General features: G+C 38.5%; 43 protein-coding genes and 1 riboswitch (1 of these 44 running past the window's edge). Of the genes, 14 read left to right on the forward strand and 29 right to left on the reverse strand.

Annotated features, from left to right (window positions below; all coding sequences use genetic code 11):
* Positions 1-221: 221 nt before the first annotated feature.
* Complete coding sequence (locus ACYSN2_RS08000; RefSeq protein ID WP_461749728.1) at positions 222-1,532, reverse strand: ferredoxin reductase family protein; 1,311 nt, start codon at positions 1,530-1,532, stop codon at positions 222-224.
* A 578-nt stretch (positions 1,533-2,110) separates the two neighbouring features.
* Between ACYSN2_RS08000 and ACYSN2_RS08005 the strand changes: the two genes are divergently transcribed.
* Positions 2,111-2,803, forward strand: coding sequence for a class I SAM-dependent methyltransferase (locus tag ACYSN2_RS08005; RefSeq protein WP_461749729.1), 693 nt, complete (start codon positions 2,111-2,113; stop codon positions 2,801-2,803).
* A gap of 437 nt (positions 2,804-3,240) precedes the next feature.
* Here the strand turns inward: ACYSN2_RS08005 and ACYSN2_RS08010 are convergent, their stop codons facing one another.
* The 4 genes from ACYSN2_RS08010 to ACYSN2_RS08025 all read right to left on the reverse strand — a co-directional run bounded on the left by ACYSN2_RS08010 (position 3,241) and on the right by ACYSN2_RS08025 (position 6,665).
* The gene (locus ACYSN2_RS08010; RefSeq protein WP_461749730.1) at positions 3,241-4,290 is read right to left on the reverse strand and encodes a ThiF family adenylyltransferase; all 1,050 of its coding nucleotides are present in this window, start codon (positions 4,288-4,290) and stop codon (positions 3,241-3,243) included.
* 505 nt (positions 4,291-4,795) lie between these two features.
* On the reverse strand, positions 4,796-5,566 hold the full coding sequence (locus ACYSN2_RS08015) for a thiazole synthase (RefSeq protein WP_461749731.1): 771 nt from the start codon (positions 5,564-5,566) through the stop codon (positions 4,796-4,798).
* 1 nt (position 5,567) lies between these two features.
* Entirely contained in the window at positions 5,568-5,777 is a 210-nt protein-coding gene (thiS, locus tag ACYSN2_RS08020) for a sulfur carrier protein ThiS (RefSeq protein ID WP_461749732.1), read from the reverse strand.
* A gap of 240 nt (positions 5,778-6,017) precedes the next feature.
* Positions 6,018-6,665 (reverse strand): thiamine phosphate synthase, encoded by a 648-nt coding sequence (locus ACYSN2_RS08025; RefSeq protein ID WP_461749733.1) that lies wholly within the window; start codon positions 6,663-6,665, stop codon positions 6,018-6,020.
* 54 nt (positions 6,666-6,719) lie between these two features.
* A riboswitch (TPP riboswitch) is annotated at positions 6,720-6,828 on the reverse strand.
* Positions 6,829-7,384: 556 nt separating this feature from the next.
* Here ACYSN2_RS08025 and ACYSN2_RS08030 point away from each other — a divergent pair.
* Together ACYSN2_RS08030 and ACYSN2_RS08035 are read left to right on the forward strand one after the other, a co-directional pair.
* Entirely contained in the window at positions 7,385-8,494 is a 1,110-nt protein-coding gene (locus tag ACYSN2_RS08030; RefSeq protein ID WP_461749734.1) for an extracellular solute-binding protein, read from the forward strand.
* A 246-nt stretch (positions 8,495-8,740) separates the two neighbouring features.
* Positions 8,741-9,661, forward strand: a complete 921-nt coding sequence (locus tag ACYSN2_RS08035; RefSeq protein ID WP_461749735.1) for an AEC family transporter — start codon at positions 8,741-8,743, stop codon at positions 9,659-9,661.
* A 210-nt stretch (positions 9,662-9,871) separates the two neighbouring features.
* On the opposite strand, the gene ACYSN2_RS08040 is transcribed toward ACYSN2_RS08035, so the two are convergent.
* The 6 genes from ACYSN2_RS08040 to ACYSN2_RS08065 all read right to left on the reverse strand — a co-directional run bounded on the left by ACYSN2_RS08040 (position 9,872) and on the right by ACYSN2_RS08065 (position 16,738).
* Positions 9,872-10,993: a sodium-potassium/proton antiporter ChaA gene (locus tag ACYSN2_RS08040; protein WP_461749736.1), complete on the reverse strand. Its 1,122-nt coding sequence runs from the start codon at positions 10,991-10,993 to the stop codon at positions 9,872-9,874.
* Between the two features lie 113 nt (positions 10,994-11,106).
* Positions 11,107-12,159, reverse strand: a complete 1,053-nt coding sequence (locus ACYSN2_RS08045) for a serine endopeptidase (RefSeq protein ID WP_461749737.1) — start codon at positions 12,157-12,159, stop codon at positions 11,107-11,109.
* A gap of 473 nt (positions 12,160-12,632) precedes the next feature.
* The gene (gene ispB, locus ACYSN2_RS08050) at positions 12,633-13,607 is read right to left on the reverse strand and encodes an octaprenyl diphosphate synthase (RefSeq protein WP_461749738.1); all 975 of its coding nucleotides are present in this window, start codon (positions 13,605-13,607) and stop codon (positions 12,633-12,635) included.
* Positions 13,608-13,853: 246 nt separating this feature from the next.
* Complete coding sequence (locus ACYSN2_RS08055; RefSeq protein ID WP_461749739.1) at positions 13,854-14,783, reverse strand: hypothetical protein; 930 nt, start codon at positions 14,781-14,783, stop codon at positions 13,854-13,856.
* A 252-nt stretch (positions 14,784-15,035) separates the two neighbouring features.
* Positions 15,036-15,917 (reverse strand): KPN_02809 family neutral zinc metallopeptidase, encoded by an 882-nt coding sequence (ypfJ, locus tag ACYSN2_RS08060; protein ID WP_461749740.1) that lies wholly within the window; start codon positions 15,915-15,917, stop codon positions 15,036-15,038.
* Between the two features lie 137 nt (positions 15,918-16,054).
* Entirely contained in the window at positions 16,055-16,738 is a 684-nt protein-coding gene (locus ACYSN2_RS08065; protein ID WP_461749741.1) for an ankyrin repeat domain-containing protein, read from the reverse strand.
* 440 nt (positions 16,739-17,178) lie between these two features.
* Between ACYSN2_RS08065 and ACYSN2_RS08070 the strand changes: the two genes are divergently transcribed.
* Positions 17,179-18,570 carry an NAD-dependent succinate-semialdehyde dehydrogenase gene (locus ACYSN2_RS08070; protein WP_461749742.1) on the forward strand — a complete coding sequence of 464 codons (1,392 nt, stop codon included), beginning with the start codon at positions 17,179-17,181 and terminating at the stop codon, positions 18,568-18,570.
* Positions 18,571-19,152: 582 nt separating this feature from the next.
* On the opposite strand, the gene ACYSN2_RS08075 is transcribed toward ACYSN2_RS08070, so the two are convergent.
* From ACYSN2_RS08075 to nhaC, 3 genes are all read right to left on the reverse strand, one after another.
* Positions 19,153-20,634 carry an aldehyde dehydrogenase family protein gene (locus ACYSN2_RS08075; protein WP_461749743.1) on the reverse strand — a complete coding sequence of 494 codons (1,482 nt, stop codon included), beginning with the start codon at positions 20,632-20,634 and terminating at the stop codon, positions 19,153-19,155.
* A gap of 163 nt (positions 20,635-20,797) precedes the next feature.
* Complete coding sequence (locus tag ACYSN2_RS08080; RefSeq protein ID WP_461749744.1) at positions 20,798-22,153, reverse strand: putrescine aminotransferase; 1,356 nt, start codon at positions 22,151-22,153, stop codon at positions 20,798-20,800.
* Positions 22,154-22,465: 312 nt separating this feature from the next.
* A complete protein-coding gene (nhaC, locus tag ACYSN2_RS08085; protein ID WP_461749745.1) occupies positions 22,466-23,998 on the reverse strand; it encodes a Na+/H+ antiporter NhaC in 1,533 nt (510 codons plus the stop codon).
* Between the two features lie 798 nt (positions 23,999-24,796).
* Between nhaC and recG the strand changes: the two genes are divergently transcribed.
* On the forward strand, positions 24,797-26,848 hold the full coding sequence (recG, locus tag ACYSN2_RS08090; protein WP_461749746.1) for an ATP-dependent DNA helicase RecG: 2,052 nt from the start codon (positions 24,797-24,799) through the stop codon (positions 26,846-26,848).
* Between the two features lie 306 nt (positions 26,849-27,154).
* Complete coding sequence (yiaY, locus tag ACYSN2_RS08095; RefSeq protein WP_461749822.1) at positions 27,155-28,306, forward strand: L-threonine dehydrogenase; 1,152 nt, start codon at positions 27,155-27,157, stop codon at positions 28,304-28,306.
* Positions 28,307-28,508: 202 nt separating this feature from the next.
* Here yiaY and ACYSN2_RS08100 read toward each other — a convergent pair whose 3' ends face one another.
* Positions 28,509-29,429: a Dyp-type peroxidase gene (locus ACYSN2_RS08100; RefSeq protein ID WP_461749747.1), complete on the reverse strand. Its 921-nt coding sequence runs from the start codon at positions 29,427-29,429 to the stop codon at positions 28,509-28,511.
* Between the two features lie 204 nt (positions 29,430-29,633).
* Between ACYSN2_RS08100 and ACYSN2_RS08105 the strand changes: the two genes are divergently transcribed.
* The 3 genes from ACYSN2_RS08105 to ACYSN2_RS08115 all read left to right on the forward strand — a co-directional run bounded on the left by ACYSN2_RS08105 (position 29,634) and on the right by ACYSN2_RS08115 (position 32,241).
* Entirely contained in the window at positions 29,634-30,098 is a 465-nt protein-coding gene (locus ACYSN2_RS08105; RefSeq protein ID WP_461749748.1) for an NUDIX hydrolase, read from the forward strand.
* Between the two features lie 82 nt (positions 30,099-30,180).
* A complete protein-coding gene (locus ACYSN2_RS08110; protein WP_461749749.1) occupies positions 30,181-30,855 on the forward strand; it encodes an alpha/beta hydrolase in 675 nt (224 codons plus the stop codon).
* Positions 30,856-30,891: 36 nt separating this feature from the next.
* On the forward strand, positions 30,892-32,241 hold the full coding sequence (locus ACYSN2_RS08115) for a CoA-disulfide reductase (RefSeq protein ID WP_461749750.1): 1,350 nt from the start codon (positions 30,892-30,894) through the stop codon (positions 32,239-32,241).
* Positions 32,242-32,403: 162 nt separating this feature from the next.
* Here the strand turns inward: ACYSN2_RS08115 and ACYSN2_RS08120 are convergent, their stop codons facing one another.
* The 4 genes from ACYSN2_RS08120 to ACYSN2_RS08135 form a co-directional block, all read right to left on the reverse strand.
* Positions 32,404-33,483, reverse strand: coding sequence for a hypothetical protein (locus ACYSN2_RS08120; RefSeq protein WP_461749751.1), 1,080 nt, complete (start codon positions 33,481-33,483; stop codon positions 32,404-32,406).
* A gap of 75 nt (positions 33,484-33,558) precedes the next feature.
* A complete protein-coding gene (locus tag ACYSN2_RS08125) occupies positions 33,559-34,269 on the reverse strand; it encodes a fimbrial biogenesis chaperone (RefSeq protein WP_461749752.1) in 711 nt (236 codons plus the stop codon).
* Positions 34,270-34,278: 9 nt separating this feature from the next.
* Complete coding sequence (locus tag ACYSN2_RS08130; RefSeq protein ID WP_461749753.1) at positions 34,279-36,798, reverse strand: fimbria/pilus outer membrane usher protein; 2,520 nt, start codon at positions 36,796-36,798, stop codon at positions 34,279-34,281.
* A 152-nt stretch (positions 36,799-36,950) separates the two neighbouring features.
* Positions 36,951-37,505, reverse strand: a complete 555-nt coding sequence (locus ACYSN2_RS08135; RefSeq protein ID WP_461749754.1) for a fimbrial protein — start codon at positions 37,503-37,505, stop codon at positions 36,951-36,953.
* Positions 37,506-38,074: 569 nt separating this feature from the next.
* Between ACYSN2_RS08135 and ACYSN2_RS08140 the strand changes: the two genes are divergently transcribed.
* A complete protein-coding gene (locus ACYSN2_RS08140; protein ID WP_461749755.1) occupies positions 38,075-38,830 on the forward strand; it encodes a MipA/OmpV family protein in 756 nt (251 codons plus the stop codon).
* A 366-nt stretch (positions 38,831-39,196) separates the two neighbouring features.
* Positions 39,197-39,904, forward strand: a complete 708-nt coding sequence (locus ACYSN2_RS08145; RefSeq protein ID WP_461749756.1) for a FadR/GntR family transcriptional regulator — start codon at positions 39,197-39,199, stop codon at positions 39,902-39,904.
* Positions 39,905-40,195: 291 nt separating this feature from the next.
* Here ACYSN2_RS08145 and ACYSN2_RS08150 read toward each other — a convergent pair whose 3' ends face one another.
* The 6 genes from ACYSN2_RS08150 to ACYSN2_RS08175 all read right to left on the reverse strand — a co-directional run bounded on the left by ACYSN2_RS08150 (position 40,196) and on the right by ACYSN2_RS08175 (position 47,232).
* Entirely contained in the window at positions 40,196-40,906 is a 711-nt protein-coding gene (locus tag ACYSN2_RS08150) for a LysE family transporter (RefSeq protein WP_461749757.1), read from the reverse strand.
* A gap of 204 nt (positions 40,907-41,110) precedes the next feature.
* Positions 41,111-42,016, reverse strand: a complete 906-nt coding sequence (locus ACYSN2_RS08155; RefSeq protein ID WP_461749758.1) for a Kdo hydroxylase family protein — start codon at positions 42,014-42,016, stop codon at positions 41,111-41,113.
* A 224-nt stretch (positions 42,017-42,240) separates the two neighbouring features.
* Entirely contained in the window at positions 42,241-43,458 is a 1,218-nt protein-coding gene (gene anmK / locus ACYSN2_RS08160; protein ID WP_461749759.1) for an anhydro-N-acetylmuramic acid kinase AnmK, read from the reverse strand.
* Positions 43,459-43,487: 29 nt separating this feature from the next.
* Positions 43,488-44,453, reverse strand: coding sequence for an N-acetylmuramic acid 6-phosphate etherase (gene murQ / locus ACYSN2_RS08165; RefSeq protein WP_461749760.1), 966 nt, complete (start codon positions 44,451-44,453; stop codon positions 43,488-43,490).
* A 207-nt stretch (positions 44,454-44,660) separates the two neighbouring features.
* Positions 44,661-45,389: an outer membrane protein gene (locus ACYSN2_RS08170; RefSeq protein WP_461749761.1), complete on the reverse strand. Its 729-nt coding sequence runs from the start codon at positions 45,387-45,389 to the stop codon at positions 44,661-44,663.
* A 253-nt stretch (positions 45,390-45,642) separates the two neighbouring features.
* Positions 45,643-47,232: a peptide chain release factor 3 gene (locus ACYSN2_RS08175; RefSeq protein ID WP_461749762.1), complete on the reverse strand. Its 1,590-nt coding sequence runs from the start codon at positions 47,230-47,232 to the stop codon at positions 45,643-45,645.
* Positions 47,233-47,423: 191 nt separating this feature from the next.
* Here ACYSN2_RS08175 and ACYSN2_RS08180 point away from each other — a divergent pair, with 191 nt between their 5' ends.
* Positions 47,424-47,867 carry a universal stress protein gene (locus tag ACYSN2_RS08180; RefSeq protein WP_461749763.1) on the forward strand — a complete coding sequence of 148 codons (444 nt, stop codon included), beginning with the start codon at positions 47,424-47,426 and terminating at the stop codon, positions 47,865-47,867.
* A gap of 242 nt (positions 47,868-48,109) precedes the next feature.
* Here ACYSN2_RS08180 and ACYSN2_RS08185 read toward each other — a convergent pair whose 3' ends face one another.
* Complete coding sequence (locus ACYSN2_RS08185; protein ID WP_461749764.1) at positions 48,110-48,700, reverse strand: TetR/AcrR family transcriptional regulator; 591 nt, start codon at positions 48,698-48,700, stop codon at positions 48,110-48,112.
* A gap of 424 nt (positions 48,701-49,124) precedes the next feature.
* Here ACYSN2_RS08185 and aas point away from each other — a divergent pair, with 424 nt between their 5' ends.
* A complete protein-coding gene (gene aas, locus ACYSN2_RS08190; protein ID WP_461749765.1) occupies positions 49,125-51,269 on the forward strand; it encodes a bifunctional acyl-ACP--phospholipid O-acyltransferase/long-chain-fatty-acid--ACP ligase in 2,145 nt (714 codons plus the stop codon).
* Positions 51,270-51,372: 103 nt separating this feature from the next.
* Positions 51,373-52,596: a lysophospholipid transporter LplT gene (gene lplT / locus ACYSN2_RS08195; protein WP_461749766.1), complete on the forward strand. Its 1,224-nt coding sequence runs from the start codon at positions 51,373-51,375 to the stop codon at positions 52,594-52,596.
* A gap of 127 nt (positions 52,597-52,723) precedes the next feature.
* On the opposite strand, the gene pepT is transcribed toward lplT, so the two are convergent.
* The 3 genes from pepT to metG form a co-directional block, all read right to left on the reverse strand.
* Positions 52,724-53,959, reverse strand: coding sequence for a peptidase T (pepT, locus tag ACYSN2_RS08200; RefSeq protein ID WP_461749767.1), 1,236 nt, complete (start codon positions 53,957-53,959; stop codon positions 52,724-52,726).
* Positions 53,960-54,049: 90 nt separating this feature from the next.
* Positions 54,050-55,627 carry an AbgT family transporter gene (locus tag ACYSN2_RS08205; RefSeq protein WP_461749768.1) on the reverse strand — a complete coding sequence of 526 codons (1,578 nt, stop codon included), beginning with the start codon at positions 55,625-55,627 and terminating at the stop codon, positions 54,050-54,052.
* A 347-nt stretch (positions 55,628-55,974) separates the two neighbouring features.
* Positions 55,975-57,671 carry the 3' portion of a methionine--tRNA ligase gene (gene metG, locus ACYSN2_RS08210; protein WP_461749769.1) on the reverse strand. It continues 418 nt past the right edge of the window, so 1,697 of the gene's 2,115 nt are visible here — the last part of the coding sequence; the start codon falls outside the window, past its right edge; it ends in the stop codon at positions 55,975-55,977.

The following is a 57,671-nucleotide window of genomic DNA, read 5'->3' on the forward strand; positions in this document are numbered from 1 at the left end:
AAAATCAACGTTTAGATAACCTTGATCCGCAAGCAGTTCAATATGTGGAAGATCTACTAAATAATAGACCTCGAAAGGTGTTAGGATATTTAACACCTTATGAGTATTTGGTCAAAAACGTACTTGTTGCGCTTCGTATTTGAATCTGCCATCCTATTGTTTTACGGCTTTCTTCTAATGGCTATTTTCGAGGAAATTTTTAACGCATTTCTAACACATTTCTAACGCATATTAAAATACTCTCGATGAAACTGCTTCGGCACCGATAAACCTTTCCGGCGCATGGTTTTCTCGATCTTTTGGGCAAATGCCGAAGGTCCGCAGAACCAAATGGAAGTATCTTTATCAAGCGTTAAGCTTTCAGGATTTAAAAACCCTTTCTGATCGCTACAATGAATTTTTAGCGTAATGCCACTCGATTTTGCGAGCTTTTCGAGATATTCCGGCACTAAACATTCTTCTAAATAATTTACACAATAGTAGAGCGTAATATTCTGGGATAATTGCTGTCCTTCTAAAGATTCTAGCCAAGCTACAAATGGTGTAATTCCCACGCCTCCGGCAATCCAAATCTGTTTGTGAGTGGAAGCAAGTGGCGAGTTTTCAAATAGGAATTCTCCGTAAGGTCCTTCAATAGTGATGTGATCGCCGGCTTTCCATTCTTTCGGGATTTTCCTCGTGTAATGCCCTAACGCTTTAATGGCAAATCGAATCTCTTGGTTTTGATTCACAACTGATGCAATAGTAAAAGGATGCTTCTCTTTCGAACCTTCATGCTGCACAAAAGCATATTGCCCTGCTTGATGCTTCCAATCCTGATTCAGTTGACAAGTGACGACAGAAATATCTTCCTCTTGTTTCATTTTTGTAATCGTTGCCGTGAATTGTCTCTTTTTCCCAATCAATCCAAACAGAGAAACAATCGAAGCATAACAACCGAACGCAATCAAGATCATAAAGACGATTCCGACAGGTTCTTGCCAATATCTCGCCGGCGCTAACACAATGCCGTGAAAGATTGCGCCTAGAAATAGAATCGGCATTACTTTATGAATCACGCGCCAAATTCGATAAGGAATGCGGTGAATCAATGTAATTACAAGCATTGCGACAAAGAGATAAAAGTAAATTTCCCCCAAATCCTTCGCAAAATCTCGATAATCTTCCAGCATCATCAGTTTACTACTCGGAACTTTTGGCCCTTTTTCGAAGAAGGTTTGTAACATTCCCTTACTCAGCTTAATTCCATAATGCAGCACAACCGCAAGTATGGCGATAATCCCCAACCATTTATGTACATAATAAGTTTTATCGAGCCCATGGAAAATCTTTTCCAAAAATTTCGAGCGAATGGCTAAGAGCATAATCAAGCTCATCGATATTAAGATGATTACGCCGGTAAGATTAATCAATTCTTTCCGCCATAACCAAATACTCCAATCGCTCGCTGAATATGCAAATACCGAATCCATTGCCCATAACAAAATGGAAAACAGTAGAACGCCCCAGATAATTTTTTTCTCTCTACTCATAATTTTGACTCTTTTTATTGTTTGTTATGAAAAGCTTTATGATTCATCAATACATACAATCATGATAAAACCTTGCTCTATTGCAGGTTTATGCCATTCCAATCAGTAACCTATCAATACATACAACTCTTATTAATATTTGAAATAATAACAATTATAATATTATTGATGTTAATAGTAGATTTACAATCTTAAGAGATCCTTAAACTTATCCTTATCAAGATGAATTTTTGTCATAAAAACTTATTAAATTTGGTTAATTTAAAAATAATTCATCATAATTTCTATCTTAAAATTTCTAAATTAATTGCGCGAAAATATCACACCTGCTTCTTCCCTAATTCCCAAAACAACCACAGATCAGCAATTACCCCTTTTTAATCAATGAGATAAAATAAACCCTCAAAACCAATAAACATATGTAAAAACAACTAACATACTAAATATTTATGACAAATCATTAATAATAAAAATATTTAACCGTAAATTAAAAATTAAAAGTAGATTTCTAGACAATACTTTGAGATATTAAATAAACCATTGGCAACTTAGGAGTTTTTGTTCACACTAATTACTACATGAATAATTCCCTATATGAAACCAAGCGGCAATCTGTAGAAATTCATGCTGGTCTTGTTTTCACGATTAAATCTCTTTTAAACCAACAGCAGTTTTACGATCCAACCCAAAAAGCAGAACGACTCGGCATTTGTAGCGCTGCATGGCCGATATTCGGAATGCTTTGGCCTTCTAGCATTCAACTAGCGCTTAAATTATTGAAGTATCCGATTCCTAAAGAACATAAAATTCTTGAAATTGGCTGTGGACTTGGAATTGCAAGCCTAACAGCAAAATCCATGGGGTATGACATTACCGCTAGCGATCGACATCCGCTTGCCGGAAAATTTCTAGCGAAGAATACTCTGATTAATAATTTACCAACAATACGGTTTAAACATTCGCAATGGGGCGATGTTCCCATCCCTTCACTTGATGATACAAACGCGCCACTTTTAACTGGCACCTTTCAACACATTATTGCAAGCGATGTACTCTACGAACCTAACGCCGCACTTGAAGTTGCGGAACTCATTGATAAATTTTCAGATCAAGATTGTACAGTTTGGATTATTGATCCTCGCCGAGGTTATCACAACCATTTTACAAGAGCGATGGAGCAATATGGCTTCACCCTCGAAAAGCATGTTCAATTAACAGAACCTGTGAATCACGAAGCTTATCGAGGTCGATTGTTAGTTTATACAAAGTAATTTTCTACTTCATAACAAGGAGGATCTTTTATTTTTATTAGAAACCGTCTTATGAAGTGTTGTAATCGTTAAATGGCATGAGTTTTAGATGTTAGTTGTAAGTTTCATTTTTTCTAGTGAAACTCTCCATTGTCGTTTTATTGATGTTGTAACAAAAGGTAGTACCCATTTTACGATGCACCTTTATAAATTTTTGTTACTAGGTTTAATTACAATATGTTTAATTTTAATAAGTGCTTTACACTTTGTTAGTTTTACAGTTATTTTCAAAAAAGTTTTCATCAAAATGATGAAACTCCTAGCACTTTTCTTAAAGTGTAGATTGATTAAAATCTAAAAAAGATCCCCAAAAGCAGTTCTTTTGGGGATTTTCTTATTCAAAATTTTTCTATCCTAAAACTCTCATCATTTTTCGATTAATGTTTATGAATCATCCATCACACCAATGATTCATAAATCTTTACCGCAGATTCAATATCTGCCACATCATAGACAATCCCTCTGCCATCATGAAACAGAATCACACGATTGTTCTCCAAATGGATATTAAGAAAGTAATCATTATATTGATAACGAATACCGGCATTTTCGAGCTTTTCCTTAATTTGCAGAAGATCTAATGGCTCCACTTCTCGAATCATCACAGAACCATTCCCGCAAAGCCGTTGTGCTTCTCGAGTTTTCACATGAAGATCAGGGAATGTCGGGTGCTTTCCGCATGTTGGGCAATCAGGGTCTTTGAGTTTTTCTAGCTGAACATTTTGCAGATGAAAATCCCACAGATCGAGCGTGACTAATGATTCTCTCATTGCCGGTATTTTCGTTAAAGAAGATTCGGCGAAAAACTTCATCGCTTCACTCGTTTGAATGCCGGAGATGATTTGCAAAATAGGCTGAATCACGCCCACAGAACTGCAACTATCTTGTCTTTCTAACGGCAATGATCCTAAAACACAGCGCAGACAAGGCTTCGCGGGTTTGCCTTCTTTATTTGGGAAATTAAAGTTATAACTCATGCCGTAACTTTCAAGCGCCGTTCCGAAAATCCACGGCATTTTTAGCTTATAACACGCATCATTGATCAACATTCGAAGCGTTAAATTATCCGTGCCATCAAGTAATAGATCATGCCCCTGAATCAAGCTCTCAATATTATCCGATGAAACATCGGCAATATGTGTATGAATCTCAATGCCGGAATTAATGGCTTCTAAATGATTTTTCAGCGCAATCACTTTTGGCAGAGAACATTTTGCATCTTGTTCAGTAAAGAGCGTTTGCCGTTGTAAGTTTGAAGCTTCCACAAAATCCCGATCAATCAATGTCAGCGTTCCAAATCCGGCTCTTGCTAATGTTTCCGCATGTTGCGAACCCAAAGCACCACAACCTAAAATTACGACTTTCGCATTCTGAAATGCTTGAACGCCGGCATTACCGATCTTATGAAATCTCGCTAACCGGCTATAACGATCGTTAAATATATCCATGATAAGTTTCCATGAAAAATCCTTATTTAAAGAGTTTTTATTTAATATGGTGGAATAAGGAATACAATTTTAAAGCTAACAATGATGAAGCGATGTTCTGCGGGCACGCTCTTGTGAAAAACATGCAAACTTTCCCTCCCGCCACACATCAGCTCTAATATCATAAAATCAATTTAAGAAAACTCATTGATAAACAGAAGTTGAATTATCGCTGGCTCGAATGCTTGCAAGATTTTATCAATCAAGCGCCCGCATGAAGAGAATCTCGCTTCTCAACATGAAACTATTTCGCAAAAATGTGCTTCTGAATAGATACCATCATTTCGGTTTAAAAATCTCAAAAGGACGATTCTCGCTGGCGCGGGATATTCAGAAGAATGCAAGCTTTCGATCCAGCCACGCATCAGCTCTTATTACGTCATCTCTGACATCATTCCTCAAAACTCAGCATTAATAGATAACGCCGAGTTTTTTGAAGGTCAATATCGTTCTATTCATCCAATAATCAGCTTGTGATTAATCCTGTTAATGGACTACTTGCTGTTGCCGTAGTTTTAATCGGCATGCGTTTAGCTTCATACGATAAGCGCCCTGCCTTTGTGGCAAGATTCATCGCTAAACTCATTTTGATCGGATCTTCACTATACGCAACCGCACTATTCATCAATACGCCATCGGCGCCAAGTTCCATTGCAAATGCCGCATCCTTCGGACTTCCAAGTCCGGCATCAACGATCACCGGCACGGTTGCTTGCTCAATAATATGGCGAAGATTGATGGGATTAATAATCCCAAGCCCGCTTCCAATCGGCGAAGCGCCCGGCATAATTGCGTGGCAACCAAGCTCCTGCAATCGGCGAGCAAGCACCACATCATCGGAAGTATAAACTAACACCGTCATGCCTTCCGCTAAGAGCATTTCTGTGGCACGAAGCGTTTCCACAGGATCTGGTAACAATGTTTTCGGGCAACCAATAATTTCTACTTTGATCATGTCGCAAAGCCCTGAAGCATGTGCAAGCTTCGCCGTTCTTACCGCTTCTTCTGCGGTATTTGCACCAGCAGTATTCGGCAATAATTTATATTTTGAAAGGTCTAACGCTTCCAATAAATCCGGCTGATTTTCATCAAAGATATTCATACGGCGCACCGCAAATGTGAGCACTTCCGTTTCACTCGCTTCTACGGCACCTTTCTGCTCTTCAAAATTACGATACTTCCCTGTTCCCAAAAACAGACGTGAATTAAATTCAAAATTTCCTATTTTTAACGTCATATTAACCACCACCTACAAAATGTACGATTTCAAACTGATCACCCGAACCAATAATGGTTGTCGCATAATCTTCCTTTTTTACGACTTCACGATTTTTCTCTACGATAAAAAATCGGCGTTTGGTAAGCTCCAAATGCGCTATCAATTTTCCTACGGTATCAATTGATATTGCTAGCTCTAACGGCTCGCCATTCACAATAATATTCATCATTATTCAACTCCTTTAAATAATGGAATGTCTGTTTTTTTCGATCTGAATTTTTGAACTATTTTTCAATCTTTAAATGCTTCGATTCTTCAAGATTTTCCAAAAAATACGCTAAAAATCTACGATTAAAAAACTGATCTTTCATTGCGGGCGCTTGATTACTAAAAGCATGCAAGCATTCTCTCCCGCCATTAATCAGCCTTTTTAGTATTCCAATCTCAATCCCAATCTATTTCCATTTTTCTACCGAGAATTCTTCCCACAATACTCATCCATTTTTTCTCGCAATAACTTCGCACGAGAACGACCAAGTTCAATATCGAACTGATGATTTGTGACAGGAAACAGTGCCGACATTATCGCTGTGCCGGCAACAAAAGGGAGAACTTCCGCAATGCTTTCGCTATTGATTCCGCCGATAGCAATGAGCTTTCCACCATTTTGGGTGGCAATTTCGCCGGCTTCTTTTAAAACATCTATGCCGAGCGCAGGATAGCTCTTCTCACTGGTTCGGAAAATATGCCCTAAATAGCCATAATCATATTTTGGTAATTCTCTTTCAATGGCTCGCAAAGAATGAAACGATCGACCGAACTTCATTGCCGGAAACGCATCTTGCAACCTAGAAAGGTTTAAGCTTTTTTCAGTTAAATGAGTTCTTGGAATGCCGTAAGCATGGGCGATATCAGCTCGATCATTGATAATAAACTTCTCAAGCGAAAGCCCTTTTTCGGCAATGCGCTCAATCAATAATCCCAGCGCTCGGCTCGAACGAGATTTTTCCCGAAGCTGAACAAAATCCACATACGGCAATATCGCTTCGATCATCAGAACGAAGTTATCATCAGGGATATCGGGAAGATCACGAGTCACTGCGTGTAAAATAGTCATATATTCTCCATTGCAGAGAAAGTGAGACGCACAGCACAAGTGTCAAATTTGTATCGTAACGATTCGCCACTTTCCTCCGCTAGTATTAACTAGATCAGGTCATAAGAGTCCCGAAGTTACACTTCAATCTCAGCTGTTTTCAACAGCACCTCTAGGGGAATAACAATAAGCTCAGAGTATAAGAGATATAATTTTTCTCGGCAAGTTCCTTTTGAGGGCGATCAATATCCTTACGATTTCATAATGATTCCAGCGCTCGAAATATCCTAAAATGCCGTAAAATTTCCTTATCTCTCTTTTTTATGTTAAAAACACGAATAGATTTTTAAAATATTTATGAAAAATTATTTAAAAGATTTAAAAAAAACAGAGATCACCGTTTAAGATTTCCCAACTCATATTTTCTTACTTATATTATTTATATAAGTAAATTACAAACTTATAAGTTTACAAATTCATCAGGCTTCAATGAATGTCACTAAACTCCATTGAACTCCTTTCCTTTCAATAAGTTAAAATACTGTATTACAATCCTTTAATGCTCCTTTTCTTATCCATTAAAGTGACAATGAATTTCAAATCTTAAACAAGTATTTAGAAATGTGATCATTTTTCCTATTCTATTTTTATAAATTTCTTTATCTGATGTGATTTAAGATACGATTTATAAAAATAAGGATTTTATTCCCTCTTTCACATACTTTAGGAGGTTTTTCATAATGGGTTTCATTCGTCTTTTTAGTGCATTTATTGCGTTTTCCGCCATTTTCCAACTCTCTACATCCATTTCTATAGCGCAAGAAAAACAGCGAGAACTTAAAATTTATAATTGGGTTTCTTATATTGATAAAGAGCTCATTGCTGAATTTACCGAACAAACCGGCATTCGTGTAATCAGTGATGCATTTGATAGCAATCAGACATTATTAGCGAAAACGCTTACCGGCAATTCTGGTTATGACATCGTGGTACCTTCTGATTTTGCCGTAACCTATTTGATGGAAGCGGATCAACTTCTAAAGCTTGATCTGAATAAAATCCCCAACTACAAAAATCTTTGGCCGAAAGCTTTAGAGATGCTCAATACCTTTGAAGGAATTAATGATTATGCGATTCCTTATTTCTGGGGAACGACCGGTATTGGCTTTGATGCAAAGAAAATTGCTGAAATCGCACCCGATGCGCCAATGGATTCATTAGCCATAATGCTTGATCCTCAATATGCAAAACAGATTGCTGAATGTGGGATTTATATGCTCGATAGCCCCGCAGAAACAGTACCGATCCTCAACATGTATTTAGGACAAGATCCAGAATCTACCTCAAAAGAGGATTTGGCGAATGTTGAAAAAATGATGGCAGAAATTCGCCCGTATATTAAGAAATTCCATTCTTCAGAATATATCAGCGCTGTTGCAAATGGCGATATTTGCCTTGCATTAGGTTGGTCTGGAGATTTCTTTATTGCGAAAAATAGCGCTATTGAAGCCGGTCGTGATAATGATATTCAATATGCCATTCCAAAAGAAGGTTCTATCGTTTGGTTTGATGAAATGGTCATTTTAAAAAATGCGCAAAACGTAGATGAAGCCTATGAATTTATCAATTTCATGCTGGATGCTCAAAATAGTGCAAGAGCTTCGAATAAGATCATGTTCCCTACAGCCAATGAAGCTTCTTTTGAATTCCTAAACTCAGAATTAAGAGATAATCCGATTCTCTTTCCATCTGAAGAATCTTTAGAGAATACTCACATTAAACGCCCTTATTCAATGCCGGCACAAAAAGCGATTACACGTATGTGGCTCAAAATAAAAAGTGGCAGATAACGCTGTAGAGAATCTCAGCTAAAGCTTTAATCCCTATTTTCATCAAAACCTCATTCCGATCAAAAATGAGGTTTTTTATAAATAAATCAAAATTTTATACTTTAAGGAAACTTTAAGGAGATGCTTCTTTCAATCACAATTCAGCTTTCCTTATAGCAATTAGAGTAATAACCCATTTTATACGCTATATTCACTCATACGTTGATAGATTCTCTTTGTAGATATTTTCTTTGCAGGTATTTTGCTATGTTTGAAACACTTCTTTCTGTAATTCCCATCTTTGGGCTTGTGATGACGGGCTTTATTGCGAAACGTCTACTTCCAAGCCATGAGCTTTGGAAAGGGATTGAAGGATTAGTCTATTATCTCTTTTTTCCGATATTACTGATTTTAGAGATTTCAAAAGCAAATTTTGATCAGCCGGGATTATTCGGTGCGCTGATGGCGACCTTTCTCGCGACATTAGCTGTGAGTGGACTCGCTTTTGTGATTAAGCGATTTTTTACTATCGAAAACACGCTGTTCACTTCCATCTTTCAAGGTGGAACTCGCTATAACTCTTATGTATTTTTAGCACTTTCCCAATCGTTATTTGGTAGTGCCGGCATTGTGATTGCCGGTGTTTTCATGGCATATATGATTATCATCATCAATATTCTCTGCATTATGGTTTTGAATATTTACGGCAATAACCCGAGTGGCAAAAAGAGCTTCATCGGCATTATTATTGCGTTATTTAAAAACCCGTTGATTGTCGGCGCGCTATTAGGATTAATCGCTAACTTTTTTCAGATCTCATTTTCAGGTCCTATAAAACAGTGGATGTTTTATCTCGGAAGCTCCGCAACACCGTTGAGTTTAATGGCAGTTGGTGCGGGATTAATCATTATGATGGATATGAAGAAACTCAGCGGTGTCTGCTTAGCCATCGTTCTGAAGCTTCTCATTTTGCCATTCTTAACCATTCTATTTCTCTACTGCTTTAATATCTCCGGCATTCCCGCCGGCGTTGCCCTTCTCTTTGCAACCATGCCATCTGCCGGCAATGCCTATATTCTCTCAAGACAAATGGGCGGAGATTCCGATGCAATGGCTTCGATGATTACTTGGAGCACGCTGTTATCCATTATTACCATTCCACTCATTATGGGTGGATTTGGGTTTTAGAGAACTTTTAAAGAACATTATCAACAGACATAAAAAAGGACTTCAATGACATTACTGAAGTCCCTTTTTTATAGTGGAATCGATTTAAAAATCTTTCATTATGGCAATATCAGCTGATGCATAGTTGGTTCGAATGCTTGCATGCTTTTCAAAATCTCGTGCCAGCGGTATTGATCCTTTTAAGATGATTAAACAGAAATGACTATCACCTTAACTTCCCAGCAACAACATCAAATACGCGCCGAAAATCACTAAATGTGCAACGCCATCGACTTTGTTGGTTCTTCCGCTATCAAAGGTTGCTTGGCAGAGAACGAATAGTCCAGCGAGAAGTACCACATCTGTGATCGGTAAACCTAGAATGATTTCGTGTCCTGTCATCAGCGAGATCATTACAACTGCCGGAACCGTGAGAGAAATCGTCGCTAATACCGAGCCGAAAAACATATTCACTGCTCGTTGCAAATCATTACGTAAAACTGCGCGCATTGCGCCCAATCCTTCTGGTGCAAAGATGAGGATTGCGACGATTAATCCCGTTAATGCTTTTGGCGCATTGAGGTTGGTTAAGAGCGATTCTAACGGCATTGAATCCACTTTTGTAATCGCCACAACCGACACTAAATGAATCACAAGCCAAATTCCATGCCATAAATTAGAATGCTTAGAAGGCACGCCTTGATCGTGCTGATCTCGGTCTTCATGCTCATAAATGAACAGGCTTTGATGCGTTCTTGTCTGAATCACAAGGAAAACGGCATAAAGAGATGCCGATAACATCGCCACAAAAATCAGCTGTCCGCTACTATACGTTCCGCCGGTCATAAAGCTCGGCACGATCAAAACCACCAAAACGAGTGGAATAATCGCCGTCGTATATTGCGTAACGCCGGCAAGATTCACGTGTTGCGTTTTAAATTTACGTCCGCCAAGCAGAAGCGCAACGCCGACAAATCCACTGATCACAAGCATAATTAATGAATAGAGCGTATCTCGCATTAACGTTGCGTAAGGATCCACTTCTCCCGGCGCAAGATCGGTGCTTGAGGACATTACCGCCGTAATTAAGCTTACTTCTAAAATGACTACCGACAAACTCAAAATCAGCGAGCCGTAAGGCTCTCCCAATCTATGAGCGAAAATATCCGCATGTCTTACCACACTAAATGCGCTATAGAGAATTGCCACAAGCGAAATGAGGTTAATCACAATCAAAAACGGCGTCGATTTTGTACCACCAAAAAACAGGTCAAAACTAATGACCGCAATCGCCAGCAGAACTGCATATTCCTTATGCCTTGTGCCTTTTAGCTTAAAGCCAACATCACTCATTTAATAACTCCCTTTAATTTATATCGTTCTATTTTTACTATTTAATTTATCTAATGACTTCTTATCTGTTTTTGATTTGGCTTGTTTTGATTTGTTTGATATTTCATTCATACCTATTCATCAACAACGCTATTGGCATCTTTCTTGCCACATGAAGCACAAAAATTGAGAAACGCATTTTTACGAACATGACAATGCGAACAGCGTTGGAAAAGATTAATACCGCAATGTGGGCAGTAATCAATTGCCGGATTTCGATAGTTAATGCCTCTTTCGCAAGATGGACAGAGCGATTTATCAATGCGCTGTAAAACAAAACTGTAATTGAGCATCTTTCGGCGTTCATTATCGCTGACGGATTCTTCCGCTTTTTGTCTTTCCCGATAGCGATTAAATCCTCGAATCGCATAATATCCGCCGGCGCCGGTCACGATAATTCCCACACCAAACCGAACATAACCGCCGTAACTGGGAAGATACGGCACTAATTCAAAGAAGAAAGCGAACATCGCAAAGAAGATAAAACCCCAACTGAAAGGCCAATATTTCCCTTTCCGGCGTTTCACAAATAACCACGTTGCAAACAGCAATAACGGCAAAGTAATGGCTAGTCGAATGAGAAATTCATAGAGCTGAGATTTCTCATAAGCCTTGTAATAATCATTTGATGCTTCTGTTTCTAAATTGTAGATTTGCGAACGAACTTCTGAAATTTGATGATTATATTGTTGTAAGGAAATCTGCAATTCTGAATATTTCGCTTCCACCACAGAAACGCTATTTTTCAGAAGTTCTAATTGTTCGGTACGAGTAATAAGCTCAGAATCTCTTTCAGGATCTAAGGTTGCGGTACGAGTTTTAAGCCAGTTCTCAAAGACATCTTTGCGATTTTGATAATTCAATCTCTCAAGCGCAACTTGTTCACTCAAAATCGAGGCTTCTTGACGCAAGATTTCTTGCTCTTGAATGAGCTTATTAAGCGTCTTATCGGTATTCTCATATGCCGGTTCAGGATAGAAATCCCGCATCACTAACGGCTCGCTCATCAACGGCAAATCCTGAATAATTTTGCCACCTAAGCCAATTAAAAAGGAAGCAAATAAGATCGCAATTAACCACAGAAGACGATTAAACCACTTTTCCGTTCTACGCCGAGATTTTCCCATGAGATTCCTCTTTTCAAAGCATCATTATTCGATCTATTAATTATCGTTTGTATCTGTGGTTTTTGATACTACTTTTGTCAATAAAGTTTTAAATAGCATTTTGAAAGGGATTTTAGATTAATGGCTGTTAATCGTTTTGTCATTTTGTCGTTTTATACCATTTGCAGCAGAACCACGGCGGGAGGGAATGCGTGCATACTTCTATCAATCACTCGCCCGCAGTTGGTCATTTCGTTTTACTTAAAACTCTAAAAAGCACGAATCCTGCTGGCACAAGATTGACAAAAAACTGCAAATATTCGCCCCAGCGATAAATCAGCCTCCTTTTGAGAAAGAAATCCCTCTTACAGAAAACTTGCCGGCAAGTTTATTCCCAGCAATGAAAAAGGATAGTGAATTCACTATCCTTTTCAATCTGCCACTAACCTGAGATTCCGGTAAATACCGAGAAATGCCGGCAATCTAATAATTCATTAGTGTTTACGAATTACCGCATAATTTGCTAATGTTTTTAGCGCTTCTTTATATGGCGATTCAGGAAGCGGGTTTAAGGCTTCGATGGCTAATTCTGCTTGTTTTACCGCAACGTTATGCGTGTAATCTAATGATTTTGTGCGTTCAACGACTTCTAAGATTGATGCGAGTTTTGAGATGTCGGCATTCACTAATGCATCTTTAATCAATTCCGCTTCTTCCGCTGTTCCTGCACGCATTGCGTAGATTAGTGGTAATGTTGGCTTACCTTCGGCTAAGTCATCGCCGGTGTTTTTGCCCATCTCTTCGCTACTTGCAGAATAATCTAAAATATCATCGACAAGTTGGAATGCCGTTCCTAAATACATGCCGTAAGTCGCAAGCGCTTCAGCGAAATCTTCTCCGCCCGCTTCTCTTGTTAAAATGCCGGCAGTTGCACCTGATGCTTCAAAGAGTTTCGCCGTTTTGGAATAGATCACGTTCATGTAATTCTCTTCCGTTGTATCTGGATCGCCGATATTCATCAATTGCATCACTTCGCCTTCGGCAATGATGTTCGTTGCATCTGAAAGAACATTCATGATATCCATTGAATTCAGGCTCACCATCATTTGGAAGGAACGAGTATAGATAAAGTCGCCGACTAATACCGCCGCTTCATTGCCCCAAAGTTCATTCGCTGTTTCACGGCCACGGCGCATATCAGAATGATCAACAACATCATCATGAAGTAACGTTGCCGTATGAATAAATTCAATGAGCGCTGCTGCCGTAATATGCCCTTCGCCTTGATAACCCGCAGCACGCGCCGCAAGAAGCGTAATCAATGGTCTAATGCGCTTTCCACCGGATGAAACAATATATTGTCCCACTTGATTGATCAACACGACATCGGAATGAAGAGCAGATAAAATCTTCTGATTTACTGCAGCGAAATCATCTTTTGCTAGCGTTTGAACGGCTTCTATAGACATTGAATGAATACCTTAAAATGTAAAATAAAACGGGTTACGAAAGGATGAAAACGCTTTCAAATGGCTTTCATCACGCTCAATATGGTCACTATTATAATGCTTATTTATGACAAAGGTAGCCTTCTTTCCATCTTCCCAAACAAAAACCTCAGCTTTCAAGGGCTGAGGTTTTATTGAATGAACATCTTTTACAAAAAAAGCGATTAATACACAATTTTTATTCTATGAATAAGATCACTGCTCTTATTATTGTTGCAGATATTTCGCATCCGCATCAGGACGATTTTGATAGCTGATTTCCGGCAATAGTTTATCGTTCACTTTCGTCAGCTGATTACAGATTCTGCCGTAAAAACGATAGCTCGTGTCATAGCACTGCGTTACTGCCCAAAGCTTTGGCATGGATTGATGTAGTTCTTTAATTTCTGCTTCTACATGCGCTTTTTCCGCAAAGATCGTTTGATAAGAAGCATTCGCTTCAAGGGCTGCCGGCAATGATGCTTGTAAACGAGCGTCTAATTCCTTGCCACTTAACTTTTCAGCACTAAGTTCTTTCTTCGTATCTTTCTCGATATCGCTTGCTAACCCTGCTAAGTCTTTCGTTAAGATTTCAAAATTTGCATCTAATTCCACATTTTTTTGCAGATCACGCTCATATTGCTTAATAAGATTTTTCACATGTTTATCGAGCGCTTTATCATTCAGCGCCATCAACGTACCATCGGCTTGTTGATAGAATCCCGGCATCGCTTCTTTGCTATTGGCAAATAGCGCCGTATGCGTTAAAACAGATTGCGAATTATCCCAAATGCCGACAAATTTCGGGAGATTTTCCTCCACAATGTTCCAATTGCCCTTCTCTTCAGAAGCAATCACGGTGGAGTTAAACGGTTCTGAATCTTCCCCATTTAACGGCGTGTAAATTTGAATATCGCCAAAATTTGTCAAATATTGATAACGTCCATCACGATATTTAAACATTCCTTCAATATCGTAAATCGATAATGTGTCATTAATCGGAGAAACAGATTTAATACGGCTATTGGTAATTTCAATGCCGGAATCCGCCGTTCTTAATTTCTTAAGCGCTTCCACATCTGGTCCATTTGGCTGACATGCGGCTAAAAACAGTGCCGATCCCGCCACCAATAACGTTTTTTTCAAAGGATTGTTCATATCTATTTGCTCCGACTTAGATAAAAATTCATGCTGTATCAAAATGAATTTCTACAATTTTATAGAGTGAGTTTTATATCGTTTCATACTTAATTTAGAAATCAATATAACAGAATTTTTACGAAATATTACGTCTGAGATGACGTCTGTGAAAATTTCTATTGTTGCTTTAACAATTCATTCTGTCTATTCATCTATCTAATATTATTCATTTTTCAAAGAACATTGAATCATACGTGTGTACAAACGCTTTTAACGCGCTGAAAACGTATCGCAAGCGGCTATTGAACCGCTATTAAATCCTCGCATGAACCATTCTTGTCGCTCTTTAGAAGTGCCGTGTGTAAAGCTATCCGGCACCACAACACCGCGAGATTGCTTCTGTAAACGATCATCGCCAATTGCTGCTGCCGTATTCATGGCTTCGGCAATATCATTTTTCTCTAATAAATTTTGATCTTCAATAGATTTTCCCCAAATGCCGGCAAAGCAATCGGCTTGTAGCTCAAGTTTTACCGATAACTTATTCGCTTGAACCTTGCTCATTCTTGCTTGTTCTTGACGGACTTTGGTGCTAATTCCTAATAAGTTTTGAACGTGATGCCCGACTTCATGAGCGATCACATATCCTTGTGCGAAATCGCCTCCGCCACCTAAGTTTTGCTTCATATCTTGGTAGAAGCTGAGATCAAGATAGACTTTCTCATCAGCAGGACAATAGAAAGGTCCCATTGCCGATTCGCCGTAACCGCAAGCGGTATTCGTTACGCTGTTATAAATCACTAAAGTCGGCTCACGATAACGCATCTGATTCTCTCTAAAACGAGGAATCCACAGATCTTCTGTTTTCGCCAAAGCCACAGAAGTAAATGCCGCCATTTCGGCTTCTTCACGAGTTTCCTTGTAGGGCACTGTTTGCGTTTGCCCTAAAGGAAGCTCGCCATTTAAGATTGGTGTTAAATCAAAACCAAAATATCCTGCGGCAATAATAATGACTAAAATCGCAAGTCCACTTTTACCTTTCAGTTGCATGGGAATTCCGGCACTTCTTCCGCCACTTCTACGATTTGGTTGATTTCGTTGTCCTCGGCGATCTTCTACATTTTGACTTCGGCGTTCATTTTCCCAGCGCATGGTAATTATCTCTCTTAATCATCAATAAAAGAGCAATTATGCCGTCTTTCACCGCAATAAAAAAGGGATCTTATAAGATCCCTTCTTAAAATCGCTTTCTAATAGATTTCTAATGTCTTTCTGTTCTCTACCACTGATTATTTCGCACCATACTTTTGTAATAGCTTGATCATTTCCCTATCATTTCTTGCCTGCGCATGAGTCAATGCTGTAACGCCTTTTTTATCAGCAATATTGGGATCTGCACCGCCTTGAATTAAAGTTTCCACAATATCCACATAGAGTTTTGAACCATTGCCTAAAATCACGGCTTCCATCAGTGCTGTCCAACCGAGATTATTAATATGATTAGGATCTAATCCCGCATCTAACAGAATCTTCACTGTTTCTAAATGCCCTTTTTCCGCTGCCGGAATAATCGTTGTACCGCCGTAACGATTGATATCTTGAATATTTGCACCATTTTCTAACGTCATTTTTAAAATATCGTTATAACCTTGTGCGCCGGCTAAAAGATAAGGCGTATCTTGAATATGATCCTTTGCATTCACATCTGCGCCGGCATCGATTAACAATTTTGCGGTTTTTACATCATTTTGCTGTGTTGCGAGCATTAAAGGCGTTCTTGCTTGGCGATCTCTCGATTCAAGATTTCCCGGCTCTTTCAGGATCAGCGCCACCTTTTGATGATCTTTTTGGGAAACGGCTTGATGTAATTCTCGATGATATTCTGCAAAACTCATAGTACTTCCTAAAATAGTGAACAATCCTATCCCCAAAATGAGGCTTAACAGTTGCTGATATGTGCTTTTAGTACGCATTTTTATTACCTTTATAAAACAAATGGTTACTTATTTACTCTATTTAAGCTAACACAGATTATTCCTCGAAAAAGGTAAACATTATTAAAAGTTATTCAGTAAGACACAATCTATTTCGCCCTCAAAAAATATAATGCATACAAACTGATAGATTCTATTTCAGTTTTAATATTTGAAGGAAATGTCAAAAAATGTTATTAATTGCATGCAACATACAACATTAAATGCTCCATAAAAAGCGCTCGGAAACAATCTCTCCTTTCAGAAAAATTACTTAGAGATTCTCTTCGAATTACTACCTTTTTAAGGTGCTTTATTTTATGATAGGAACGATCTTAGAGGACTTCCTCAAACTTATTCACATACAAGCATAAATCAATGGTTATTACCATGAACTAGGGAATGCTTCAAAACACAATATTCATTAAAAGGAGAAATTAATGAGCGAACTTATTATTGTTACGAATCCTGCAACAGGTGATGTTCTTGCAGAAATTCCTGCGGATAACGCAGATGTTGTAAATGCAAAACTCAAAGCAGGACACGAAGCATTCAAAACTTTCACAAAAACAACTGCCTATGAGCGTGCTGCGCTTTTAGACAAATGGGCTGAGTTAATTCTTGCAAATAAACAAGAACTTGCTGAAATCATGACGAAAGAAAATGGTAAACCACTTCCTGAGTCAATTGGTGAAGTAGGTTACACTGCTAGCTACTTAACTTGGTACGCTGAAGAAGCAAAACGCCTTTACGGTCGTTCAATTCCTGCGGCAACAACTTCTAAACGCCTTTTTGTAACACAACAAGGTATCGGTTTAGTTGCAGCAATCACGCCATGGAACTTCCCAGCGGCAATGATGACACGTAAAGCAGGTCCAGCACTTGCAGCGGGTTGTACTTTCATCGTAAAACCAGCTGAAGATACACCATTAACAATGATCCGTTTAGTAGAACTTGCTCATGAAGCAGGGATTCCTAAAGACGTTGTACAAATCGTTAACGGAAAAGGCGCGGATATTGGTCCACTTTTCACAGGTAGCGATTATGTTCGTAAAATCACTTTCACAGGTTCAACGCCAGTTGGTAAGCTTCTTATCAAACAAAGCTCTGAGACTGTTAAAGGTGTTTCAATGGAACTTGGTGGTCATGCGCCATTCATCATCTGTGAAGATGCAGACATTGATTACGCAGTAACACAAGCGCTTGCTTCTAAATTCCGTAACGCAGGTCAAACGTGCGTATGTGCAAACCGTTTCTTAGTACACGAAAGTGTTGCTGCTGAATTCAGCGAGAAATTTGCTGCTGCTGCGCGTGCACTTAAAGTGGGTAACGGTATGGATGCAGGCGTTGATGTTGGTCCTGTGATCAACAAAAAAGGTTTCGATAAAGTTGTTGAGCAAATCGAAGACGCAAAAGCAAAAGGTGCAACTGTTTTAGCTGGTGGTACAACAAACCACAGTAATGAAAAAGGTTACTTCTTCATTAACCCAACAGTTTTAGGTAACGTAACGCACGATATGATCATCATGCAAGAAGAAACTTTTGGACCAGTAGCGCCAATCGTCACTTTCAAAACGTACGAAGAAGCTGTTGAAATCGCAAATAACACACCATTTGGTTTAGCTGCGTACTTCTTCACAGATAACTACAAACGCGGTATCTTCTTCCAAGAAAACCTTGATTTCGGTATCCTTGGTTGGAACGACGGTTTACCAAGTACTGCACAAGCACCATTTGGCGGCATGAAAGAGAGCGGAATCGGTTCAGAAGGTGGTATCGAAGGAATTCAACCATACCTCGAAACAAAATACCTCTCAATCGGTAATATCTAATCTGAAAGATCAGATCAATATCTGATATCAAGATAAGATAAAGTATCAAAGAAAAGCGAGATTTTAATAATCTCGCTTTTTTTGTTTCCGTTCTTGTTTCTCTTTCTTGTTTCGTTCTTATAATCGCTTTTTGGGGAAATATCGATATCAATATCTCAATTTAAATAACCACAAAACTAAAGAGCACCGATACTGCTGGCGCACGATATGAATAAAGAATACAAACATTCGTCCCATCGATGAATCAGCTTCTGTTCTACCATTAAACTTCCTTACGCCGATTTCACTATACGATTCTTTGCATTTTTCTTTCTAATGACCTGTTTTTGGGGAAATATCGATATTTCGCTTTAAACAGCTAAAAGCACCAATACTGCTGGCGCGCGATATTAATAAGAATGTAAGATTTCTACCCAGCGATGAATCATCTTCTGTTCTACCATTAAACTTCCTTAAACCGATGATTCCCTTCCCTACTCTTTTCCTTCTCTCAAATACAACAAAACCCCAAAAGCCTTGCGACCTTTGAGGTTTTCACTTCATTGACAACTTCTAACTATCAATAATATATAAATTTGGAACTTATTGTGGGAACCAACCTGGTGATTCTGGTTTTAAGCGAATGTTGATTTGCTTCACAGCTTGGAAATCTTCTAAACCGTACGTTCCAAGGCTGAAACCGATACCGCTCTGTTTATATCCGCCCCACGGAGCTTCAATAAATGTTGGGTGATAATCATTAATCCAGGTGATTCCTGAACGAATTTTCTTGATCACACGAAGCGCTCTTGAACCATCTTTCGAGAATACTGCACCCGCTAAACCGTAATCTGTAGAGTTTGCAAGTGCAATTGCTTCCTCTTCTGTTTTGAATTTTTGTACTGTCACAACAGGTCCGAAGATCTCTTCTTGTACGATACGCATATCGTTTTCAACATCTACAAAAATCGTTGGTGATACGAAGAATCCGTTTGCAAGTGCGCCTTCTGTTAAGCGAACGCCACCAAATGCCACTTTTGCACCTTCTTTTTTACCGATTTCGATATAATCAAGCACGCGATTCATCTGAACTTCACTCACAAGCGGCCCCATGTTTGATGTTGGATCTGATCCTGGTCCTACTTTGATTTTCGCAGCTTTCTCAGCAAGGAGTTTCACATAATCATCATAGATCGATTCTTCTACTAAAATACGGCTTCCTGCGGAGCATACTTGTCCTGAACCGTAGAAGATTCCAAATAGACCATAATCTACTGCTAAATCTAAATCTGTATCGGCAAAAACGATATTAGGAGATTTTCCACCAAGCTCTAAAGACACGCGTTTTAAGTTACTATCTGCAGATGCTTTCATGATTTTCTTTCCAACCGCTGTACTGCCGGTGAAAGATACTAAATCGACATCATTACTTTCTGAAATTGTTTGACCCACAACATTTCCTTCTCCCATCACCATATTAATAGTGCCTTTTGGAAGCCCTTCAATGCTGTCGAAAATTTCAAATAATACAACACATGAAAGTGGTGTTAATTCTGCGGGTTTGAAGACAATGGAGTTACCAGCTGCAAGCGCCGGTGCAATTTTCCAAACGCTCATGAGTAATGGGTAGTTCCAAGGAACAATTAATCCTGTCACGCCGGCAGGTTCACGCACGATCATGGATTGATAATCTTCAGAAGCGTTAATCACTTCTCCTTGATTACCACGAATTAACCCTGCGTAGTAACGGAATGTAGAAGCAGCATCTGCCACATCGCCTTCGGCTTCTGGGAGAATTTTTCCATTATCTTGCATATCAAGGCTTGCAAGTTCTGCCGCTCTTGCATCAATTTTATCGGCAATTTCAAGTAATACGTCAGCTCTGTCTCTTGGAGATTTATCTGCCCAAACACCACTTTCGAAGTTTTCTTTTGCAACTGTAATTGCCGCAATTGTTTGTTCTTTTGATGAATGAAATCCTTTTCCAATCACTTCTTGGTTTGCCGGATTAATTACAATGTTTTCTTTTCCTGAATCAGGCTGAATCCATTCACCATTAATGTAGTTTAAAATTTCTTTAACCATTTCTATCTCCATGACAGCTATTTATTATGAACTATTATTATTTAAAATGATCTTAAAACAACGATCGGCTCTTAGAAGGATAATATGATCAATACTGTGAACAACATACATCCTCATAAAAAATCCTCCTAAGATCGATCTTATCAGAATATTTAATTCAACGTTATTTGATTCCCGCTAACACTTCTTTGAAGGAGTTAATCACATAATCGACTTCTTCATAATCAATTGTTAATGGTGGCTCAATACGAATTGTCTTCGAGTTTATGAGGGTTCCGGCAACTAATACACCTTTATCAAACATTCCTTTTGAAGCTTCATAACCAATTTCATCTGTATGGAATTCAATTCCGATCATTAAACCACGTCCACGAATCTCTAATACTTTATCGCCGTACTCTTTCGCTGCTTCACGAAGACCATTTAAGAAATACTCTCCCACTTCAGCTGCACGTGCTGGAAGATTGTCTTCAAGTAATACATCAATCGTTGCTAATGCCGCCGCACATGCTAATGGGTTTCCACCAAATGTTGTTGTGTGCATGAATGGGTTTTCAAACATTGGGTTAAATACTTTTTCAGAAGCAACCATTGCACCTGCCGGCATTACACCGCCGCCGAATGCTTTCGCTAAACAGATAATATCTGGTGTCACGCCTTCGCTTTCACATGCGAACATGGTGCCTGTACGTCCCATTCCTGTTTGTACTTCATCGAAAATCAATACCGCATCATATTCATCACAAAGATCACGAACCGCTTGTAAATATCCTTTTGGCGGAATGATGATGCCGCCTTCCCCTTGGATTGGCTCTAAGATTACGCCGGCAACGCCTTCTGAAACTGCCGCACATGCTTCAAACGTTTTACGCATCATATCGATATCGCCGTATGGAACGTGTCTGAAACCTTGTAATAAAGACATAAATGGCTTACGGAATGTTCCACGCGCCGTTCCTGCAAGTGAACCCAAGCTCTTACCGTGGAATGCGCCTACTGTTGAGATAAAAGTTGTCGCACCTGTGTTTTTGTAAGCGTAGAATTTCGCAACTTTAAGCGCTGCTTCTACCGTTTCTGTTCCTGAGTTTGTGAAGAATGAATATTTCAAATCTCCAGGCGTAATTTCTGCAAGCACTTTTGCAAGCATTGCACGAAGTGGATCTAGTAAATCTTGGCTATGAAGCGCTTGATGTTTTAATTGATCTGTCACGGCTTTCACAACTTTAGGATTACGGTGCCCAACGTTATAAATTCCAAATCCGCCTAAGCAGTCGATATACTCTTTGCCGTTCACATCTGTGAATTTACTGCCACCATCTGACCATTCAACCGCCGCAAATGCTTGATCTACAGTAACTGTTTTACGATACTCTAAAAATCCCGGGTTAACGTTCTCTCTGAATCCTTCAATGGTTTGTGAAGTAATCCAAGCTGCGTCTTCTTTCGTAAGAGAATCTTTCTCCACTAAACCTAAAACTTTACCAATAAATTCTCTAACTTCAGTATTCTTATTGCTCATAAAATTTTCCTTTCTATCTTCCGAGATAATGGTTTATCTACTTTATAATGTGTTGTTATATCCTATTGTGATTACTTAGATTTTTATCTAGCGCTTGTCTAAGCAAGCCTTTTGATCTGATATAACTCTTTATGTTTAAATTTCTACTCTAATTTTTTCTAATGTCTTTCTAATCTTTTAACTTCGCTGCTGTGAACGATGGGAATTTTTTCTTCGCCCTTCGGGTCGGCTTATATCTCCTTATTACTTCTCCGTTGTGCTCTGATTTTTAATTCAATATTTCAATTTTAGTAATGTATCTTTTTGGTATCTTTAAGCCGGTTTATGCTGACTCATATCTTCAACTGTTAAGGCTGGGTTGGCATCAATTAGAACAGAACCTGATGTATCGAGTTCTACAGCGCCTTCCGTTCTCTCCGCCTTTGGCACTCTTGCAATCTTGTAGCCGGTATATCCATAAATGATGGCAACTAAAGGACTTAAGAAAGCGATAAAGACAAAGGGTGCATAATCAATGGTTGCAACACCTAATGTGGTTGCCATAAAGGCGCCACATGTATTCCAAGGTACAAGTGAAGACGTCATTGTTCCGGCATCTTCCACAGTTCTAGATAAGTTTTTAAGCTCTAATCCTTGATCTTTATAAGCCTGAACATACATTCTTCCCGGCAATAAGATCGATAAGTATTGGTCGCATGCAATCACGTTTGCCGTTACTGATGAAGCTGCGGTTGTTGCAATTAAACTTCCTGTTGAACATGCAAATCTTAATAAGCGATTCACAATGGTTTCTAATGCGCCAGTTAACTCTAAAATTCCGCCTAAACTCATAGCGAGCATCACAAGACTCACGGTTGGCATCATCGCTTCCATGCCGCCGTTGTTGAGAAGATAATCGATCATCTCATTGCCCGTTTCTTTCTCGTAACCCACAATCGTCATATTCAAAATGGAAGTCATCGTTTCGCCTTGAACGAAGAATGCAACGGCACCTCCTAATAGCGATCCAATTACTAATCCTGGAATTGCCGGCACTCTAAACATGATGAGTCCAAGGACTGTAACCGGCACTAAAATCAACCACGGCGTAATGACGAAGATCTCTTTTAGCTGGGATTGCAACAACGTGATGTCTGAAATATCTCCCGATTCTGCTTTAAAGAAGATTCCTAAGATAAAGAACATGATGATTGTTAAAACCCATGATGGAATCGTTGTGTAGAGCATATAGCGAATGTGTTCGAAAAGATTCACGCCGATAATGCCAGGTGCCATATTCGTCGTTTCAGATAATGGAGATATCTTATCGCCAAAATAGGCACCTGAGATCACCGCGCCTGCAACCATTGCCGGACTATATCCCAAAACAATTCCAACGCCCATTACGGCAATTCCAACTGTTCCTGCGGCTGTCCAAGCATTGCCTGCCGTTAAAGAAACTGCGCTTGTAATAATCACTGCTAAAGGTAAAAACCATTCCGGTGAAAGAATATTTAAACCGTAGTAAATCATGGTGGGAACAATCCCGCCGGCAAGCCATGTGGCGATTAAGGTTCCTAAAATAATCAAAATTAATAATGCTTGAACAGACAATGCAACGCCGGCAGTAATGCCTTTTTCAATCTCTGTCCATGTATATCCTAAATAGATCGCCACAATGCCGGCAATCACGGCGCTCAGTAATATGGGAATATGCGGTTCTGCACCAAATACAAATATTCCTGTGAATAACAAAACCATCATCGAAATGATTGGAATTAACGCAATCGTTAAGCTTGGAAGGGGTTTATCGCGAACAATAAAAACCTCATCCTTTGTTAGCTTGTCGTTGTCACAACAGCTCATGTAGCCTCCTTTGGTTACACTTTTTTACTTATTATATTTTTGTGTTTTTGTACTTCTTTTTTTGTACTTATTATTTTTGTGATGCTTATTTTTTATACTGATTCAATTTAGGCGCAATAATCGCCGGGATTGTTTCAGTTTTACGAAATTCTGTTTGTTATTTAGCTTTTTGCTTTTCGTGCATTTCACACTGTTTTATAGATCCGCTCATTGATATTGTTTTCGTTGTTGTCGGATTTGTTTGTCGTTCTCCTCATAAACGACTCAAATTCAGTATATCCATACTCCCTTTTTTTTTGCAAGAAGCTCATAACCATCATTAAATCTAATGTTTAAGAACATTAAAATATCGCATACACTGCGTATATCAATATCTGAAAGACAAATTCGTTGCTCTTTTTATGACGTTTTAATTACATATTTTGAGCAATAATTGATCAATAAATGACTATTTTATAAACTTTTTAACGATTGTTTTTGACAAAAAAACACAATAAAAATGATTTATTTTCTTATTTACGATCATATTCGGGTTTTTTTGATCGATTCTTCATCGTTGCTGAAGATGTTTTTTAAAACTTCTACAGAAATTTTCTATAAACAATCTCTAAAAAAGCTCCTCAATAAAACTGCCCATGAATACCTCTTTCTTAAAAAAGAATATTCACAAATGGCTTTGCAAATATGTTTTCAAATGTTTTTTCTGACTAAAGCGCCTATAAAAAGGATTCGAAATCTCCACTAAACATGGCAAAATGCGCTATCTTGTAATCATCATTGGTAAAATTAAATTGTATTGTGGAAACTTTAAAAAATAGACCTATTACAAAACTCAAAGGCGTTGGTCCGAAAACAGCAGAAACATTAGAGAAATTGGGGATTAAGAATTATCTCGATCTCTTATTTCATCTGCCCTTTCGCTATCAAGATCGTACTCGTATTACGCCCATTGCCGAGCTTCAACCCTCGCAAATTGCTATTGTCGAAGGCGAAATCTTTAAAAAAGAGATGACGCACGGCAAAAGACCAACGTTAGTAGTTTGGCTCAAAGATGAATCCGGCGTACTGGCAATTCGCTTTTTTAATTTTCACACCAATATGATTAAACGCTTCGATGCACTGAAAACGCTACGTTGTTATGGTGAAGTGCGCTACGGCATGAATCGTCTTGAAATGAGTCATCCGGAAGTTCTCAACTTTATTGATAAAGATACCGAACTTGAAGAGCGCATGACACCGATCTATTCCCTCACGGCCGGCATTACTCAAAGACAGATGCAAGGATTTATCGATAATCTCCTTCAAGAGCTAAAAGAGGAGCATTTCCCGGCATTTTTGGAATCCAAAGATGTGAATCTGAAAGATGCGCTCTACTTTCTTCATAAACCGCCGACAGATGTGAATATCGAGCGTTTAGAGAATAAACATTATCCCGTGCAAGAGATTTTGGCATTAGAAGAGATCGTCGCACATCAAGTGGCTTTGAAAAAATCTCGAGAGCATTTTAATCAGGAAAAATCCGATCCCATTCATCTTGAGCCCAAAGCGTTACAACAATTCAGAGAGAATCTCCCATTTACCTTAACAAACGCGCAAAGCCGCGTGATTTCAGAGATTGAAAACGATATTCAATCCCAAACGCCGATGATGCGCTTGGTGCAAGGAGATGTAGGATCAGGAAAAACAGTGGTTGCTGCAGCGCCCTTGATTCACGCCGCAAAATCAGGATTCCAAGCGGTATTTATGGCGCCGACAGAACTATTGGCAGAGCAGCACTTTATTAATCTTGAGAAATGGTTTTCGCCATTAGGAATTTCCTCGATTTTACTGACCGGCAAACTCACAGAAAAACAGAAGCGAGAGGCACAGCAGAAGATAAAAAATGGCGAGGTTTCCATTATTATCGGCACCCACGCCGTATTTCAGGAAAGTGTGGAATATGCCGCGCTCAATCTTGTGATTATTGATGAACAACATCGCTTTGGCGTAGAACAGCGTTTAACGCTGCAAAAGAAAGCGCCGAAAGGCTTTACGCCGCATCAGCTCATGATGACGGCAACGCCCATCCCTAGAACGTTGGCAATGACAATGTATGCCGATCTTTCTAGTTCTGTGATCGATGAATATCCGCCGAATCGTATTCCCATTACCACAAGCGTTGTCAGCGATAAAGCGCGCGATAAAGTCATTGAACGCATCAAAGCACAGAGTGAAGAAGGCACGCAAGTTTACTGGGTTTGTACGCTGATTGAAGAATCAGAAGTATTGCCGGCAAAAGCTGCCGAAATTACCTATGCCGATCTTTGCGAAAGATTGCCACATCTGCGCATTGGTTTAGTGCATGGCAGACAAAAATCTTCGGAAAAAGAAGCGATCATGGCATCGTTTAAAGCTCATGAACTCGATATTCTTGTGGCGACAACCGTGATTGAAGTTGGCGTAGATGTGCCCAATGCTTCCATTATGATTATCGAAAATGCCGAGCGTTTAGGATTATCCCAGCTTCATCAACTTCGTGGCCGTGTGGGTCGTGGCTCTAAAGCCTCCTTCTGTCTTCTCATCTATTCCCCGCCCCTTTCTAATATGACACGGGAGCGTTTAGAGATTATGCAAGCAACGAATAACGGCTTTGAAATTGCGGAAAAAGATTTTGAACTACGAGGTTCCGGCGATATTTTCGGCACAAGGCAAACGGGCGAATTTCGCTTTAGAATGGCAGATCTTTTTCATCATCAAGATCTCATCGAAAAGGCAACGGAGATCGCCAATAAGATTGTCGATGATAAAGCATTAAGCCAAAAACTCATTAATCGCTGGATCGGCGATAGCGGAGAATTTGTTTGGAGTTAGGAAAAAAACTTCGAATAATATTTATCGATGATCAATAAATAAGCTACAAAATGCCTTTAAAAGGCGAGGAACTCCCGATTATCAGTGCTAAATTCAATTTTATTAAAGAAAAATATATCTATATCAAGAAATCCCCGATATCTTTAATTCTTATATTTATTCCTTTTATAATTGAAAGATATTAATATAAATTTACTTCGGCAATCTTTAAGATCAAAAATCTAAATGCCGATAGTGATCCGTTTATAGAATACACAAGATTTTATTAACTAAATGAATCGCAATTTTGCGATCAGAAGGAGTCTAATCATGAGTAGTACTTTCTTTATGCCGCCAGTGAACTTTATTGGTGAAAATGCGCTTCCAGACGCCATTGCAACGCTCAAAGGTTACAACTTTAAAAAAGCGTTGATTGTTACCGATAGCTTTCTCTCAAAATCAGGAATGACGAATGATTTGATTCAGCTTCTCGAAGCTCAAGATATCGAAGCGGCGATTTTTGATGGTACGCATCCAAATCCGACCACACAAAACGTAGCAGATGGCCTTGCGATTTTAAAAGCAAAAAAATGTGACTTCGTAATCTCGCTTGGTGGCGGTTCTCCTCATGATTGCGCGAAAGGCATCGCGCTTTGTGCAACAAACGGCGATGATATCAGCGCATTTGAAGGTGTTGATAAAACAACGCATCCACAACTTCCAATGGTTGCGATTAACACCACTGCCGGCACTGCTTCAGAAATGACACGTTTCTGCATTATTACTGATGAAAAACGTCACGTAAAAATGGCAATCGTTGATAAAAACTCAACGCCGATCCTTTCTGTAAATGATCCACATTTAATGAAAGGCATGCCAAAAGGCTTAACAGCGGCAACAGGAATGGATGCGTTAACGCATTCTATCGAAGCGTATATCTCAACAGCGGCAAACCCAATCACGGATGCATGTGCGCTAAAAGCGATTACGCTCATCACAGATAACCTCAAAACTGCGGTTGAAAATGGCGATGATGTGACAGCTCGTGACAACATGGCTTATGCACAATTCTTAGCGGGAATGGCGTTTAACAATGCTTCATTAGGTTATGTTCATGCAATGGCGCACCAATTAGGTGGCATGTATGATCTTCCACACGGCGTGTGTAATGCGGTACTTTTACCACATGTTTTGGACTTCAACAAAGCCGTTGCTTCAGGCCGATTAAAAGATGTGGCAAAAGCGATGCATATTGATATTGATAAATTCACCGATATGCAAGGCGCAGATGCGGCAATTGCCAAAATCAGAGAGCTCTCAGCATCGATTAATATTCCAGCAAACCTCACAGCGCTGAAAGCAAAAGTGGAAGATATTCCTGTACTTGCAAAAAATGCGTTGCTTGATGTCTGTTCTGCAACGAATCCTGTTCAAGGATCACAAGCAGACGTTGAAGGCATCTTCAAAGCTGCAATGTAATCATCAAAAATATTGTTGAAAATACAGTTCCATAAAAAAATCGCTCTTATTTCTAAGAGCGATTTTCTTTTGTCTTTTAAGACTTTAATGTTTTGAATACTTGAATGCTTAATGCTTAATGCTTTTCAATATCGATCGTGACCAATCATTATCAAGCACAACGATTGGTGATAATGATTCATAATAATGATCGATCATAAATTTATGCTGCACCAATCTCTTCTAATTGATCTAAAGAAGGCGCATAGAGATAACTTCCGGTGACGGCTTTTGTAAAGGAGAGCATTAGATCAAAATGCTCATCTTCCGCACCGAACATTCTTGCAAGCATCTTTTCATAACGGCTAAGTTCTGCACTATATGCGAGGAAATAGAGCCCTTTCTCGCCACTCGCAAAACCATACGGTAAGCTTTGTCTCACGATTTCTAGCTCTTCGCCATCATCTTCAATGACAACACGTTCTGTATGAGAACCGATGGGTTTCATCTCATCCGGCATTTCAACATCTGACATTTTAAAACGACCAAAAATCTCTTCTTGCTGACGTAATTTAAAATGATGAAGTTGCTCTAAAGAATGTACCCATTTTTGCGCTAATACATAACTACCGCCGGCATCAATTCCACTGTTAATAAGCGCAACTTCGCTACGATCTCTTGTGCCTTTCGGATTTTCTGTACCATCCACAAAACCACTTAAATCACGTGCTTCAATCCAGCGAAAGCCGTGAACTTCTTCTTCAACAGTGATCAAACCTTTAAATAAGGTCACTAAATCTTGTGCGATCGAAAAATTGATTTTTTGCGAATGCGACACGATATGTACAAACATATCTCGCTGTGTTGCCGGCGCTGTGCCGTAACCAAGCTCTTTGAAGTCCACAAGTTCCGATGCGCTCTCTGCATTTCCAGAAAGTGCTGTCCAAGCATTGCGCCCAAATGCCACAACGACTTGTAAGCCACAATCACTAAAACGGCTGACAAAAGATCGCTGTCTTGCCAATAAGCCGGCGATGGCGTCCTTAATCGCATCCTGATCATCACTCTTGAAATTAATTTCCATAAAGATCGCATGATCTCGGTTTTCACTAATCAAACCTTCCTGAAAATTCAGTTCACTCATTGACTTCGCTCCTTTATTTTATACTCGCCCTCTTGGCGATAACCTCATAATTATACTCATTTTTACACTCTTTAATAGAGATCTTCTACTGAATAGAACTGTTCTTTTGCACTATTTTTAGGTCACAACATCTATTTTTAACTCAAAATGCCGTACAATTAACTTTCTATTTATTTAATATTATTAAAAATACAATCATTTATTATGACTATTGACGAATCTAAACTCTTTATTCTCGCAGCCGGCATTATCATTGATCCTAAAGGCCGATTACTTATCGTTCGAAAGCAAGATACTCAAAAATATATGTTACCGGGCGGAAAAATAGATGCAGGAGAAACACCGATTCAAGCATTAATGCGAGAACTATATGAAGAGGTCAATATTCAAATTCCTCCGGCACTTGCACACTTCATTAAAGAATATGAAGCGCCGGCAGCGAACGAACCTGGATATTTCATCCGATCGAATCTATTTTTCATCTTGTTGCCGGAAGCGGTAAATATCACGCCGGCATCTGAGATTGCCGAAGCGCTCTGGATTACGCCTCAAGATATTCCCAATTTTGATTTCGCGCCCTTAATGACCAGTTTTGTCATTCCAACATGGCTCGATTTAATCGAAAATATGGGTCCAAGCTTAGGATTTGATCTACATCTCAATGCCTAAATATCTATAAAAAGATCGACAAAAAGTCATTACAACGATCGATTCATCAGGCAATTCCCACAATTGTACGAAGGAGAGAATTATGGAATCCCCAATTATTTTAAACCCCAAACAACCTGCAGATTCAGCGGTTATTTGGCTTCATGGACTTGGCGCAAGTAAAGAAGATTTTTTACCGGTTGCCGAAATATTGCAAGCTCGTGTTTTACCGAATACTCGCTTTATTCTCCCGCAAGCGCCTGTTCGTCCTGTGACGCTTAATAATGGTTTTCCAATGCCGTCTTGGTACGATATTATTGCGCTCACTTCGCCAAGAGAGATTAAACAATCAGAATTAGATGAATCGAGCCAAACGATTATCGGGCTTATTGAAGATGAAGTTGCGAAAGGGATTCCATTAAATCGTATTATCCTTGCCGGCTTTTCACAAGGTGGCGCCGTTGCATTTAATACGGCATTTATCGCTTATGACAAATCCATCGGTGGCGTGATGGCGCTCTCTACGTATAGCGCAACCTTTGATGATTCTCTAAATATTAGTGATGAGAAAAAAAGCATTCCAACGCTTCATCTGCACGGTTCTTTAGATGATGTTGTGAATATTGAGCTTGGCAAAAAAGCTGAAGAATTCTTAAGATCTCGTGGCATTCAAACGACTTGGCATGATTATCCGATGCGCCATGAAGTCATTAATGAAGAGCTACAAGATATTGCCAATTGGTTAGTTGAACTGCTCAATCCAGCATCACAACCTTAGATCACGAAAAAAGATTTAAAAAAGAAGGAGAAATATATGAATGCCCCTTTAAATATCGTAATTATTGGTGGAATCGCTACCGGAATGAGCGTTGCCGCAAAAGCTCGCAGAGAAAATCCTGAAGCGAATATTACGGTCATTGAAAAAGAGAACTATGTCTCATTTGGTGCTTGTGGATTACCTTACTATGTCGGCGGACAATTTGAAGATCCAAACTTCATGTTCGCACGAACGCCCAAGCAGATTGAGGAAAGTGGCATTCATCTTCTTTTAGAAACAGAAGCAATTCAGATTCAATTTGATGAGAAAATCGTAGAAGTGAGATCGATCAACACTCATGAAGTGGGCCAAATTTCGTATGATCGCTTAATGATTGCAACAGGAGCTTCCCCTAATGAGCTCAATGTTGCCGGCATGAGCGCTGAAAATCTCTATCGTCATACCAAATTACGAGATGCCGAAACTTTAAAAAAAGCACTTCATGAATATCAATCCATTACTGTCATTGGTGGTGGATTTATCGGCGTTGAAATTGCCGAACAACTTGCGTCACTTGGAAAGAAAGTCACTATTATTCAAGGTGGCGCCCATATTATGCAAGGCCCTTTTGATGAGGAATTTTCAGAACTCATTGAAAATTCATTACAAAAAGAGAAAATTAATGTTCTTCTTGGAGAAGTTGTCACAGGCTTCAAAATTGTGAACGATAAAATCACAAAAGTGATGACAACAGATGAACATCTTGCAACCGATGCCGTCATTATGGCCATTGGATTTCAGCCCAATACGGCATTTATTACCGATCCAAGGTTAGAGAAACTCCCCAATGGCGCAATTGTCATTAATCAATATGGGGAAACATCGATTCCCGATGTCTTTAGTGCCGGAGATTGTGCTTCAGTGCCGCATCGTCAATTAGGAAATCGCTATCTTCCGCTCGCAACGTATGCCAACAAATTAGGGAGAATCATCGGCCATAATATTGTGAGCGATCAACAAGATTATCTCTCATTCCCGGGAGCACTTGGTTCAAGCTTACTGAAGGTTGGGAGATATGAAGCGGGTAGTACAGGATTAACAGAAAACATGGCGAAAGATGCCGGTATTCCTTACAAAACAACGCTCATTAAAACGAAAAATCACACTAATTATTATAAAGGGCAAGCGACGCTTACGATCAAGCTTCTCTATAGCCCTGAATCAAAAGTGCTCTTAGGTGCGCAAATTTTTGGTCGTAAAGGCGCAGCGCTTCGTTTACATTCATTCAGCATTGCCATTCATGCCGGCATTACAACAGATGAATTAGGATTTATCGATTTAGGATATGCGCCCCCGTTCACAACGACTTGGGAAGCGATTAATATTGTGGCGAATACTGCGAAGTAACATTGATTCGCTCTTAATGATAAACATAAAAACACTCAAGATAAAAGAGGATTGCCTATATTGGGCAATCCTCTTTTTTTGCTCTTTCTGAAACCCATTTCATGATTCTATTAATCCAATGAATCATATAAAGCTGTAAGAATCGATACTCAATTAATAGCTTTAAAGTATTTCAAATATATAGCGAATACTCCCATTAAACGGCCCTTCTACAGATTGGGTATTAGCATCTTTTTTCAGAACTGCAACATATTCTTCTCTTACTGGCGTTGGCATCGAGTTTCCAACCCTTGGTGGAATCGCCTGAACTCTTGACGGCATTCCATAAGTAACCGGCGTATCGTTAGGGGATTTAACTAAAGACAAATCAAATCCATTACTCAAACGCATCGCTGTACCGTTATACGTTCCATTCGGTACAAATCTAATATTTCCAACGATGCTTTCTTGACATGCCGTACCTGCATTTTGTTGATAGGTAATTGAAAATGGTCTTCGTACTTCAATATCACCTTGCCTTACAGGTACAGTCCCAAAGTTAATAATTTGAGGACTAACAGTGACAGTCATATTATTTGTATTACATGGATCTAGTCGTTGCTGTAGCACTAAACGGTTATCTCCATAAATAAACCTCACATTACCAGGCCCTTCAGGACCTGGTGCTACTGCTTGTCCTGTTGGCCAATACGAGACCCTTACAAATCGATAAGTAAGAGGCGGAGGTGGCCTCAAGAGCCATCCATCTGACACTAAATACCGAGGATCTGCCTTAATTTGTATCACAAATTCTGCTCCATCTAATCTCTCACTAGTAGGATTTTGTCGTCCATACAGATTATCATTAGGAAGGTCCAAAATTGTACGCCCCCAAGTATTCATAAATTCGCCTGTATCTTCATTATTACCTCGCGCATTATATTCATGCAGAATATTAATCTCTGCCCTACGAGTTCCCAAAGCTTGATACCATGGATCTAAACTAGTAGAACCTACTGCAAGACTAAGCTGAGCTGAAGTTCCTCGGTCACATTGCACTCGCATTTCTGGTGTTTCAACAGGGTATGCGGTTGATTCCCCATCTCCCCAGTTTTGGAATATCATTGTTTCGACCACTCCTAAATCTGGTCCTGTTTCTATTTGTCCATTGGGTACGACTACACATCTCGCATAAGTAACACTACTCATCATGCTTAACAACAATATAGGGAAATATTTCCCTACTTTTTTCATCTGTTTCATATCATTAAACCTATTTCTAGTAAATGTTGATATCAATGCTATTCAAAATATTTTGATACGACATCGAATAGGAAATTATTTTCTTTCTTCCGTAATCACACGACAATCATTCGTGTTACAACTAAAATTAATACTCTTTGCTCCGCCTTGATCATTCACAATATGAATAATCGGCGTACCATTTCCTAACTTAACATTCACTTTTTCAGTAGAAAATGGTTTTAAAATAATATCTCTCTCTTGCAATTTTTTATTAGTCGTAGAAGAAAAACCATAAATAATCACATGGTATGCGGTAGGATTCTGGATTGTTAAACCGTTACTTGTTTTTTGAACTTGTAGTTCTTCTACCCAACCTTGCTGAGGATATTTAGGTAAGCCTTTCGGACGGTAAAATAATTTTAGTTTAGATTGAATCACAATATTAACTTGATTCTGACCACCATCTTTTGGGGGAACGCCCAAAGCATTAAAGTAATAAAGACTCTCTCTATCTGTTGGTAAAGAACTCGCATTTCCTACTAGCTCTACTTTAATCTGTTTTTCCTGTCCAGGATTTAATCTCTGTACGATTGGAAGCGCGATTAAAGGCTGAGTAATCTTATTACCCTTTTCATCTTCTATCCATGATTGAGCTAAAAAAGGTAACGTTTTATTAGGATTAATCGCAGTGATTGTTTGAGACTTAGATTTATCCATATCCAAAATGACACGCGTTCTATCAAATGATATTTGTGCAAAAGCAAAATTTAAGATAAATAGACTAAAAAAAAGTATTTTTTTCATAATTTTTTACTACTCCGTATAACAGATAACTGTTTCAAATTCATTCAGATGAGGGGTGGTTATTTTTAAATTACAAGATTGATTATTACCCCATTTAATTGAATATTCCGATTTATTATTTAACCCTGTTAAATATGTTAAACCATTTTCTGAGACAATCCCTACTTCCGTATTAGCACCATTTTCTCGATAAACAGTTGCACCAAAAGGAGGATGACTACCATTAGATAATACAATTGTAATAATCGCTTTTTCCCCAGTGACCGTATCCAGTACTCGATAACCAATCGCCCCATCTGTTAAAGCAACTTCAATGACATTATCTTCAATTGAGACATTATCAGGTAAATTATCAATATCGACTTTATAGGTCATATTATAGTAGTTGGGAACATTACTAATTCCTGCCATTCCAAATAAGTTACTTCTATCTTCATTTGAGTATCCCACTTGAACTCCTGGCGCTCCTGTATCAACTATTAATCTTGATGCATCTTCATACACTCTTTTATGTGTCGCAACACCCGATTTTGTGACCGTAATTGAACCATCAAATCCAGCTGAGAAATATTTTCTATCAGTGGTATAGTTGCCAGACGTACTCACTCTTCCAAAATATAGATCTTTATCAAATGACCCCGTAACTCCGAACTCGGAACTACCGCTAAAATCTCTTTTTCCTGAACTAAATACCCCAGCCGTCATATTTCCACCATAAACCTTGTCAAAATAGGTCACTTCTTGTGTCAAATATTCAGAGGTGTCTTGATAACGTGCGTTATATTGCACCCTACTATTTCGCTCTTGATTCAGAGGAATCGTAATAAACATTCCGATTTGATTATCTTTAATTCCTCGAATATCCGTATTTCTTGCTGCCGTTAACTGCAAAGAAGCTCCTTCAAAAAAACCTTTATTTAACTGCTTATTAAAGGAGAGAGAATAGTTAGAAATACTCTGCTGGTTCCAATAAGTTCCTTTGGTCATACTTACAGATACACTACTACTAATCTCAGGGATTGATTGCGATAAACTTAAAGTAACTCTATTTTTTTCAAGGGCTGTAAATCTATTTTGATGTGTTTTCATATCTAAATAGTTATGAATAGAGGTATAGTTTCGGCTTGAAAAGCGATACCCAACAAGATTTAAGTTTGTATTGGAAGTAAATCTTTTTGCGTAGTTAAAACGTAAACTGTGCCCTTTCATATCTCTACTAGGATCTGCTTTATTTTTTGACTGAGTAATATCAAAAGAAACAGCGCCAATAATCCCTAAGCTTGCACCTATACCTGCATTTAAAGCTATATAGTCACCATTCGTTGTAAATTGGGTTCCACCATATAAAGAAATAATATTACTTAATCCATACGATGCATCCCCAGAGAAAAATTTGTCCTTTACTTTCCCGCGCTCAGAATGAGATTGATAAGGATTTAATTCCCCAGCATTTAAAGAATAACGGACCGCACCTTTTCTTGTTAAAAAAGGAACATGAGCGATATCTACTTGATAGGTACGAATGCCTCCACCCGACTCCTCAATCTCAACATCGATCGTTCCTGAAATATAGGAGGGTAAATCCGCAATAGCAAATGCTCCTGCAGGAACTTGTACTGTTCTAAGGATAACACCATATTGTTTTAAAGTAACAATCGCATCAGTATTGGCAACTCCCGTAACTTCAGGTGCATATCCTCTCAGATATGATGGCATCATATCTGCATCTGTAAAAAGACTGACACCTTTAAATCTCACACTATCAAAGACATTACTACGACTAAATAGTTCCCCTCCATATAATTTTGCATTGAGGGAACCAATATCCATAAAGGCATACTTTTGTACCAATTCTAATTTATCTTGTTTGGTATTATCTGAATTATATTGGTAGTTAACACGGAATCTTATATCTTTAAGATTCGCGCCAATAGTACCATAGCTTCTAATCGTCGTATCTGATGAACGTCCTTTATTCTTATTATACGTTCCTAAAATACTATAATCTAAAAATACCCCAGATACTCCAGAATCTCTATCTTCAGGTTCAATCCAATCTCTATCTACTCGATCTAAAAATAAGTGTGGCACTGTAATATGTACCGTTTCATTATTCTCATCAAAATATAATTGAACATTCTCATCTAGATTTATAATCCCCAAACACTCACCAGCGTCTGTGCTATGGATTATATCCTCCGATAATCGAGTTTTTATCTCTTTTTTAAGAGGTAATTTTTTAATAAATTGAGGTGTAAAACAGAGCTCATCTACGGAATTCTGTTGATATATATAGATGACTTCTCTTTGCAAAATGGGCATTCCGTTCACAAGAATATCCGCACGTCTTTCGCCTGTAAATCCTTCGTTTCCACCTTCAAATGCACTTAAATCAATATTCTCAAGCCCCATATCTGCAAGTATCCGGTCATCAAATTCGAAAGAGTGACCTACTCCTGCAATACTGAGATAAAACAGCGCTGAGAATAGCATTCTGCTTTTACTGTTCCTGAAATTCAATGTAACCATTACTTTACTCACATATGCATTGATCTATAAAAAAAGCACCCTTACAATTGCAGAGTGCTTTTTTTTTATAAAAACTCATTGTCATTTCATATCTTGTTAAAGCTATGAAAAAAAAAGAGTTTAATTACTCATAAAGCCATTGAAGCTAAGTATTATCTATACACAGCAACAAAGTTAAGTAATGTTCCAACTGAACCTTCTGTTGCTTCACCAGTTGCAACCATACGTCCACGAACATCAAATTGTGTTGAATTAGTACCATTTCCAAGGCTAGTAACGATCACGTTATCGCCACCAAGACCTGCAGGTGTTACTGCTTGCCCACCAATTTGAACTTCAACACCAACATTTTGTGAATCTAAACCATAAGTATTCGCCCAAAGATTTGGACCATTTGTTGCAGCTTGTCCAGCACCAATTGAAAGTTCGATTGATTTTGCAGCTGTCGGATCATCTGCTTCTAAACCTAAGTTGCAGTCTGAGAAAGTGATGTGCGCTGTACCCCATGGACCTGTATTTCCAGCTGCTGCTAATCTTTTAGTAGATACAGAACCTAAATCTACATTTGTGTTCGCTTGGTCAATTGTACAAGCTGCATTTGTAACGTCACCAGTGAATTCAATTGTTCCTACTGATTGTGTTTGTGCGAATGATGCTGAACCCATTGCAAGTGCAAATACTGATGCTGCTAATAATGTTTTTTTCATGATTTATACCTTTTAAAACTTTAAAATATTTCAAATATTTGATCATTCAGTACTTGTAAATATTTTTAAATCATGTATCCTTGCATCAAGTTGTAAGAAAACTTCAAGAATCATGTGTTGATATTTACATTTACTGCTGATAAATACTTTCGCTATATTTGCGAGATAACCTATTTATTCGCAAACACATACTAATTATATCTCCCCCTATATGTCAATATCGGGATGGGGATATTTTTGTTAAAAAAAATAATGGATTTCTCTAACCTCTAGAGATATCGGTGAATTGGTGTTTTTTAATAATCTCGAAAATAATTAAATTAAATTAACAAGTCTATTATTTTATTTATCACTTTATCTAAAACCATCCATTAATTATCATTTTTTCCCACAAAAAACTATTATAGAAAGTCTTTACCCTTAACGATGTGATAGAATTTTACGCACCACGATCGCCTTTCTATCAAAATTATTTTTAGGGAGCTTATCGTTTTATTTGAAAAAATTTACATTCAAATCACCACAATGGTTAATGCCCCTCCTCGAATTTAAAAGATCCAATGAATATTATGAAAAAAACTTTATTAGCAACCTCTCTAATCGCCTTCTTATTATCCCCCGCAATTGCAGAAGATAATTCTCTCAAAGGGCTCAGTATTGGTTTAGGAGTTGGCTATCAACAACAACCATTCGTCGGTGATAACTCAGAGTGGCTACCCGTTCCTCATTTGGAATATAAATCAGGAATGCTCTTTGTAAAAGGTTTAAAAATAGGATTAGATGTCATTGAACTAGATAATACAACTGTGGATGTCCATCTAAAATATCAAGCTCTAAATTTTAAACCTAGTGATTCTCATGGTGCATTTACACTATTGGACCGAAGAAAATCGACCATTCTCCTTGGAACAGGCATCAATCATCGCTTCAATAATAACGCTTTTGTTTCAGCGGAAATTAATGGCGATATCTTAGGCCATAGCAAAGGCTTAAATGCTGATGTTTCGGCGGGATATATCTATCAAGTCACCGAACACTTTACGTTGATTCCGAAAGCGGGATTAACCTGGGATAGCGACAAACATAATCGCTACTACTACGGCGTTTCAAAGGATGAATCACGTCGTACAGGCATTCAAGAATATCGCCCTGATTCCACAATTACACCGCATATTGCAGTAGGTATGATTGTAAAAGCCACGGATCGCTTTCATGTTTTTGGCGGTATGGAAATGAAGTTTTTACCAAGCAAAGTAAAAAATAGCCCGATCACTAATCGCTCAACACTTTCAAGTTTCGCATTAGGTATTAACTATAATTTCTAATTAAGAGATATCTAAAAATATCAATAATGACTTTTCAAAAGAGCTCTTGAAGCTCTTTTTTTATATCAGAAACTACCTTAAAAAGGATCTTTCAAAAATATTTTCTCAATTTGAATGATATAAATTAATTGCTCTAAATTTTTTTTTATGTAAAAGTGAATCTTGTGGAATCAAACTTTCATCTATGAATTAAAAACAGTAGAAATCTGTTTATAACATTTCATAAATATCATCAATAACAGTGCAATATTAACAATATTACAAAAACTCAAAACGACTTAAAAATGAAATAATACTAAAAATAAAAACCATAAAACACCGTTAGACATTGTTTACATTGATCTAACTAATATGAGGAGGAATCATATGAAATTATCAGTTACAGAGCGCTTACCCCATGAAGAAATCATTGTCGATTTTATGGAAATGATTGAAACTGGCGCTTTTCTTCCCGGTGAAACTCTCCCCGATCTTGCTCAAATCGCTACAGATCTTCAGAAACCGGAAGCAGATATCCTACAAGCTATTCAAGTCATGAAGAGTGAAAATATTTTTCTAGATCGTGAAGGCTTGCTCTTCTTAACACAAAATGACAAAGACCTCATACTCAGTCGTCTTAAGAATCGAGTTCTCAATATTCATTCAACGGATATTATCGATCTCTTAGAAATCCGAGAAGGCTTAGAAACTCGCGCCTTTGCACTAGCAACTGAGCGGGCAACCAATGATGATTTACGAAATATTGAAGAAGCTCTTATTGCATTAGAAGAGCGGATCAAGCTCCGAAAAGCTGCAACAAAAGAGGATCTTAGATTCCATCTCGCACTAGTGAGAGCCAGCCATAATCCGACAATGGTGAATGTTGTTGAAATCATCTTCAGACAACTTTTTGATTCTTTAAATGAAACAAGAACAACTGTTAGAAAACTCGTTAATGTCGATTACTTCGTAGATATTCATAGAGAACTCTATAATGCTCTTCTCGCTCGCGATGCAGAGAAAGGGGTTAAACTCATGAAATCTCATATCGAAGATACAATTGGTTTATATCAATTACCGCCAAATAGTAATTAATATAATTCTTCCAAATCAATACAGAACTAACACTTTCCTTAATCAAACAAGCTCATCATATTAGTGATGAGCTTGTTTCTATCCTATTTTTTCTATCCAAGTTTCTGCTGAATCTCAATCTTCTTATCCTGAGTTATGCACATTTTCTATGGATAACTTTTAGGACAACTCTGCGCATGATGGAATCATAACTTATAACAAATTGATTCTAATAGATTTCCATAAATCCTTTGTTATCCGCAATATTATGACCGATGTGGATACTCTATTCTCCTCAGATCTCAACTGCACTTATGCCATAAACTGTATCATCGCTTGGTAAATTAAGTTAATACTAAAGCCTAAAAAGAAAATACCGGCAATTCCATCAATATAAATACTCACTTTTTGATAGATCGCTTTTAATTTCGGTAATGAAAAGAGCGTTGCGACAATCATAAACCATAAGAAAGTTTCTAATACCACAAGCGCAAATATCTCTAGTCGCACAATATCCGAAACCTGATCTCCTACAAATAATACAAATACACTTCCAAAGTAAATTAACGCTTTAGGGTTTGCTAAGTTTGTGAATAAGCCTTTTAATAGCAACTTATTATGATATTTCTTTTCAATCTCCGTGGTTTTTATAGTTTCAGCACAATCTTCTTCTGCATGCTCTGTATTGATATCTTGAATTTCAGACTGTTTTTTCCGAGCTTTTATCTGCACAAAACTAGAATTTAAAAGTAGATATGCTAAATAGCTTAAGTAGGCTCCGCCAGCACAATAGAGTACGGTTTGAATCCACGGCATTTTTTCCACTAACACATGCAATCCCAGCAGAGCGATAACCGCCCAAACTGCAACACCTAATGTGATCCCTATCACTGTCATCAATGCTTCTCTACGTGAATGACTTACGGCGATTTGCGTCACTAAGAAAAAATCGGGTCCCGGCGTAATAAGCGCCATAAAATGAATACCGGCAACCATGATTAGGAGCATTATAACTTCATACATTTTTCTATTATCCTCTTTCTTATCTTTATGATATTCATTGTGATACTCATAGGGCTCAATCTATTTTGACAATATAGGCATTTAAGCTCATGAATCATTGCACGTCGATATTATTGACAAAATTTGTACTATTTTGATCAAAAAAAATACTGACAGACATTCTATCAGTATTTTTGATTTCATTGAGAGGATTTCTAGAGAAAACTACACTAAATTTTTTCCCATCATTTTCTCTAAAGTTTTCAATGGGGATTGTGAACTATCCACCATATCATCCACATCTAGAAGAAAAGTTTGCTCTAACATATATTGTCCGCTCATTGCCGCATGAGGTGTTTGATCTGAAAAACAAATCCAGGTTGATCCCGGCTGAAAATCAATATCCCATTGCACGCCTTGATCTTGATAATTTTGATCTTCTTTCATCATGTCATGAAACTGTAACATTACATGATCATAATGTGTCCGTCGACTTTTAGTAATTTTGAGAACTTCTAACAACGTCGCACTCATGGATGAATAGCCTTTTACGTGGGGTAAAAGTCTCTTCGCGAGCTCCGGAAATGGCTCACCAACTCGCCATTTTCTGGGTTCTCCATGAGGATTTATATTATTAAAAATACGAACAATCCGTTTTCCCTGAAGCGGTCTTGAAGGAAACGCATCCACATGCAGCCTTCGATCATCCTTACGGAAAGAGTGATTACTGCTCCACGTATCTACTGCATTTAAACGAAGTGTATTCATCGGACTATGCAGTTTTCCTCGATATTCCGGTATTAAATCCGTTAAAAGCTGATAACTCGTTTCCGCATAACGTTTGAGTAATGCTTTCAGTGCTTCTCTCTTTTCAGGTGAAACATCTTCCGCAACTCCTCGAATAGAATCCTGATCTGCCTGATACATAATATTTTTACGCTTGGGACTGACCAAACTAGGATCAAGTAGTGTTTGTTCTGCATCACTTAAAGGAAACTTCAATGATGGAAAATAGAGCACTTCCCCTTTTTCTAGATTGGTAACAACCTGCTCTGTTGAATCCTTGTCTACTTTCCATTTACTATGATTTAACTCCAAAATAGGAGCACTATTTTGTCTGATATTCTTCAATCGATCATTCCTGCCTTTATATAGCTATATTTATTCAAAATTCCTATCCACTATTTCAGGAATAGATACCTTCAAATTTCAGATAATGCCTTTAATGATCTAACGTCCTATTTGAGTAATACACTCAAACAAGAATAATATCAAAAAAGAATAATATCAAAAAAGAATAATTATCAAATGTATATTTTAGCATTATTAAAGCACTGAATTGGTATTTAATATCATTAAATACCAAAAGGATTAGGACAAACTTGACCTATCACAACTGGATGCTCAGCTCCTGTTGCTTTGGGGATATTTCCAAAATGCCGTAACTGCGTTTGATATCCCAAAATTGCAAATGCCATTGCCTCTTTCGCATCGCTTGAAATGCCGATATCTTCATTCGTTAAGATTTTTTGTGCCGGCAATTCTAATTGTAGATATTCCAATAGTGCCAAATTATAAGCACCCCCTCCGCTAATAATGACTTCCTCTATATTTTGCGTCGGAAAAATGAACTGACGATAGCTCTCTGCGATCGTAAATGCCGTGAACTTGGTCAACGTATGAATAATATCCTCCGCTTTTCTAGCCGAATATTTTTGCAATAAATGATGTGTGAAATCTTCGCCAAATAGTTCTCTTCCCGTGGATTTTGGTGGTTTTTCTTGAAGATAAGGATGTGATTTTAACTCTGAAAATAGCGCTTCTATTAATGTTCCTTGTTGTGCGATTTCCCCACTTTCATCATATTCTTTTTGAAATAGATGCTTCATGCCAGCATTGATCATCATATTTCCAGGACCTGTATCAAATGCCCAAACATCTTCAATGCCGGCATTTTTCGGCATGATTGTCACATTACCAATTCCTCCAATATTTTGAAGTAATCGATTTTTATGGGAGTTTTGATACAGGACTAATTCGGTAAAAGGCACCAACGGCGCACCATCTCCGCCGGCAGCGATATCCATCATTCGAAAGTTAAAATAGACATCTGTTTTATGTTGATATGCTAAATATGATGGATCGCCAATTTGTAAAGTAGATGGCGTGAATCCCATTTTTACGGCATTTTTCTGCGGTAAATGATAAATCGTCTGTCCGTGAGATGCGATAAAATCGAGTTTTCCATGAAATCCCGAAAACTTCTCCGGCATTTCTTGTTGCAATGCTTTCACTTCAGCAAGCACGATTTCCACAACATCGGCATACAATTCCCCAAGCTCCATATTTAAGGAGCAAATGCCGGCAACGGTAGAAGTTTCGTTATAACATTCTTTTTGAATTTTAAGCTTTAAGGATTCCGCTAAAGGCTGTGAGAAAAAATGGAATAGCTCACATCTCGTGGCCAATCCTCTACCAGAAAGCTTCACAAATGCCGCATCAATGCCATCTAACGAAGTTCCTGTCATTAATCCAATCGCAAATTGTGGCTCTAAAATCAATTGTTTTACCATAGTTCATCACTCTTTTTCCCGTGCCATACTTAATCATGCAATATTTGATCTTGCAACGTTTGATCGGGTAACTTCTCGCCTTCTAATAACTGACGAATATGCCCATCATATTTCTCTAAAAGTACTATAGATTGAATATAATCAACTACTAATAACTTCATCACAATTGCACTTTTCACATGCCCTTTAGCTTCAAGTAGCAATGCAATCGCTTCCTCATAAGTACAATCTGTAATCTTCATCAGCATTTTTCGGGAACGCTCTTTCAATTTCTCATTGGTCGAGCGAACATCCACCATCCAATTACTATAAACCTTCCCAAGCTGAATCATACTGCCGGTCGATAACATATTTAACACCATCTTTTGCGCAGAACCTGATTTCATTCGAGTTGATCCTGTAATCACTTCCGCACCAACCACCGCTTCTATTTTAAAGTCCGCAATGTTACCAATCTCACTTTCTGAAACACAAGCAAATCCAATGGTTTTTGCCGAAAGGGATTTTGCATATTGAATGCCGGCAATACAATACGGCGTTCTGCCCGATGAGGCAATGGCACAGAGAATATCTTTCTCGTTAAAATGGATCGCTTTCAAATCCTCAATAACAGCATCAACGCTATCTTCGGCAGATTCTACAGGATGACGAAGCGCCCGATCTCCGCCGGCAATCATACCGATAACCATCTCTTCGCCAACGCCAAATGTCGGCAAACTCTCAGAAGCATCCAATACACCCAATCTGCCGGAAGTACCGGCGCCGATATAGACTAATCTTCCGCCCTGTTTAAGTTGCGTTACAATTGCATCAATGGCAATTGCGATCTCTCTTGAAGCATCCTTTACCGCAAGAATCACCGCCTGATCTTCCTCATTAATCAGCTGAACCATCTCTAAAGTAGGCAAAGTATCAATCTCAACGGTGCGAGGATTTCGGTTTTCAGTGCCGATTTTATCAAGAGAAATTTGGGCTTTTTTATCCACAACTACCATCCTTCATTATTTATTAGCTATTATTTTATGAGCCGATCACTACCATAAACTCCGCCTCAAACACTCTCTAGTATATCTAAGCTGATTTTTTTCTAAAGTATGAAAAAACCCTGATCAATATTGATCAAGGTTTGAGGTTTCCATACAAAAAGGATGTCTTGTAAAAAAGATACCATCAGAAAAATGGTCTCTCATGAACATTAAGAATTAATCAGGGAAAATGTAACGAATTCCAATATTGAATTCATTGGTGCGTACTTTAGATTTAGTATGTACTTCATGATGATACTTTTGTCCTGCGAAATTCAGATCTCCTGAGGTTTTTGCTTTTCCTAAATCTGTATAACGATAACTTGCATCAATCGAGAGATTATCTGTCACGTTATAAGCAACACCCGCCGTGACATTCCAAGCAAAGTTATTACTGCTTTTCGACAAAGTTTTTGACTCTCCTGCAAATTCAACACGATTATCTGCCTTCACCCGCGCATATCCTAAGCCTGCTCCAATATAAGGCACCCAATCAGAGCCCGTGTTGAAGTCATAATAAACATTCGCCATCACAAACTGTGACTTGATTTCACTACGATACGGCAATCTAGCTTCTGGAATGTTATTCCCAATACGATAATTTACATCGCCTTTCAATTTTGCCTTGCCATTATATCCATATTCGATTTCTGTCCGAATTTTGCTATCGCCCGCCGGTATTGCAAAACCGTATGCCAATCTTAAACCGGCAACTGTATGATTTTTCTTGTGATGAATTTCATTCACAAGACTCTCTTTATTTTGGTACGTTCCCGTTCCTGAAAATTTATTTTCAAGTATTACAACAGATGCTTTCCCTGAAATATATTGTTGAAAATCTTCCGCCATAGAGAGGTTTCCAAACACCGCAACTGAGATCACTGATCCTAATATTATCTTCTTCATATCCACCCTTTACAATTAAATTATAAATAATTATTTTAGTTTATCATTTAAAATAAAAATTTAAATATAAATACTTATTTTTATAAGCAATAAGATTATTAATATGGGGAAATGAAGAATGATTTTACCCTGACAATCAAAAAACGGATATGAATATAACTCATATCCGTTTACTAATAATTGTATATTTTCGAAGCCTTCTAAATCATCTTACAACCTAAAAGAAGATCTAAAAGTATTCTCTTCTACTGATTTAACCTTGAATCTCACGATACGCATCAAAGGTAATATCTGGGTAACGCTCTTGCGCTAAATGCAGATTTACTCTTGTCGGTGCGATATAGACATATTCGCCGTGATGATCAATCGCAAGGTTATCTTCCGCTTTACGGATAAACTCATCGAACTTCTTAGGATCTTTTGAATGAACCCAACGAGCCGTTGAAACATCCACATGTTCAAAAATACAATCCACGTTATATTCAAGTTTAAGGCGATGCGCTACTACGTCAAATTGTAGAATTCCCACAGCACCAATGATGAGATCATTGTTACGGCGTGGTTTGAAGAGCTGTGTTGCCCCTTCTTCACAAAGCTGTTGCAATCCACGCTCTAAATGTTTCATTTTAAGCGGATCACGAAGTCTTGCACGGCGGAATAGCTCCGGCGCAAAGTCGGGAATTCCTTTAAAGCTAATCTCTTCGCCTTCCGAGAAAGTATCACCGATACGAATCGTTCCGTGATTATAAATCCCGATAATATCGCCGGCATAAGCTTCTTCAAGATGCCCACGATCGGATGCCATAAAGGTTAATGCTTCCGGAATACGAATATTCTTACCAATACGAACATGACGAGCATTCATTCCCGGCGTATATTTTCCCGAGCAAACGCGCATAAAGGCGATTCTATCACGGTGGCGAGGATCCATATTCGCTTGGATTTTGAAAACAAATCCTGTTAATGGCTCTTCATCTGCCATTACATCACGAGTTTGAGTCGCTTGTTTTTTCGGTGATGGTGCGATCTCTACAAAGCCATCGAGCATCTCTTGAACACCAAAGTTCGTAATTGCTGAACCAAAGTATACCGGCGTTAAACGGCCTGCTAAATACTCTTCTAGATCAAATTCATGGCTTGCTGTTTTCACAAGTTCCACTTCTTCTCTAAATGCATTGGCACGATCTTCGCCCAATACTTCATCTAATTCTTTGCTATCTAATCCTTGAACAATACGACCTTTGCTCTTCGTACCACGTTCCACAGAATCATAGAGATGAATATAATCATCTAAAATATGATAAACACCTTTGAGATCACGCCCCATACCAATCGGCCATGTGACCGGCGCACAATTGATTTTGAGAACATCTTCAACTTCATCTAAAAGATCGATCGGATCTTTTCCATCACGGTCTAATTTATTGATGAACGTGATAATCGGCGTGTCACGAAGACGACAAACATTCATAAGTTTGATCGTTTGCTCTTCAACCCCGTTCGCGCAGTCAATCATCATTAATGCGGAATCCACTGCCGTCAATGTTCGATAGGTATCTTCCGAGAAGTCTTGGTGACCCGGCGTATCGAGAAGGTTGATCATACAATCACGGTACGGGAACTGCATCACAGATGATGTGACCGAAATCCCACGTTGTTGCTCAAGCTCCATCCAGTCTGATGTTGCATGACGTGCCGCTTTTCGTCCTTTTACCGATCCTGCAAGATTAATCGCGCCTCCAAAAAGAAGGAGCTTTTCAGTCATTGTGGTTTTACCGGCATCCGGATGGGCAATAATGGCAAAGGTTCTACGTTTTGCAACTTCTTTCGCTAATTTACTCATGATTGTAATTTTTTTAATAGGTTACTCAAAAACAGGTGTCAGCATTGTACACTTTTTTTCGAGCTAGGTCGTATTTTCAAATGATAGAAATTGCCAAAAACTCGATCTCTTGCTATAAGGAAATGAAGTGTCATCAATTCATAAAATAAGAAACGCTTATTACATTTACGCCATTATTGGAGATATCAAAAATGTCTGAAACAGAATATCAACACATTATTGTCGCTGTCGATCAATCCCCCGATGCTGAAAAAATCGGAAGACAAGCGCTTGTTGTTGCGAAACGTAATCATGCGAAAATTACGCTTCTCAATATTTTAGAAGGCATTAGTATTAGTGCCGGTTATGAATTAATGCCGATCATTCCACAAGTTTCCGATAGCGAGATTATTGCCGAAGCAAAAAAATCTATGCGTGAGCTTTCCATGAAACTCGGCATTCCAGATGCAGATACGATGGTGATTTCAGCGCTTTCTACTAAAGAAGGCATTCTTCGCGCTGCAGAAGAGCTTAAAGCAGATCTTTTAGTATTGGGTTCTCATACAAGATCAGGTTTAGGTGTTTTATTGGGTTCCACATCCGGTTCCATCATTAATGATTCCCCTTGTGATATTTTAACGGTGAAAGTTTCGTAAGATCATATACGTAAAATCATAGCTTTCATTAAGAAAAAATTGAAAAAACGCATGATGAGTTGAAAGGCATCATGCGTTTTTTGTTTTTAATCTCTTTTTCAACAGATCATTTTCAATAGATTGTTGAATGACTTATGCATGGCTTTTGAAGCAGAACCATCGCCGGAAGAATGGTTGCATACTTCTAGTTACTGCTTGCCGGCAAGTAAAAATGCATTAAAAATATCTTCTTGAAATTTACTCTAAATCGTGACTTCATTCACAAGTAACTTGTGAACAGCTCTTGTGACTTCATCTGTAAATTCATCCCATGATGCATGCGCATCTTCGAACATATTATATTGAATCAATGGTTCAAGGATTAATCCCGTATAGAGCGATACTTGCGTTAAGATCGATACATTTTCAATCTCGCCCTTTTCCATGCCTTCCACTAAAACATCTCGCATCCAGAAATGAGGTTTTAGCTCATCTTCTACTTTAATCCAGAATTTATATTGCGAAAGAAGTGCAAAATGTACGCTGTCTGAATCCGCATGATAGAGCGCATAAGTATAGCGCTGCATCTCTTGTAATCTTGTAATGGTATCTTTATCTGATTGCTGTGCGATTCGTTTAATCTCTTTCGTGTAGGTGCGAAGAATGATTCTAAAGAGATAGAGCGCCATCTCTTCTTTACTCTTAAAGTGCTTATAGAGCGCAGCTTCCGATGTGCCGGCTTCTTTGGAAATATCACGCACAGATACTAAATCATAGCCATTTTTTGCAAACAGTCTTAAACCTGCTTCTAAATAACGGCATTTACTGCCTTCCGTTGAAAAATCAAATTTCATGCTGTTTCCTTTATAAAGCTAACATTCGTTAACGCAAAGTATAGCAATAAATGTTCCTTTGTGAAAATCATGATTCCCGGCAAGTAGATATCATAAAATCAGCCTGAAAAAGTTAACGATTGATTACTTTTTACTTGACACTATTTCAGAGAAGCTTTAATCTACATAAAGTTAACGGTCGATTACTTCATTTAATGGTCGTTTATGAAATGTTGATTAAACGTTGATTCATTTAAGAATGATTCATAAAGATTTCTATAATATGCTTCAAAAGTTGTCTTAAAATGAAACATTTATCACTAAAAATCGTTATGATAACGCTTCATTCATCAAGAAATTGTTTGAGTCGAAAGATAGATTTAAAACCGATTTGAAACACAATATTCAGATCGACATTATTTATAGAAATAGAGGAAAGTCGCCCATGAGATGGTTTTTACGAGTTCTACTCAATCTCTTTTACACCATTGAAGTTGAGATTAATGAAGAGAGCCGACATCAGCAAGGCATTATTGTCTGCAATCATCAATCCTTTTTAGATGGTTTATTGTTGGGGTTATATCTCCCTCAAAAACCGCTTTTTGTCATTAATAAAGAGATTGCCGCAAGATGGTATTTCAAAACTTTTCTGCGATTTGTGCCGCACGTAACCGTTGATCCTTTTCATCCTATGGCGATGAAAACAATTTTACAACATGCGAAAACCGGCGAAAGTATCGCGATTTTCCCAGAAGGAAGAATCACTTTAACCGGCAGTTTTATGAAGTTTTATGAAGGCGCGGCATTTATTGCGAATAAAACCAATCGTCCGCTAATCCCTGTTTTTATTGAAGGTGCTGATAGAACGCACTTTAGCCGCTTAAAAGGCATTGTGAAACAGCGTCTTTTCTCCAAAATTCGAATTGTAATGGAAGCACCGGTCTATATCAAAATCCCGGCAAATAGCTCCCCACAACAATCTCGTCATTATCTTGCAAAGTTTACTCAGGAATGTCTTATGAATACTCGTTTAAATGTGTTTCAACCTACTTCTCTCTTTGAAAGCGTAGTGCTTGCTCGGGATGCATTTGGCAAAAATACCGAATGTATCGAAGATATTACGCGCAAACCGCTCAGCTATCAGAAACTGACCGAAGCATCTTTAGCACTTTCTAGAGTTTTCAAGCGTCATACTGCTGAGAATGATCGCATCGGTTTACTGCTTCCCAATACTTCCGCAGCAGCGATTACCATTTTAGCGCTCAATGCCATTCATCGTGTCAGCGCCCTTCTCAATTATAGTGCCGGCGTTGAAGGTATGGATGCCGCTATTGTCGCTGCCGATATCAAAACGATTATTACTTCTAAACGTTTCCTCAAAGAAGGAAAACTCGAACATTTTCCTGAGAATTTCCCACAAATTCAGTGGATCTATTTAGAAGATCTCAAGAAAGAAATTACGCTGAAAGATAAGTTATGGGTTTTACTCGCTCGAAGAAATCCAATGAAGTTTCTGCCAAAAACAGATACGCAAGATGAAGCGATTATTCTCTTCACATCCGGTTCTGAAGGCAAACCAAAAGGCGTTGTACATTCTAACTGCTCGATTTTAACCAATGTTGAACAGCTTCATACGGTTGCCGATTTCACGACCAAAGATCGATTCATGGTAGCGCTTCCGTTATTCCACGCATTTGGCTTAACTGCCGGTATGTTTACGGCAATTTTGTCAGGCGCAAAAGCATTCTTCTATCCATCGCCACTTCATTATCGCGTGATTCCGGAAATGATCTACGATATGCAAGCAACGGTTTTCTTCGGCACTTCCACATTCCTTCAAAACTATGCAAGATATGCCAATCCTGTGGATTTTGCGTCCCTTCGTTATGTGGTTGCCGGCGCTGAAAAGCTGAGCGATACCGTGAAACAAACATGGCAAGAGAAGTTCGGCATTCGTATTTTAGAAGGTTACGGCGCAACAGAATGCGCGCCCGTTGTTTCCATCAACGTGCCAATGGATTATAAAGAACAAACCATCGGCAAGCTTCTTCCCGGCATGGAAGCAAAATTAATGCCGGTAGAAGGCATCGAAAAAGGCGGGCGTTTAATGGTAAAAGGCAACAACCTCATGAAAGGGTATCTTCTCTATGATAATCCCGGTATTTTAGATAATTCCGATATCGAACAAAATGACGGTTGGTACGATACCGGCGATATTGTCTCTATTGATGAAGATGGCTTTTTAGTAGTGGAAGGACGCGCAAAACGTTTCGCAAAAATTGCCGGCGAAATGGTTGCTTTAGAAACTGCCGAAAGAATTTTTAGAGAAACATATCCTGAATTTCAACATGCTGCCGTTACAAGAGAAGATCAGAGCAAAGGAGAAGCGATTGTGATTTTCACAACGTGCGCTGAAACAGATCGCAGAACATTAACCCAAACTGCAAAATCTCTCGGAATTCCAGAACTCGCCATTAGCCGAGATGTTCGAGTTGTGAAAGAGTTGCCAAGATTGGGTTCCGGCAAAGTGAATTATCAAGCTTTAACAGAATTATTAGAAAGTGATTCTGTAAATCAGAATAAAGCATAATTCTATAATTGTGGATATACTGCGGACGCACTATCTTTAAATGAGTGCAAACTTTCTCTACCGCAGTACATCGGTTTCTCTTAATGCTATTTGAGTCAATAAAATGAATACCCAAACGATCCATTCTCATTCTGATATTCCTCAAGAAAAGCTCTTTAATCGCGGGATTATTACCGTATTAAATGCCCAGTTTTTCTCGGCATTTGCCGATAATGCGCTCTTTTTTGCATTAATGGAGCTGATTAGCCAAGGGAGTTTTGGGAAAGAAGGCACTTATATTTTGCAAGGAACCTTCGCTCTCTTTTATATTCTGCTTGCGCCTTTTGTTGGGCATATTGCCGATAATATCTCAAAAGGACGAGTGTTACTCATTGGTAACGGCATTAAAATTCTCGGCATTTCGCTCTTGTTTGCCAATATTAATCCTTTCGTCTGTTATGCCATTGTCGGCTTTGGTGCCGCCGTTTATTCGCCGGCAAAATTTGGGATTTTAAGCGAACTTGTTTCAAATAAACTGCTGATTAAAGCCAATGGTTTAATTGAGGGTTCCACCATCGTTGCTATTTTGCTTGGCTCAGCGCTTGGGGGAATATTGGCGGAAAGCAATCTCTTCTATGCGCTTCTTCTCGCTTTCTCGGCATTTCTTTTAGCCTTAATCTTTAACCTCTTTATTCCCAAAATCACACCAAAACGCCACGATGGTTTTAAACCTCGAAAAATTACCCGAAAATTTATCATCGTTTTAAAGCGTCTCCTTTCCGATAAAAAAGCGCGTTTTGCGATTTTAGGAACGAGCCTTTTCTGGTGCGGTGTTGCCGTTTTAAAACTGCTCCTCAACGATTGGGTACGAGATGTATTGGGCGAAGGTACAGAGAAAGTTTCAGAACTGAGTTTAATTGTCGGCATCGGCATTATTCTAGGTTCTGCCATTGCCGCCATCACGATTACGCAAAAGAATATTAAACTCAGCCTTTGGGCCGGAATTGGCATGAGCATTGCCGTGATCCTCTTCCTCATTCAAGAAAACCTCTATTTAGCGTATGCAACACTTCTCTTCATCGGAATGTGTGGCGGTATTTTTCTCATTCCCTTAAATGCGCTTCTGCAAGAGCAAGGCGGAAAACTGAAAAGCACCGGAACAGCAGTTGCCATCCAAAACCTCTTTGAAAACTGCTTTATGATGATCGCTCTCTTTATCTTCGGCGGACTTGTGAGCTTCTCCGGCATTTCGATTATCTATCTGATGGCACTTTTTTCAGCGCTCTTCTTCCTCCTTGTTTTAGCGCTCTTTATTCATATTCGTGTTCGTAATGTGTTTGCCGAATAACAGAGCATCAATCAGATTGCACAATTCCTCATCACAAAAACGAAGAGCCCTGTAAAATGCAGGGCTCTTTCATGTTTTATGCAGTTACGCTTTCGTTATCACAAAACTTATCCACAGAAATTGGGGATTACTTTTGATACTGGCTCACAAGCTCTACGATTTTTTTCGTAACCTCGTAACTTTTCTCAAAGGCAGAGATCGGTAGAAACTCAAATCGAGAATGAAAATTCAATGCGCCTGTAAAGTAATTTGGTGTGAATATCCCACGTGTTGAAAGTGCAGAACCATCTGTTCCACCGCGCATTGGAATCACATTCGGTTCGATATCGAGAGCTTTAAAAGAAGCAAAAAGGAGATCAAGTGCTGTTTGATCCTCGCCCATCGAATCTTTAATATTGCTATATACATCCGTAATATCGCAAGTGATTTTGGCGCTCGGATGCATTTTTGCAATCAGTGCAACAGATTCTTCAATATGCTTTTTACGAGTTTCATAACTCGCCTTATCAAAATCTCGAATATTAATATTCATTACCGCATCATTCGGCGTACCATTTAATGCCGTAATCCAAAAGTAACCATCTCGATCTTCAGTATGTTCCGGCGTATCTAAGCGATCGAAACAATCCATTAAATCATGGGCCACTCGAAGGGGATTCACAAGCACTCCTTTTGCCGACATAGGATGAGCAGTTACGCCTTCAATTTTAATTTTGGCAGATCCGGCATTAAAGGTTTCATAAACCACTTCTCCCTCTTCACAGCAATCAATTGTGTATGCAAAATCCACTTTAAAGCGATCTAAATCCATGATTTTTGCGCCCCTAAGCCCAATTTCTTCATCCGGAACAAAGGCAACATATAGATCGCCACAATCCATATTGGTTTCAGAAAGTTCTTTTAATAACTCCATCACACAAGTAACAGCGGCTTTGTTATCAGCACCTAATACACTCGTACCATCACTGAAAATAATCTCTTCCCCAATATAACGCTCCGCTTCCGGATGTTCAGCTCGTTTAAACCAAATATCTTCTTCTGAATTTAAGCAAAGATCTTTCCCTTCATAACGCAATACTTGTGGGTAAATATTAGGAGAAAGCCCGACATCGACAGTGTCTACATGCGTGATAAATCCCATTGTTGGAACGTTTTTAATCGTTCCAGGTCGAAATGCCGTTAAAACACTATGTTCATCAATATGAATATCTTCCAAACCATATGCTTTCAACTCTTCTGCTAAAAGCCGAACCATATTCCATTGACTTAACGTTGAAGGAATGGTGGCAGAAGCAGCATCACTTTGGCTTTCAATGGCTAAATACTTAAAAAATCTCGTTGTTAATGCGTGTCCTAATGACATATCAAACTCCCTTCGAGTGAACTATTTTCATGATATTCAATCTACGATATTCTAAAACCTTATGATCCTCAATCCCTTTAAAATGATGCTTTAAGGAGAAGGAACATTTACAGGAATCGTGTACACACTTTCGAATCCAAGTGGAATATTCAACCACCAGAAAAGATATAATGTTGCGGTTAAAACAAGGAATAAACCCGCAGTATAAGGAATCATCATTGAACACAGTGTTCCGACACCTGCTTTTGTATAATACCTTGCACAGTACATAATAATTAATGGATAAAATGGAAACATTGGCGTTGCAACGTTTACCGCAGAATCACTAATTCTAAATGCTGCTTGTGTTAATTCTGGAGAAATTCCAACAGCCATCAACATCGGCACCAATACCGGAGCCATAATTGCCCATTTAGAAGTTGCGGAAGTAATCAAAATATTCACAATGCCTACAAGCCCAATGACAAATAAAATAGTGAGCTCAGAGGGGAATTTCAGGGTGGTTAATAGATCTGCTCCGGCAAGTGCTATGAGCTTACCGATGTTTGAGACATTAAATGAATAGAGAAATTGCGCTGCAAAGAAAGCAAATACAATAAATGGAATGAGCGATTTCATAATCTGTTCCATCGCTTTTACGATATCATTACTTGAAGTAAATGACTTCGTAATAACCCCAAAAATAACGCCAGGAATCGCAAAGAATAGAAAAATCAGTGGCACAATCATCTGCATAATACCGGCTTGTGAACTTGTCATACTACCATCAGGTGCACGAAGCGGTGAGCTCTCCGGCCATAATAATAGCGTTAATATTACGATCATCATCAATACGGATAATCCAGCCCATCTGAATCCTGTATGATCTGCTGGGGTAATCACAGAAAGCTCTTCTGTTTCTTCTTTTGATAATTGACTATCAATGGGGCAATTTTTATTAAGCCAAGGTTCCACGACTTTTTCGGTAATAAACCAACATACTAAAATAACCCCAAAAGTACTTCCAAAGCTTAAAAAATAGTTAGCGAGAACGTTTACATCATAAGTAGGATGTACAATCCTTGCGGCTTCCTGAGTAAAACTTTGCATAATCGGATCAATTTTTGAAGGCATAAAGCTTGCACTAAAACCTCCCGCTAATCCTGCAAATGCCGTAGAAATTCCGGCAAGTGGATGTCGACCTTTTGCATAGAACATGAGTGCCGATACCGGCATTAAAATCACATAAGCAGAGTCCGATACAATGTGTGCTAAAACTGCTACAAATGCCACCGTTGGCGTTAAAAATCTCGGGGAGATAAATCCGAGCATTTTCTTAAGAGCCGTATTAATAAATCCACTATGTTCTGCAATTCCAATCCCTAATGTGGCGACTATCGTGATGCCAAGAGGTGGGAAATTCATGAAGTTTTGTACCATCGACGTTAAAAATTTCACAATACGTTCATAATTAAACATATTTAAAACTTCAATTTTTTGCGGGGCAACGCCGGCCTCATGGGAAGGAAGATAGTAATCAAAATTGATAAATGAAAGTGCAAAAGAGAGAATCCAACAAATTACTAATGCGTAAACAAAGAGCATCGTGACGCTCGGCATCGTGTTCCCAAAACGCTCTACGGCATTTAGAAATCCTTTTTTCTTTATGGGCTCTGTAGCAATCGTCATAAAATAAGCCATCCTTCTAAGTTATTAATTTTCAAGCAACTTCATGACAATAATATAAATCCTTTCTTTTTGAAACAATATTCTTCCAAAAATTCTATAAATTAAACCAAAAGGTTATCTATGTTAAAACGAAGGTCAATTTATTGAAATATCTCCTAATTATAATGTGAAAAATAGGGTAGTTACTTCTAGATTCATTCTACAAAAACAAAAACGGATTCAAACCCTTTGAAAGTTTGAATCCGTTTCTCATTTCTATTCATCAAATTCATTCAACAAACTCGATGAATCACGATCTATATTTAAAAAGGACGATCTTAAAACCATCCTTTTCAAGTTCAAGCAATTTAAGAAATTTTTGCGCCCGGTGCTAATTCGCCTAATGTTGTTAAGAGTGTTAAATCTTCTTTTGTAGAAGCTGAAAGAATCATCCCTTCGCTCACACCAAAACGCATTTTTCTCGGCGCAAGGTTTGCCACAACAATCACTGAAGTTCCTACTAATTTTGCAGGATCTTCATAGAATTTACGAATGCCGGAGAAAATCGTTCTTGGCTTCTCTTCGCCTAAATCAATTTGGAAAGTCAGGAGTTTATCAGCGCCTTCAATGAAATCACATGATAAAACTTTTCCTAAACGAAGATCTAGTTTGCTGAAATCATCAATCGAGATATATTCACCTGAATCTGTTGCTGTTGATGCTTCCACTTTCGCTTCTTTCTTCACATTATCTGCCTTTTTAGAAGCTGCCGCATCATTACGCACAACGCCCAATGCCTCTTTATTCGCATCAATGAGTTTATCTAAATCTTTACGATTTAAACGTGTCATCAAATGCTCATAATCAGCAATGGTATGACCTTTCGTTAAACGATTCGTCAATGCTTCAAATGAGAGCGGTTCAATATTTAAAAATGCTTCTACTTTGCCGGCAACAATGGGTAATACAGGTTTTAAGTAGAGCGATAACAATCTAAATGCTTCTAAATATCCTGTACAAAGATCATGAAGTAATTGACGTTTTGATTCATCTTTCGCAATTTCCCAAGGTTTCATTTGGTCAAAATGCTCATTCACATCATCACATGCTGCTGAAATTTCACGAAGTGCTAATGAGAAGTTACGGTTTTCATAACCTTCTTTAATCGTTGCCGCACGATCAATAATAGATGCAAGTAAAGCTTCTGATTCTGGTGCGATATTTCCAAGCTCATTGTTAAAGTCTTTGGCAATAAAGCGACTAGTTCTTGAAGCAATGTTGACATATTTCCCAACTAAATCGGCGTTCACACGATTCACGAAGTCATCGAGGTTTAAGTCAAAGTCATCAATTGCACCATTAGATTTTGCTGCAAAATAGTAACGAAGCCATTCAGGATCGAGCTTTTGATCTAAATAGGAATCTGCCGTGATAAAGGTTCCACGAGATTTACTCATTTTTGAACCATCTACCGTTAAGAAGCCGTTAATTGCATATTGCGAAGGGACACGATGACCTGAGAAATTGAGCATTGCCGGCCAGAAAAGCGTATGGAAATACATGATATCTTTTCCGATAAAATGCACCATTTCAGTACCAGCAGTTGCGGCTTTATCTTTCTTCACAAAGCTCTCAAAATCAACATTGCCCACTCGATCACAATAGTTTTTAAATGATCCAAAGTAGCCAATCGGCGCATCTAACCAAACGTAGAAATATTTATTTTCGGCATTCGGAATTGGGAAACCAAAGTAAGGTGCATCACGAGAAATATCCCAATCAGAGAGCTTACAATCTCCTTCTTCGCCAATCCATTCACGCATTTTGTTCGCTGCTTCCGGCTGAAGTCTTGCTTTATCTTCCAAGAACTCACGAAGGAATTCCACACAACGAGGATCTGAAAGTTTAAAGAAGAAATGCTCAGATGGGCGCATTACCGGCGTTTTTCCAGTCACTGCAGAGAATGGATTAATCAATTCTGTCGGACGATATGTCGCGCCACATGATTCACAGTTATCGCCGTATTGATCTTTCGCATGACATTTCGGACATTCGCCTTTAATAA

It is taken from the genome of Ignatzschineria sp. LJL83 (assembly GCF_054871845.1).

Excerpts from the sequence above, each read along its gene's own strand:
- ACYSN2_RS08000 (WP_461749728.1), bottom strand. The coding sequence starts at position 1,532 with ATGAGTAGAGAGAAAAAAATTATCTGGGGCGTTCTACTGTTTTCCATT.
- ACYSN2_RS08005 (WP_461749729.1), top strand. The coding sequence starts at position 2,111 with ATGAATAATTCCCTATATGAAACCAAGCGGCAATCTGTAGAAATTCAT.
- ACYSN2_RS08010 (WP_461749730.1), bottom strand. The coding sequence starts at position 4,290 with ATGGATATATTTAACGATCGTTATAGCCGGTTAGCGAGATTTCATAAG.
- ACYSN2_RS08015 (WP_461749731.1), bottom strand. The coding sequence starts at position 5,566 with ATGACGTTAAAAATAGGAAATTTTGAATTTAATTCACGTCTGTTTTTG.
- thiS (WP_461749732.1), bottom strand. The coding sequence starts at position 5,777 with ATGATGAATATTATTGTGAATGGCGAGCCGTTAGAGCTAGCAATATCA.
- ACYSN2_RS08025 (WP_461749733.1), bottom strand. The coding sequence starts at position 6,665 with ATGACTATTTTACACGCAGTGACTCGTGATCTTCCCGATATCCCTGAT.
- ACYSN2_RS08030 (WP_461749734.1), top strand. The coding sequence starts at position 7,385 with ATGGGTTTCATTCGTCTTTTTAGTGCATTTATTGCGTTTTCCGCCATT.
- ACYSN2_RS08035 (WP_461749735.1), top strand. The coding sequence starts at position 8,741 with ATGTTTGAAACACTTCTTTCTGTAATTCCCATCTTTGGGCTTGTGATG.
- ACYSN2_RS08040 (WP_461749736.1), bottom strand. The coding sequence starts at position 10,993 with ATGAGTGATGTTGGCTTTAAGCTAAAAGGCACAAGGCATAAGGAATAT.
- ACYSN2_RS08045 (WP_461749737.1), bottom strand. The coding sequence starts at position 12,159 with ATGGGAAAATCTCGGCGTAGAACGGAAAAGTGGTTTAATCGTCTTCTG.
- ispB (WP_461749738.1), bottom strand. The coding sequence starts at position 13,607 with ATGTCTATAGAAGCCGTTCAAACGCTAGCAAAAGATGATTTCGCTGCA.
- ACYSN2_RS08055 (WP_461749739.1), bottom strand. The coding sequence starts at position 14,783 with ATGAACAATCCTTTGAAAAAAACGTTATTGGTGGCGGGATCGGCACTG.
- ypfJ (WP_461749740.1), bottom strand. The coding sequence starts at position 15,917 with ATGCGCTGGGAAAATGAACGCCGAAGTCAAAATGTAGAAGATCGCCGA.
- ACYSN2_RS08065 (WP_461749741.1), bottom strand. The coding sequence starts at position 16,738 with ATGCGTACTAAAAGCACATATCAGCAACTGTTAAGCCTCATTTTGGGG.
- ACYSN2_RS08070 (WP_461749742.1), top strand. The coding sequence starts at position 17,179 with ATGAGCGAACTTATTATTGTTACGAATCCTGCAACAGGTGATGTTCTT.
- ACYSN2_RS08075 (WP_461749743.1), bottom strand. The coding sequence starts at position 20,634 with ATGGTTAAAGAAATTTTAAACTACATTAATGGTGAATGGATTCAGCCT.
- ACYSN2_RS08080 (WP_461749744.1), bottom strand. The coding sequence starts at position 22,153 with ATGAGCAATAAGAATACTGAAGTTAGAGAATTTATTGGTAAAGTTTTA.
- nhaC (WP_461749745.1), bottom strand. The coding sequence starts at position 23,998 with ATGAGCTGTTGTGACAACGACAAGCTAACAAAGGATGAGGTTTTTATT.
- ACYSN2_RS08100 (WP_461749747.1), bottom strand. The coding sequence starts at position 29,429 with ATGAGTGAACTGAATTTTCAGGAAGGTTTGATTAGTGAAAACCGAGAT.
- ACYSN2_RS08105 (WP_461749748.1), top strand. The coding sequence starts at position 29,634 with ATGACTATTGACGAATCTAAACTCTTTATTCTCGCAGCCGGCATTATC.
- ACYSN2_RS08110 (WP_461749749.1), top strand. The coding sequence starts at position 30,181 with ATGGAATCCCCAATTATTTTAAACCCCAAACAACCTGCAGATTCAGCG.
- ACYSN2_RS08115 (WP_461749750.1), top strand. The coding sequence starts at position 30,892 with ATGAATGCCCCTTTAAATATCGTAATTATTGGTGGAATCGCTACCGGA.
- ACYSN2_RS08120 (WP_461749751.1), bottom strand. The coding sequence starts at position 33,483 with ATGAAACAGATGAAAAAAGTAGGGAAATATTTCCCTATATTGTTGTTA.
- ACYSN2_RS08125 (WP_461749752.1), bottom strand. The coding sequence starts at position 34,269 with ATGAAAAAAATACTTTTTTTTAGTCTATTTATCTTAAATTTTGCTTTT.
- ACYSN2_RS08130 (WP_461749753.1), bottom strand. The coding sequence starts at position 36,798 with ATGGTTACATTGAATTTCAGGAACAGTAAAAGCAGAATGCTATTCTCA.
- ACYSN2_RS08135 (WP_461749754.1), bottom strand. The coding sequence starts at position 37,505 with ATGAAAAAAACATTATTAGCAGCATCAGTATTTGCACTTGCAATGGGT.
- ACYSN2_RS08140 (WP_461749755.1), top strand. The coding sequence starts at position 38,075 with ATGAAAAAAACTTTATTAGCAACCTCTCTAATCGCCTTCTTATTATCC.
- ACYSN2_RS08145 (WP_461749756.1), top strand. The coding sequence starts at position 39,197 with ATGAAATTATCAGTTACAGAGCGCTTACCCCATGAAGAAATCATTGTC.
- ACYSN2_RS08150 (WP_461749757.1), bottom strand. The coding sequence starts at position 40,906 with ATGTATGAAGTTATAATGCTCCTAATCATGGTTGCCGGTATTCATTTT.
- anmK (WP_461749759.1), bottom strand. The coding sequence starts at position 43,458 with ATGGTAAAACAATTGATTTTAGAGCCACAATTTGCGATTGGATTAATG.
- murQ (WP_461749760.1), bottom strand. The coding sequence starts at position 44,453 with ATGGTAGTTGTGGATAAAAAAGCCCAAATTTCTCTTGATAAAATCGGC.
- ACYSN2_RS08170 (WP_461749761.1), bottom strand. The coding sequence starts at position 45,389 with ATGAAGAAGATAATATTAGGATCAGTGATCTCAGTTGCGGTGTTTGGA.
- ACYSN2_RS08175 (WP_461749762.1), bottom strand. The coding sequence starts at position 47,232 with ATGAGTAAATTAGCGAAAGAAGTTGCAAAACGTAGAACCTTTGCCATT.
- ACYSN2_RS08180 (WP_461749763.1), top strand. The coding sequence starts at position 47,424 with ATGTCTGAAACAGAATATCAACACATTATTGTCGCTGTCGATCAATCC.
- ACYSN2_RS08185 (WP_461749764.1), bottom strand. The coding sequence starts at position 48,700 with ATGAAATTTGATTTTTCAACGGAAGGCAGTAAATGCCGTTATTTAGAA.
- aas (WP_461749765.1), top strand. The coding sequence starts at position 49,125 with ATGAGATGGTTTTTACGAGTTCTACTCAATCTCTTTTACACCATTGAA.
- lplT (WP_461749766.1), top strand. The coding sequence starts at position 51,373 with ATGAATACCCAAACGATCCATTCTCATTCTGATATTCCTCAAGAAAAG.
- pepT (WP_461749767.1), bottom strand. The coding sequence starts at position 53,959 with ATGTCATTAGGACACGCATTAACAACGAGATTTTTTAAGTATTTAGCC.
- ACYSN2_RS08205 (WP_461749768.1), bottom strand. The coding sequence starts at position 55,627 with ATGACGATTGCTACAGAGCCCATAAAGAAAAAAGGATTTCTAAATGCC.